59 protein-coding genes (2 of these 59 cut by a window edge) are annotated in these 54821 nt (G+C 65.0%); 28 read left to right on the top strand and 31 right to left on the bottom strand.

Annotation, left to right across the window (positions count from 1 at the left end; all coding sequences use genetic code 11):
• A protein-coding gene (locus WI560_RS14995; protein WP_375308601.1) for an AI-2E family transporter crosses the window boundary here: on the bottom strand, positions 1–873 show its 5' portion. It extends 213 nt beyond the left edge of the window; 873 of the gene's 1086 nt are visible here — the first part of the coding sequence; the start codon lies at positions 871–873; its stop codon lies off the left edge, out of view.
• A gap of 275 nt (positions 874–1148) precedes the next feature.
• Between WI560_RS14995 and WI560_RS14990 the strand changes: the two genes are divergently transcribed.
• Positions 1149–1376 carry a hypothetical protein gene (locus tag WI560_RS14990; protein ID WP_257194831.1) on the top strand — a complete coding sequence of 76 codons (228 nt, stop codon included), beginning with the start codon at positions 1149–1151 and terminating at the stop codon, positions 1374–1376.
• Positions 1377–1523: 147 nt separating this feature from the next.
• The gene (locus WI560_RS14985; RefSeq protein ID WP_375308600.1) at positions 1524–1826 is read left to right on the top strand and encodes a hypothetical protein; all 303 of its coding nucleotides are present in this window, start codon (positions 1524–1526) and stop codon (positions 1824–1826) included.
• A gap of 60 nt (positions 1827–1886) precedes the next feature.
• On the opposite strand, the gene WI560_RS14980 is transcribed toward WI560_RS14985, so the two are convergent.
• Positions 1887–2105 (bottom strand): hypothetical protein, encoded by a 219-nt coding sequence (locus tag WI560_RS14980; RefSeq protein ID WP_257179864.1) that lies wholly within the window; start codon positions 2103–2105, stop codon positions 1887–1889.
• A gap of 124 nt (positions 2106–2229) precedes the next feature.
• A complete protein-coding gene (locus WI560_RS14975; protein WP_375308599.1) occupies positions 2230–2502 on the bottom strand; it encodes a hypothetical protein in 273 nt (90 codons plus the stop codon).
• A 145-nt stretch (positions 2503–2647) separates the two neighbouring features.
• Between WI560_RS14975 and WI560_RS14970 the strand changes: the two genes are divergently transcribed.
• From WI560_RS14970 to WI560_RS14960, 3 genes are all read left to right on the top strand, one after another.
• Complete coding sequence (locus tag WI560_RS14970) at positions 2648–3235, top strand: formyltransferase family protein (RefSeq protein ID WP_375160415.1); 588 nt, start codon at positions 2648–2650, stop codon at positions 3233–3235.
• A 196-nt stretch (positions 3236–3431) separates the two neighbouring features.
• Positions 3432–3782, top strand: coding sequence for a hypothetical protein (locus WI560_RS14965; RefSeq protein ID WP_100174819.1), 351 nt, complete (start codon positions 3432–3434; stop codon positions 3780–3782).
• Positions 3727–4272 carry a hypothetical protein gene (locus WI560_RS14960; RefSeq protein ID WP_375308598.1) on the top strand — a complete coding sequence of 182 codons (546 nt, stop codon included), beginning with the start codon at positions 3727–3729 and terminating at the stop codon, positions 4270–4272. Before WI560_RS14965 ends, WI560_RS14960 begins: the two co-directional genes overlap by 56 nt.
• A gap of 53 nt (positions 4273–4325) precedes the next feature.
• Here WI560_RS14960 and WI560_RS14955 read toward each other — a convergent pair whose 3' ends face one another.
• A complete protein-coding gene (locus tag WI560_RS14955; protein WP_375160417.1) occupies positions 4326–4724 on the bottom strand; it encodes a RidA family protein in 399 nt (132 codons plus the stop codon).
• Positions 4725–4973: 249 nt separating this feature from the next.
• Between WI560_RS14955 and WI560_RS14950 the strand changes: the two genes are divergently transcribed.
• Positions 4974–5849 carry a DMT family transporter gene (locus WI560_RS14950; protein WP_257194836.1) on the top strand — a complete coding sequence of 292 codons (876 nt, stop codon included), beginning with the start codon at positions 4974–4976 and terminating at the stop codon, positions 5847–5849.
• A gap of 201 nt (positions 5850–6050) precedes the next feature.
• A complete protein-coding gene (locus tag WI560_RS14945) occupies positions 6051–7481 on the top strand; it encodes a caspase family protein (RefSeq protein ID WP_375308597.1) in 1431 nt (476 codons plus the stop codon).
• 196 nt (positions 7482–7677) lie between these two features.
• On the opposite strand, the gene WI560_RS14940 is transcribed toward WI560_RS14945, so the two are convergent.
• Together WI560_RS14940 and cysK are read right to left on the bottom strand one after the other, a co-directional pair.
• Positions 7678–7920 carry a BrnA antitoxin family protein gene (locus WI560_RS14940; protein WP_375308596.1) on the bottom strand — a complete coding sequence of 81 codons (243 nt, stop codon included), beginning with the start codon at positions 7918–7920 and terminating at the stop codon, positions 7678–7680.
• A gap of 3 nt (positions 7921–7923) precedes the next feature.
• Positions 7924–8901 (bottom strand): cysteine synthase A, encoded by a 978-nt coding sequence (gene cysK / locus WI560_RS14935; protein ID WP_375308595.1) that lies wholly within the window; start codon positions 8899–8901, stop codon positions 7924–7926.
• Positions 8902–9123: 222 nt separating this feature from the next.
• Here cysK and WI560_RS14930 point away from each other — a divergent pair, with 222 nt between their 5' ends.
• Entirely contained in the window at positions 9124–9342 is a 219-nt protein-coding gene (locus WI560_RS14930) for a hypothetical protein (RefSeq protein WP_028136289.1), read from the top strand.
• A 1-nt stretch (position 9343) separates the two neighbouring features.
• Here WI560_RS14930 and tgt read toward each other — a convergent pair whose 3' ends face one another.
• A complete protein-coding gene (gene tgt, locus WI560_RS14925; RefSeq protein ID WP_375308594.1) occupies positions 9344–10489 on the bottom strand; it encodes a tRNA guanosine(34) transglycosylase Tgt in 1146 nt (381 codons plus the stop codon).
• A 298-nt stretch (positions 10490–10787) separates the two neighbouring features.
• On the opposite strand from tgt, the gene WI560_RS14920 reads away from it, so the two are divergent.
• The 4 genes from WI560_RS14920 to WI560_RS14905 all read left to right on the top strand — a co-directional run bounded on the left by WI560_RS14920 (position 10788) and on the right by WI560_RS14905 (position 14903).
• The gene (locus tag WI560_RS14920) at positions 10788–11888 is read left to right on the top strand and encodes a patatin-like phospholipase family protein (RefSeq protein ID WP_375308593.1); all 1101 of its coding nucleotides are present in this window, start codon (positions 10788–10790) and stop codon (positions 11886–11888) included.
• A 135-nt stretch (positions 11889–12023) separates the two neighbouring features.
• Positions 12024–12770 (top strand): TetR/AcrR family transcriptional regulator, encoded by a 747-nt coding sequence (locus tag WI560_RS14915; protein ID WP_375308844.1) that lies wholly within the window; start codon positions 12024–12026, stop codon positions 12768–12770.
• Between the two features lie 244 nt (positions 12771–13014).
• Positions 13015–13617: a PepSY domain-containing protein gene (locus WI560_RS14910; protein ID WP_375308592.1), complete on the top strand. Its 603-nt coding sequence runs from the start codon at positions 13015–13017 to the stop codon at positions 13615–13617.
• Between the two features lie 248 nt (positions 13618–13865).
• Positions 13866–14903, top strand: a complete 1038-nt coding sequence (locus tag WI560_RS14905; RefSeq protein ID WP_375308591.1) for an aspartate-semialdehyde dehydrogenase — start codon at positions 13866–13868, stop codon at positions 14901–14903.
• Between the two features lie 118 nt (positions 14904–15021).
• Here WI560_RS14905 and queA read toward each other — a convergent pair whose 3' ends face one another.
• The 5 genes from queA to coaD all read right to left on the bottom strand — a co-directional run bounded on the left by queA (position 15022) and on the right by coaD (position 18229).
• A complete protein-coding gene (gene queA / locus WI560_RS14900) occupies positions 15022–16095 on the bottom strand; it encodes a tRNA preQ1(34) S-adenosylmethionine ribosyltransferase-isomerase QueA (protein ID WP_375308590.1) in 1074 nt (357 codons plus the stop codon).
• 140 nt (positions 16096–16235) lie between these two features.
• A complete protein-coding gene (locus tag WI560_RS14895; RefSeq protein WP_126257534.1) occupies positions 16236–16700 on the bottom strand; it encodes a peptidylprolyl isomerase in 465 nt (154 codons plus the stop codon).
• A complete protein-coding gene (locus WI560_RS14890) occupies positions 16697–17122 on the bottom strand; it encodes a hypothetical protein (protein ID WP_375308589.1) in 426 nt (141 codons plus the stop codon). The genes WI560_RS14895 and WI560_RS14890 overlap by 4 nt, the downstream gene beginning before the upstream one ends.
• Positions 17123–17131: 9 nt before the next feature.
• Positions 17132–17695, bottom strand: coding sequence for a peptidylprolyl isomerase (locus tag WI560_RS14885; protein WP_375308588.1), 564 nt, complete (start codon positions 17693–17695; stop codon positions 17132–17134).
• Positions 17696–17731: 36 nt separating this feature from the next.
• Positions 17732–18229, bottom strand: a complete 498-nt coding sequence (coaD, locus tag WI560_RS14880; RefSeq protein WP_375308587.1) for a pantetheine-phosphate adenylyltransferase — start codon at positions 18227–18229, stop codon at positions 17732–17734.
• 257 nt (positions 18230–18486) lie between these two features.
• On the opposite strand from coaD, the gene WI560_RS14875 reads away from it, so the two are divergent.
• Complete coding sequence (locus WI560_RS14875; RefSeq protein WP_028136278.1) at positions 18487–18744, top strand: hypothetical protein; 258 nt, start codon at positions 18487–18489, stop codon at positions 18742–18744.
• A 71-nt stretch (positions 18745–18815) separates the two neighbouring features.
• On the opposite strand, the gene gyrA is transcribed toward WI560_RS14875, so the two are convergent.
• Complete coding sequence (gene gyrA, locus WI560_RS14870) at positions 18816–21548, bottom strand: DNA gyrase subunit A (protein ID WP_375308586.1); 2733 nt, start codon at positions 21546–21548, stop codon at positions 18816–18818.
• 357 nt (positions 21549–21905) lie between these two features.
• Positions 21906–22403, bottom strand: a complete 498-nt coding sequence (locus tag WI560_RS14865; RefSeq protein WP_375160429.1) for a single-stranded DNA-binding protein — start codon at positions 22401–22403, stop codon at positions 21906–21908.
• A 444-nt stretch (positions 22404–22847) separates the two neighbouring features.
• Here WI560_RS14865 and WI560_RS14860 point away from each other — a divergent pair, with 444 nt between their 5' ends.
• The 5 genes from WI560_RS14860 (at position 22848) to WI560_RS14840 (ending at position 29939) form a co-directional block, all read left to right on the top strand.
• Complete coding sequence (locus tag WI560_RS14860) at positions 22848–23627, top strand: outer membrane protein (RefSeq protein WP_375308585.1); 780 nt, start codon at positions 22848–22850, stop codon at positions 23625–23627.
• 239 nt (positions 23628–23866) lie between these two features.
• Positions 23867–24556, top strand: a complete 690-nt coding sequence (locus WI560_RS14855; protein ID WP_375308584.1) for an outer membrane protein — start codon at positions 23867–23869, stop codon at positions 24554–24556.
• 316 nt (positions 24557–24872) lie between these two features.
• Entirely contained in the window at positions 24873–27848 is a 2976-nt protein-coding gene (uvrA, locus tag WI560_RS14850; RefSeq protein WP_375308583.1) for an excinuclease ABC subunit UvrA, read from the top strand.
• Between the two features lie 141 nt (positions 27849–27989).
• Positions 27990–29213, top strand: coding sequence for a hypothetical protein (locus WI560_RS14845; protein WP_375308582.1), 1224 nt, complete (start codon positions 27990–27992; stop codon positions 29211–29213).
• Positions 29214–29297: 84 nt separating this feature from the next.
• On the top strand, positions 29298–29939 hold the full coding sequence (locus WI560_RS14840; protein ID WP_375308581.1) for an HAD-IA family hydrolase: 642 nt from the start codon (positions 29298–29300) through the stop codon (positions 29937–29939).
• Between the two features lie 111 nt (positions 29940–30050).
• Here WI560_RS14840 and WI560_RS14835 read toward each other — a convergent pair whose 3' ends face one another.
• The 7 genes from WI560_RS14835 to WI560_RS14805 form a co-directional block, all read right to left on the bottom strand.
• Positions 30051–31016 carry a cytochrome D1 domain-containing protein gene (locus tag WI560_RS14835; RefSeq protein ID WP_375308843.1) on the bottom strand — a complete coding sequence of 322 codons (966 nt, stop codon included), beginning with the start codon at positions 31014–31016 and terminating at the stop codon, positions 30051–30053.
• Between the two features lie 17 nt (positions 31017–31033).
• Positions 31034–31612 carry an SRPBCC family protein gene (locus WI560_RS14830; RefSeq protein WP_375308580.1) on the bottom strand — a complete coding sequence of 193 codons (579 nt, stop codon included), beginning with the start codon at positions 31610–31612 and terminating at the stop codon, positions 31034–31036.
• A 925-nt stretch (positions 31613–32537) separates the two neighbouring features.
• Positions 32538–32825: a HigA family addiction module antitoxin gene (locus WI560_RS14825; protein WP_375308579.1), complete on the bottom strand. Its 288-nt coding sequence runs from the start codon at positions 32823–32825 to the stop codon at positions 32538–32540.
• Between the two features lie 117 nt (positions 32826–32942).
• A complete protein-coding gene (locus WI560_RS14820; protein WP_375308578.1) occupies positions 32943–33710 on the bottom strand; it encodes an AAA family ATPase in 768 nt (255 codons plus the stop codon).
• Positions 33711–33818: 108 nt separating this feature from the next.
• The gene (locus WI560_RS14815) at positions 33819–34679 is read right to left on the bottom strand and encodes a PCC domain-containing protein (protein ID WP_375308577.1); all 861 of its coding nucleotides are present in this window, start codon (positions 34677–34679) and stop codon (positions 33819–33821) included.
• 9 nt (positions 34680–34688) lie between these two features.
• Entirely contained in the window at positions 34689–36296 is a 1608-nt protein-coding gene (locus WI560_RS14810; protein WP_375308576.1) for an acyl-CoA synthetase, read from the bottom strand.
• Positions 36297–36401: 105 nt separating this feature from the next.
• Positions 36402–36896, bottom strand: coding sequence for a hypothetical protein (locus WI560_RS14805; protein ID WP_375308575.1), 495 nt, complete (start codon positions 36894–36896; stop codon positions 36402–36404).
• A 94-nt stretch (positions 36897–36990) separates the two neighbouring features.
• Here WI560_RS14805 and WI560_RS14800 point away from each other — a divergent pair, with 94 nt between their 5' ends.
• Positions 36991–37350 (top strand): hypothetical protein, encoded by a 360-nt coding sequence (locus WI560_RS14800; protein WP_375308574.1) that lies wholly within the window; start codon positions 36991–36993, stop codon positions 37348–37350.
• A gap of 51 nt (positions 37351–37401) precedes the next feature.
• Here the strand turns inward: WI560_RS14800 and WI560_RS14795 are convergent, their stop codons facing one another.
• Together WI560_RS14795 and WI560_RS14790 are read right to left on the bottom strand one after the other, a co-directional pair.
• Positions 37402–37797 (bottom strand): SPW repeat protein, encoded by a 396-nt coding sequence (locus WI560_RS14795; protein WP_375308573.1) that lies wholly within the window; start codon positions 37795–37797, stop codon positions 37402–37404.
• A gap of 196 nt (positions 37798–37993) precedes the next feature.
• The gene (locus tag WI560_RS14790; RefSeq protein ID WP_375308572.1) at positions 37994–38923 is read right to left on the bottom strand and encodes a tetratricopeptide repeat protein; all 930 of its coding nucleotides are present in this window, start codon (positions 38921–38923) and stop codon (positions 37994–37996) included.
• Positions 38924–39026: 103 nt separating this feature from the next.
• Between WI560_RS14790 and WI560_RS14785 the strand changes: the two genes are divergently transcribed.
• The gene (locus WI560_RS14785) at positions 39027–39302 is read left to right on the top strand and encodes a GNAT family N-acetyltransferase (RefSeq protein ID WP_375308571.1); all 276 of its coding nucleotides are present in this window, start codon (positions 39027–39029) and stop codon (positions 39300–39302) included.
• Positions 39303–39354: 52 nt separating this feature from the next.
• Here the strand turns inward: WI560_RS14785 and WI560_RS14780 are convergent, their stop codons facing one another.
• Entirely contained in the window at positions 39355–39747 is a 393-nt protein-coding gene (locus tag WI560_RS14780; RefSeq protein ID WP_257179897.1) for a DUF3597 domain-containing protein, read from the bottom strand.
• 333 nt (positions 39748–40080) lie between these two features.
• Between WI560_RS14780 and WI560_RS14775 the strand changes: the two genes are divergently transcribed.
• The 7 genes from WI560_RS14775 (at position 40081) to WI560_RS14745 (ending at position 47124) form a co-directional block, all read left to right on the top strand.
• Positions 40081–40989: a DUF2189 domain-containing protein gene (locus WI560_RS14775; protein ID WP_375308570.1), complete on the top strand. Its 909-nt coding sequence runs from the start codon at positions 40081–40083 to the stop codon at positions 40987–40989.
• Positions 40990–41134: 145 nt separating this feature from the next.
• Positions 41135–41959: a lytic murein transglycosylase gene (locus tag WI560_RS14770; RefSeq protein ID WP_375308569.1), complete on the top strand. Its 825-nt coding sequence runs from the start codon at positions 41135–41137 to the stop codon at positions 41957–41959.
• Positions 41960–42408: 449 nt separating this feature from the next.
• A complete protein-coding gene (locus WI560_RS14765; RefSeq protein WP_007590701.1) occupies positions 42409–42561 on the top strand; it encodes a DUF1127 domain-containing protein in 153 nt (50 codons plus the stop codon).
• A 125-nt stretch (positions 42562–42686) separates the two neighbouring features.
• Positions 42687–44114, top strand: a complete 1428-nt coding sequence (gene trmFO / locus WI560_RS14760; RefSeq protein WP_375308568.1) for a methylenetetrahydrofolate--tRNA-(uracil(54)-C(5))-methyltransferase (FADH(2)-oxidizing) TrmFO — start codon at positions 42687–42689, stop codon at positions 44112–44114.
• Between the two features lie 7 nt (positions 44115–44121).
• The gene (locus WI560_RS14755; protein WP_375308567.1) at positions 44122–45216 is read left to right on the top strand and encodes a serine/threonine protein kinase; all 1095 of its coding nucleotides are present in this window, start codon (positions 44122–44124) and stop codon (positions 45214–45216) included.
• Between the two features lie 96 nt (positions 45217–45312).
• Entirely contained in the window at positions 45313–45867 is a 555-nt protein-coding gene (locus tag WI560_RS14750) for a CAP domain-containing protein (protein ID WP_375308566.1), read from the top strand.
• A gap of 78 nt (positions 45868–45945) precedes the next feature.
• On the top strand, positions 45946–47124 hold the full coding sequence (locus WI560_RS14745; RefSeq protein WP_375308565.1) for an aminotransferase class V-fold PLP-dependent enzyme: 1179 nt from the start codon (positions 45946–45948) through the stop codon (positions 47122–47124).
• A 14-nt stretch (positions 47125–47138) separates the two neighbouring features.
• On the opposite strand, the gene WI560_RS14740 is transcribed toward WI560_RS14745, so the two are convergent.
• The 6 genes from WI560_RS14740 to yajC are packed head-to-tail and all read right to left on the bottom strand — an operon-like array spanning position 47139 to position 52805.
• Positions 47139–48383, bottom strand: a complete 1245-nt coding sequence (locus WI560_RS14740) for a threonine ammonia-lyase (protein WP_375308564.1) — start codon at positions 48381–48383, stop codon at positions 47139–47141.
• Positions 48384–48428: 45 nt separating this feature from the next.
• Positions 48429–49292, bottom strand: a complete 864-nt coding sequence (locus WI560_RS14735) for a phytoene/squalene synthase family protein (protein ID WP_375308563.1) — start codon at positions 49290–49292, stop codon at positions 48429–48431.
• A complete protein-coding gene (locus tag WI560_RS14730) occupies positions 49289–49672 on the bottom strand; it encodes an Mth938-like domain-containing protein (protein ID WP_375308562.1) in 384 nt (127 codons plus the stop codon). The genes WI560_RS14735 and WI560_RS14730 overlap by 4 nt, the downstream gene beginning before the upstream one ends.
• 60 nt (positions 49673–49732) lie before the next feature.
• Positions 49733–50752: a protein translocase subunit SecF gene (secF, locus tag WI560_RS14725; protein WP_375308561.1), complete on the bottom strand. Its 1020-nt coding sequence runs from the start codon at positions 50750–50752 to the stop codon at positions 49733–49735.
• A gap of 11 nt (positions 50753–50763) precedes the next feature.
• A complete protein-coding gene (gene secD / locus WI560_RS14720; protein WP_375308560.1) occupies positions 50764–52368 on the bottom strand; it encodes a protein translocase subunit SecD in 1605 nt (534 codons plus the stop codon).
• A gap of 47 nt (positions 52369–52415) precedes the next feature.
• The gene (gene yajC, locus WI560_RS14715) at positions 52416–52805 is read right to left on the bottom strand and encodes a preprotein translocase subunit YajC (RefSeq protein WP_028136247.1); all 390 of its coding nucleotides are present in this window, start codon (positions 52803–52805) and stop codon (positions 52416–52418) included.
• A 182-nt stretch (positions 52806–52987) separates the two neighbouring features.
• Here yajC and WI560_RS14710 point away from each other — a divergent pair, with 182 nt between their 5' ends.
• A complete protein-coding gene (locus WI560_RS14710) occupies positions 52988–53992 on the top strand; it encodes an ATP-binding protein (protein WP_375308559.1) in 1005 nt (334 codons plus the stop codon).
• A gap of 170 nt (positions 53993–54162) precedes the next feature.
• Here the strand turns inward: WI560_RS14710 and WI560_RS14705 are convergent, their stop codons facing one another.
• Positions 54163–54821, bottom strand: the 3' portion of a protein-coding gene (locus WI560_RS14705) for a peptidoglycan DD-metalloendopeptidase family protein (protein WP_375308558.1). The gene runs 727 nt beyond the window's last position; the window shows 659 of its 1386 coding nt (coding positions 728–1386); its start codon lies off the right edge, out of view; its stop codon occupies positions 54163–54165.

The raw sequence follows: 54821 nt of genomic DNA, 5'->3' as shown, positions 1-54821 counted from the left end.
GACGAGAAACACGGTGAGCAGCAGCGCCGTGGTGACGTCCTTGGCGGTCCAGATCCAGATGATCACCGGCAGCAGCACGAGGAACGCGCCGATCTGGACGATCGAGAGCAGCAGCACGATGAAGGCCAGAAGGCCGGCGCTCGGCACGGCAGCGAGCTTGAAGCCGATGCCGGCGAGCAGCGCCTGCACGATCGCCACACCGATCACGCCCTGCGCCACGGCGCGGATGGTCGCGCCCGCCAGCGAGAGGAAATGCTCGGTCTGCTCCGGCACGATGCGAAACAGGAAGCCGCGGCCGGCTGCGACCAACCTCGGCCCATGCGGAAACAGGAAGCCGGCCACGAACACCGAGACCAGGAACTGGAGCGTGCCGACGCCGGCATCGCCGGCAAGCGACAGCAGCGGGCCCGCCAGCGGCTGGAGATACGGCGCCACCTCGCGCACCAGCGCGCGGACGTTGGTGTAGGCCTGGTCCCAGAGCTCGTAGAGCCAGGGGCCGACGAGCGGCCACGATTTGATCTGCTCGGGCGCGGCCTGAAGCGCCAGGTCGCCGGTGCCGAGTTGGTGGGCCAGCTCGCGCACGCCGTCCACCGCGCTGATGCCGAGCCAGGTCGCCGGGCCGATGACGATGCCGAGCGTGATCATGGTCAGGATCGCGGCTGCGGTCTTGGGCCGGCCGCCGAGGGCCTTGGCGACCCAGCTGAAGGCCGGATAGAACGCGACCGCGAGCACGCCGCTCCAGGCCAGGATCGGCACGAACGGACGGATGATCAGGAAGGTCCAGATGATCAGCAGGGCGAGCAGGCCGAGCCGGATCACCAGCTGGATGACATCCTCTCCCGTCAGGAGCTGACGGAGACTTTTCACGGGCACTGCTTTCCTTGCGGCATGAGCGCAAAACTTCCGGTGCTTGCGAGGCCCAGCCGTTATTGCCAGCAACGCACCCGGCGTCAAGGCGACGGGAACCGGCCCGCCCCGCGATTGGCACCACGTCAGGGCCGTTGCGCCCTGGCCCGCGGCCCGCGACCGCCTCCGACGTCGCCCGCCCTTGGCTAACGCCCGTTAACCGGATTCCCGCGCGCCGGTTTACGCCGCTGCAAACGCCCGCGGCTAGCGTGGATCGGGGTCACCAAGAAGCATTCCGTGCAATGGCCAACAGCATCTGGACGATCGAAGAATTTACCTGTGCGGGTTGCGGCATGAACTACACCGCGACCAGGGAGGAGCACAGCGAAGCCCACGCCGGCCATTTCAAATGCAGCATCTGCAGCAGCGTGGTGCACGCCTGGTCCGGCAAGCATCATTTCTTCGGCTGGCAAGCCGTCAAGACGCGGCCACCCGTGTTCGGAAAGCGCTGGGCGGACGTGGAATGGTAGGCCGCCCAACACGCGGGCAGCTCTGACGACGCCGCAGGGTCGCCCGAGACGGACCGGCGGATCGGCCGAATTGCAGCAGCGCTATTTGGACTCCGTTCATCGATCGCCGCTAGATCAGAACGGACCCTTGGCGCCGAACCAGCAATCATGGCCGACCTCAACGCCGTCCTGACCAGGCTCAACGACCGCCTGCTCCGCCTCGAAGGCGAGCTGTTCGTGCTGCGCTCCCTGGCGCGCGCGACGCTGACGGCGGGCGATGACCACGCGGTGCGCATGCGCAAGCTGGTCGAAGCCGCAAAGGTCGCGCTCGACGACGAGGCCAGGCGCCCGCTCGACAAGCCGACACGCAAATATGTCGACGCGGCAACCGCCCTGGTGGAGGAATTGCTGGTCGAGCCGACCCCGGCGCGGCCGCTGTTCACAGTGATCGACGGCGGCCGGCGCGATTGAACGACAGGCGCATTGATCCGACGGCGCCGCGGCGTCCGTAGCCTTGCCGCGCAGATCCCGCTAGATCGGCGTGGAATTCTCTGCCTTGAGCCGGCTGAGGCCCGCCTCGATGATCGCGATCTCCTCGTCGATCTGGCCGATCGGCAGGCTGAAATCATAACCGGACCTGCTCTTCAGCTCGACCGCGAGCCGCTGCCTGTGCATCATCAGCTCGTCGAGGCCACGGCGGTTCTTCAGCCGCACATAGCTGTCGACAATCTGCTCAATTGCGCGCGGCATGAGGTTTGTCCCGGCGAAAAGGCCCGCGCGGCGCACCCACGCCGGCGGGACATTTTCGGTGTCGCGGTACGCAATACAAATCCGCGACGGATTCGTCGATACGCCGGGGGTGGTTGAGATCGCGTTACCATTCGGTGATTTCGTGATACGCGGCATTGAAAAGGCCGCTGGCGATTGCGCCAGCGGCCCAGGCCGGGTTTAAAAACGGATGCGGGTTGAAATGTCGCCAGCCCCGGTCGACGCGTTCTATCAGCCTGCCCAGCGTTGCTCTGTTAAAAACGAAACACAGGAACCGACTTGTCGGACGCTTGCCGTCCTGCCGTGGCCGCACGGCAACGCTCATGGGTTCGCGCAATGGGTTCGCGGAAGTAATTGCGCGGCAGTCTGCGGCCGCCATGGAGGCACCGGAACGGCTGGCTGCGCGTTCATGGCCCCGTCCCGGCGTATTGTTGATAACCCACGCGAACGCTGCGCGGGTGGTGACAGGGCGTCCGGACGTGTTATCGGGTGATGACGCAGTTGCGAGACCGGATCGGAGACCCATGCGCATAACCCTCGTCGGCTCCCGCCATTTCGGCGTGACCACCCTGAACATGCTCCGGGAGCACGGCGTTTCGATCGTGCGGGTCGTAGTGGCCGACGCCGAGGATCGCCTCGCCGCAGCCGCCAAGGCGGCCGGAATCGAGGTCGTGGTGCAGGCCAACCCGAAGCTGGTCGTAGGCTCCGAGATCGCCCCCGATACCGATCTGATCATCACGGCGCACAGCCACGCCCGGATCGGCAAGGACGCGCTCGCCGCGGCCAAGCTCGGCGGGATCGGCTATCACCCCTCGCTGCTGCCGCGTCATCGCGGCAAGGCCGCCGTGGAATGGACCATCAAGGAAGGCGATCCGATCGCCGGCGGCACGATCTATCACCTCGCCGACCGCATGGACGCCGGCGCCATCGCCGCCCAGGACTGGTGCTTCGTCAAGAAGGGCGAGACGGCGCGAGAGCTCTGGGAACGCGCGCTGGCGCCCCTCGGCCTCAAGCTCTTGGCCGACGTGATCGACTACGCCAAGGTCCACAAGGCGCTGCCCGCCAAGACTCAGGACGAGCAGTTCGCGACCTCCGCGCCAAGCCTCTCGTGAAGCCTATCCAAGGGCTCGCTCCCGACGTTTACCCTTAACGTGAGGCCGCGTTGATTCCGCTTGGAAAATCGGAGCCGAAAACGCAAATAAACCATTGTTCCAACAGGAACAATTTGCGATTTGGCATCGCAACAAATTTCCGTCACATTTGGTCCAGATAAGCGACAGCATATCAGACACATTGAAGGACGGATTTATGCGTTTTGCTCGCATTGCGGTGTTCTGTGCCGCCTCAGTTTTCACCGGCACCCTCGCCGCTTCCGCCTTTGCCCAGACGCCTTATGACGGCAACTGGCAGGTCACGATCGTGACCAAGAGCGGCTCGTGCGAACCCACCGCGAGTTCCATGCTGACGGTTGCCGACGGCAAGATCACTGCGCCCGGCGCTAACGTTTCCGGCACCATCGGCAGCGGGGGTCTTGTGAAAGTTTCGATCAATGGTGCATATGCCAACGGTCAACTCAACGGCAACGCCGGATCGGGGAAGTGGAATGGAGCATCTGCAGGCATACCGTGCAGCGGGCGATGGGAAGCATCGCGCCAATAAACCAATCGAGGCTCGCGCCCGGAGCCGGCGGCTGCTGATCGCGGCCGCCGTTTTGTTTACGGCAGGGATCGCCGGCACTGAAAGCAAGGCCCAGTCGAGCCCGTTCGCCCCACTCGCGGGCAGCTGGAGTGGCGCGGGGACGGTGGCCCTGGACGACGGCTCGACCGAACGGATCCGCTGCCGGGCCAAGTACGCCCCGATCGGCCCCACCATGGAGCTGACCCTGACCTGCGCCAGCGACGCCTACAAGTTCAACTTCACGGCCAGCCTCAAAGCTGAGGGCAGATCCGTCACCGGGAGCTGGTCCGAGATCAGCCGCAACATCTCTGGATCGCTCCAGGGGCATGGTTCCGGCGGCCATTACGAGCTGCTTGCCTCTGCCGCGGGCTTCAATGCCAACATCTCGCTGAAGACGAGCGGCAATAAGCAGAGCGTCGCGATCCGCGCGGACAGCCAGTTCCGCGGAGCGAACATCTCGCTGTCGAAGTAAGCAAGCGCGGTCGATCCGACAATCGATCCGGCGGTCCCGCCGGATCGATTTTTTTATGCGGCCGGGACGAACGCCGTGACCTCGATCTCGACCTTGGCCCGCTCGTCCACGAGACCGCCGATATAGAGCAGCGTCGAAGGCGGGAAATTGCGTCCGAGCGTTTCCTTCCAGGCCGCACCAATGCCCGCACCGGCCGCTTCATATTCGCTGCGGCTGGTCAGGTACCAGGTCAGGCGGACGATGTGCTCCGGACCCGCGCCGGCCTCGCCCAGCAGCTTGATGATCCGCTTCAGCGCCATTTCGACCTGCGCCGCCAGGTCGGGCGCATAATTGCCGGCCTCGTCGCCGCCGGTCTGGCCGGCCAGGACCACCCAGCGCCCCGGCCCCTCGACCGCGACGCCATGGGAAAAGCCACGCGGTTTCTTCCATTCGGCCGGCTGCAGGATCTGCATGAGCGAAGCTCTCCCGATTGTTGTTGTTCGATGCTGCCGGAAGCGCGATGCGATGAGGATGACTCGCTATCGCGCCTCAGTTTGCCGTTTAAGCATGATCTTTTCGGAAAACCGCTGCGCACTTTTCCGGATCATGCTCTAGCACGACCCGCTGCATCGCTGCATCCGCAGATTTGGCCGTTGCAAACGGCGGCGATGTCGCCGATACCGGCCGTCCCTTCACATTCCATCCTCCCGCAATCACCGCCGATGAGCGCGACACCGTCCAAAACGATGGCTGCACTGTGGATGGCCGGTTGGCTGTCGCTGATGCTGGTGATGGCGGTTGCCGGGCGCGAGACCACGCGCGAGTTGAACGTCTTCCAGATCATGGAAGTGCGCTCGGTGATTGGGTTTGCGCTCCTCCTGCCCATCATCTACCGCGCCGGTGGCTTCAAGGCGGTCGCGACCAAGCGCCTGCCCCAGCACCTCGCTCGCAACGTGGTGCACTATTTTGCCCAGCTCGGCTGGTTCTACGCATTGACGCTGATCGGAATCGGGCAGGTCGTCGCGATCGAATTCACCATGCCGATCTGGACCGCGGTGCTGGCCGCGACGTTCCTGTCCGAGCGCATGACGCTCTGGAAGATCGCGGCCGTCGTGCTCGGCATCGTCGGCGTCGTCATGATCGTGCGGCCCGCCACCAGCGAGATCAATCCCGGCCAGTTGATCGCGCTCGGGGCTGCGATCGGCTTCAGCATTTCTATGATCCTGGCGAAGTCGCTGACCCGGACCGAAAGCGCGTTGTCGATCCTGTTCTGGATGATCGTGGTGCAGGCCGTCGTCGGCTTGCTGCCGACGCTCGCTGTGTGGGTCTGGCCCTCGCCTCGCCTATGGGGCTGGCTGTTCGTCATTGGGGTCTGCGGCACCTTCTCTCATTATTGCCTGGCCAGTGCGCTCCGGTACGCGGATGCAACGATCGTGGTGCCCATGGACTTCCTGCGGGTTCCGTTGACTGCGGCAGCCGGCTGGCTGCTCTATTCCGAGCGGCTCGACGGCTGGACCGTGCTCGGCGCGGCGCTGATCCTGTGCGGCAATCTCCTGAATTTGAAGCCGGTACCGCCGGTTCCCGCCCGCAGGCAGTGAACCTTGCGCCGCCTTGCGCGACAAAACAAAGTGGCCGTGTGATTTAGATCACGTTGGAGCGGCGCTCCACCGTGCACATTCGGCCACACAGCAGCGGGTTGATGCGGACGTCCTGCCGTTTTGGTGGCGCGAGGTCGGGCACTTCGTGTAGGTTCGTTGCCAATTTGTTGCTGCCTGCAATTCGATTCTGGGGATTTCAGAATGCGCTATCTCACCCTCCTCGCCTCGCTGATGTGCATGGCGCTGTCGGTCAGTGCCGCGAAGGCTGACCGCCGCGTCGCCTTTGTCGTGGGCAACGGCTCCTACAAGAATGTCGCGCAATTGCCGAACCCGCCGATCGACGCCAAGGCGATGGCATCGACGCTGCGCAATGTCGGCTTCGAGGTGATCGAAGGCTCCAATCTCAGCCGCGACCAGATGACGGAGAAGCTGCTCGACTTCGGGCGCAAGGCGCAGGGCTCCGACATCGCGCTGTTCTATTATGCCGGCCACGGCATCGCCGTGAGCGGCACCAACTACCTGCTGCCCGTCGACGCCGACATCAAGTCGGAGATGGACGTCAAGCTGGGCGCGGCCATCAACATCGACCTGACGCTCGAGCAGACCATGGGCGATGCCAAGGTCAAGCTCGTCTTCCTCGATGCCTGCCGCGACAATCCGTTCGCCGCCAAGATCAAGTCGAACGCCGCGACCCGCAGCGTCAACGTGCAGAGCGGCCTTGCCGAGATGAAATCCGGTGAAGGTACGCTGATCGCGTTCGCGACCGGTCCCGGCCAGACCGCGCTAGACGGTCAGGAGGGCAACAACAGCCCGTTCACCCGTGCGCTGATCGACAACATCACCAGGCCCGGCGTCGAGATCCAGCAGGCGATGACGTCGGTGCGCGCCCAGGTCAATGAAGAGACCCGCAAGGGCCAGCTGCCCTGGGGCCACACCAACCTGACCGGCTCGGTCTATCTCAACCAGGCCCCCACCACCCAGGTCGCCAACGCGGCCCCGACCGCTTCGGGCATGGTGCCGGCTGCGACCGCCGGCTCGGACGGCGTCGAGCTCGAATACTGGCGCTCGGTGAAGGAATCGAACAAGCCGGAAGAGCTCAACGCCTATCTCACCGCCTATCCGAACGGTCAGTTCAAGGCGCTGGCGCTGGCACGTCTCGCCGCCATCAAGAGCGGCCCCTCGACCGCGACCCGCGCCCTCAACGCCGGCATCGATCCCGCAACCTTCACCGACGAGTCCACCCAAGTCACCGAGGACCAGATCGGCCTCGACAAGACCAAGCGCCGTGACGTGCAGCGTCGCCTGACGGCGCTCGGCTTCGATACCAAGCAGAGCGGCACGTTCGACGAGGAGACGCGATCGGTGCTCAAGCGCTGGCAGACGGCGCGCGGCTATCCCTCGTCAGGCTATCTCAACAAGCTTCAGCACAAGGCTCTGCTCTCGGAGATCGTGGCTGCCCCGGCGACCGCGAGCGACACCAGCCAGAAGCCGGCCCGGCGCGCCGCCAGCGCACCGGCTCAGGGCAGCGCGCCGGCGCCGGCCCCTCAACGCAGCAGCCCCGGCGATGCCGCCGGTGCGGCCTTCGTCGGCGGTGTCGTCGGCGGCATGATGGGCGGCATGTTCCGCCGCTGAGGCGATACGATGATCTCAGAATGCAAAAGCCCGGCTCACGCCGGGCTTTTCGTTTGTAGTCCTCATGGTGAGGAGGCGCGAAGAGCCGTCTCGAACCATGAAGGCCCGGCTCTCGCAGCGGGGCCTCCCATCCTTCGAGACGCTTGCTGCGCAAGCTCCTCAGGATGAGGAGCCCCAGTGTGCGTGACGAGACTGCCTACTTCCCCGCCGCCTTGCGCAGCGCCTCGTTGATGCGATCCTGCCAGCCGGGGCCACCCTCCTGGAAGAACTCCAGCACATCCTGATCGATGCGCAGCGTGATCTGCTCCTTGATGCCGGGAACAGTCGTCTGTCTGGGCGGCGCCGCGGCGACCTTGGCCGTCACCTTCTTGAACGCGGCCTCTGCTTCCGTCCTGGCATCGCCCAGCGTGCGCGGCCGCCTCGGTGGTTGCTCCGCCATGTCCTAGATTCCTTCAAACAAGGCCGTCGAAAGATACCGCTCGGAGAAGGACGGCACGATCGCCAGGATCGTCTTTCCGGCGGCGTCCGGCCGCTTGCCGATCTGCAGTGCGGCCGCAATCGCAGCTCCCGACGAGATGCCGCCGGGAATGCCCTCATGCCGCGCCAGTGCGCGCGAGGTCTCGATCGCGGTCGTCGAGTTGATCTTCACGATTTCGTCGATCACGGCGCGGTCGAGGATGTCGGGGACGAAGCCGGCACCGATGCCCTGGATCTTGTGCGGCGTATGCTGTCCGCCCGACAGCACCGGGCTCTCCTCCGGCTCGACCGCGACCACGCGAAGCGAGGCCTTGCGTGGCTTGAGCACCTGGCCGACGCCGGTGATGGTGCCGCCGGTGCCGACGCCGGCGACGAAGAAGTCGATGTTGCCGCCGGTGTCGTTCCAGATCTCCTCGGCGGTGGTGCGGCGGTGCACCTCGGGATTGGCGAGGTTCTTGAACTGCTGCGGCATCACCGCGTTCGGAGTCGTCTTCACCAGCTCCTCGGCGGCGGCGATCGCACCCTTCATGCCTTGCGCCGCCGGCGTCAGCACCAGTTCGGCGCCGAGAAAAGCCAGCATCTTGCGCCGCTCGATCGACATCGATTCCGGCATCACCAGCTTGAGCCGGTAGCCGCGCGACGCCGCCACGAAGGCGAGCGCGATGCCTGTGTTGCCGGAGGTCGGCTCGATCAGCACGGTGTCGGGCTTGACGATGCCGGCCTTCTCCATCGCGATGATCATGGCCGCGCCGATGCGGTCCTTCACGCTTGCGGCAGGATTGAAATATTCAAGTTTTGCCAAAATGGTCGCATTCACGCCGTGCATGCCGGGCAGCCGGCGCAAGCGCACGATCGGCGTATTGCCGAAGGCCTCGACGATCGAGTCGTAGATCCGGCCGCGGCCGGCTTGGTGCGCTGCACCCGTGTTGGACGGTGCGTCCATGTTGAACTCCCTGTGGCGACAATTTGCACATCTATCGCGGCATTGCGCAGTTACAGACAGCTTGCGGCGGCACGCAAGCGACAATGCGGCACATGTTAAATACGCTGCATCGCAAAATCACGTGAGCGGCGAAGATCAGAAAACCAACGCATTTGTGTTGCGACCTCGTCAACCGCTTCTGCTTATGTTAGACTTATGTCTTAAAGCAGGGAGGTCACCACGATGTCAGCAATTGCTGAAGTGTTGTCGACCGTCGCGCCGAACCGCGATCCGCGTTGCAGCGAGTTGCCGACCTGTCCCGTCTGCGCCGACTCCATGGTCGCCGCCGAAGCCTCCGCCTACGTCTCGGACCAAATGATCAGCTATCTCTGGACCTGCGACAATTGCGGCTATGGCTTCGTGACCAAACATGCCGTGAAGCAACGCTTCGTGTGCAACTGAGCTAGCGCGGGGCGATGTCGCCCCTCGCCCAGTCCTCGCGCGTACGCCGATAGAATTGCTCAAACGTTCCGCCTGCGATCGCGTCCCTGATGCCCTGCATCAGGAACTGGTAATAGGCAATGTTGATTTCGGACAGCAGCATCGCCCCCAGCGTCTCGCCCGCCTTGACGAGATGGTGCAGATAGGCGCGCGCGCAATTGCGCGTCGAGGGCCATGAGCTCTCCTCGTCCAGCGGACGCGGATCGTCGGCATGGCGCGCATTGCGCAAATTCACCTGGCCGAAGCGCGTGAAGGCGACGCCGTGGCGTCCGTTGCGCGTCGGCATCACGCAGTCGAACATGTCGATGCCGCGCTTCACGGCTTCGAGGATGTCATCGGGCGTGCCGACGCCCATCAGATAGCGCGGGCGCTCTTTCGGCAGCACCGGCGCGGTCTCGTCGATCATCGCCAGCATCACCTCCTGCGGCTCGCCGACGGCAAGGCCGCCGATCGCATAGCCATGGAAGCCGATCTCGACCAGGCCTTGGGCACTCGCGTGACGAAGTTGGGGGACGTCGCCGCCCTGCACGATGCCGAACAGCATGTAGCCGTCGGGCGCGTCCTCGAAGGCGCGCTTGCTGCGCTCGGCCCAGCGCAGCGACAATTGCATAGCGCGCTCGATGTCGGCGTGTTCGGCCGGCAGCCGCACGCACTCGTCCATCTGCATGGCGATGTCGGAGCCGAGCAGGCGCTGCACCTCGATCGAGCGCTCCGGCGACAGCTCGACCTTGGCACCGTCGATATGGGAGCGGAAGGTGACGGCGTTCTCGGTGACCTTGCGCAGGTCCGACAGCGACATCACCTGGAAGCCGCCGGAATCCGTCAGCATCGGCCCGTTCCAGCCGGTGAAACGCTGCAAGCCGCCGAGCGCCGCGATCCGCTCGGCGGTCGGGCGCAGCATCAGGTGATAGGTGTTGCCGAGCACGATGTCGGCACCGGCATCGCGCACCTCGCGCCAATGCATGCCCTTCATGGCACCGGCGGTGCCGACCGGCATGAAGGCCGGCGTCCGCACCACGCCATGGGGCGTGGTCAGGCGCCCGGTGCGCGCGGCGCCATCGGTGGCGAGCAATTCAAAGTGATTGGGAAGATCGTTGTCGGGGTTCATGGCGGTGCTTATTGCGTGTCGGAGCACGTCGATCAACCCGCCCAGCCCGTGCAGCGGCCGGCCCGTGCCTCAGCCTGGGACACACGGGACGCGATTATTCCCGCCGGCAGCCTTGTTAAACAAAACGATACAGTATAGTTTTACTAGGGGCTGGACGAGGTGCCGCGGTGAGATTTGCCGGCGGCGCCAGACGTGTGATCGCCAGCCACCGACAATGCCTCTTCCTTCCTGTTCGACCGACCTCTCCGGCCGCCCGCACCACCGGATCAGGCCTACAACCGGCCGCCTGACCGCGGTCATGGTCCTGACGTGCAGCCTGGCGCTCGCCGCCTGCACCTCCCTGCCCCGCACGCCCTACACGGCCGCCGAAGCCAGCACATCGCGGGTGCTCGATATCGATGGCCTCAGACGCTACGCCGACGACCCCGTCACGAAATTCAGCTTCGACAAGGACACCAGCACGGCGACGAAGTCCTATCTGGCGCTTTCCGGCGGCGGCGCCGATGGCGCCTACGGCGTCGGCGTGCTCAACGGCTGGACCGCGGCCAGAACCCGCCCCACCTTCTCCGTCGTCTCGGGCGTCAGCACCGGCGGCCTGATCGCGCCGTTCGCGTTTCTCGGCCCGCACTACGACGACACGCTGAAGGAGGTCTACACCAGCGGCATCGCGGAGAGCCTGCTGAACGATCCCAGTATCATGCGCGTGCTGTTCGGATCCGGCTTGTTCGGCAACACGCGGCTGCGCGAGCTGGTCGCACGCTATGTCGGGCCGGAGATTCTGGCCCAGGTCGCGCGCGAGAACGCCAAGGGGCGAAAGCTGCTGATCGCGACGACCGACCTCGACACCCAGCGCACCGCGATCTGGGACATGGGCAAGATCGCCGCCGTCGGCACGCCCGAGGCGCTCAAGCTGTTCCGCGACGTGATGGCGGCCTCCGCCAGCATTCCCCTGGTGTTTCCGCCGATCATGATCGACGCCGAGGGCCAGGGCCGCAAGTTTCAGGAGATGCATGTCGACGGCGGCGTGACCGCGCCGGTGCTGACGCTGCCGGAAGCCCTGCTGTTCCAGGGCAGTCGGCTGCCGGGCAGTGCGAAGATGGACATCTACATCCTCGTCAACAAGAAGATCGAACGCAATTTCGAGCTGGTCTCCAACGGCACCATCGACGTCGCCTCGCGCAGCCTGTCGGCGATCACCCAGTCGCAGACGCGCTCGATCATCTTCTCGACCTATGATTTCGCGCGGCGCAACCGTCTCGGTTTTCATCTCTCCTACATCGCGCGCGACTACCCCGCCCCGCCGTCCGAAGGGTTCGACACCGCCTATATGCGGGCGCTGTATCAGTACGGATACGAGAAGGCTGCATCCGGCCAGGCCTGGACCTCGACGCTGCCGTGAATCCGCGTGACGGAACGAGGCCGTGCTGAAACGGTTGACGATACGGCCAATTCGGCCAGATTGGCGATGACGTCCCGGCTGCTGCGCGATATAGAGCGAATGACGAACGTCAGAAACGCGCAGGAATCATTGGGCATGGGATTGACTGCGACCAGGACGAGACCGGCAGCGCCGCAGCGCGAGGTGCCGAAATCCCGCGGTGGCCGGCCGACCAAGACCGCCGCCATCGAGCGCGACCAGCGGTTGATCGAGGTCGCCACCCGCCTGTTCCTGGATCGCGGTTTCGACGCGACCTCGCTCGACGCGGTCGCGGAAGCGGCCCGGGTCAGCAAGCCCACCGTCTATGCCCGCTACGGCGACAAGCGCGGCCTGTTTGCCGCCGTGCTGAGGCGCGAGATCGCACGCTGGCTTGCGCCGCTGTCGGCCGCGGCAGAGACCCAATTGAGCAGTGCCGCCGACATCTCGGTCGAGCAGCGGCTGGTCGAGATCGGGCGCGAGATGCTCTCATTCACCTGCGGTCCCGACGCCGTCGCCTTCAGCCGCATGATGACGTCACAGGCCATCAACTTCCCCGACGTCGCCAAGCTCGGCAAGGAGGAAGGCTGGCTCAAGGCCGTCGCCACCACTGCGCGCTTCTTCGACCACCTGGTCGCGCAAGGCGCGCTTGACGTCGAGGACACGACCATTGCGGCCGAGGTGTTTCTCGACGTGGTGGTCGGTCACACGCACCGCATGGCAACCTTCGGAACGACCCTCGAGCCGAAATCGGCCGAGAAGCGCATGCGCAGTGCGATCAAGCTGTTCCTTGCCGGTGCGCTGGGTCCTGCCGATCGGGTCCGGGACGCCGCCAAGGGCCCGACGCGGCGCCGCTCCTCCCGCTGACGATTCCGTGAGATCGCGCTCTTCCCCCATCGGGGACGCCGCAACGGCGTTGACCGAAACAAAACGACACGGTATTGTTTAGTTAAGTTGGTACGGGTCGCCTTTCACAGCCCCAAGGAGGTCCGGACCGCTTCGATCGTCACGGCAGGTACAGCCCGCCGCGGCGCTCCGCGGCCGGCCTTTGCCCGAGGCCGGCCGCGAATTCTTGTTCATCCGGCACACTCGCAGGTCGAAGGTTTCGAACATGACGACAGCCAGACGACGGACGTTGCAACTGCTCGCGGTCGCCTTGCCCGCGCTGCTCCTTGCCGTACCGTTGCAGGCGACCGTGGCCGCGGGCACGCCGACCGCGCTTCACAGCGATACAGATGGCGATGCCGAGGCTGACCGCCAGGCCGTCAGCCGCGAGATCGAGCGCTTCCGCAGCTCGTCGATCTCGATCAGCCAGGCCATGGCGATCGCGGAAGCCCGTCACGCCGGCGCCACCACCGCAGATGTGAGTTTTGACGGCGGCTCCGGCGTCGCGGTGTATCGGGTGAAGACCCTGCACAACGACCGGATCTGGCGCCACACCATCAACGCTGCGACGGGCGAATTGGTGGGCGGGGAAGCTGCCCTGCCCCTCGCCGAGCTCGACCACGACGATCGCAACAACCTTGCGGCACTCGGTGCGATCAGGCACCGCCTCGCGGATGCCGTGCGCGTTGCCGAGCGCGCGGCCTCGGGCAAGGCGATCAGCGGTGGCCTCGTGCGCGAACGCGGCCGGCTCAATTTCGCGATCGTCGTGATCAGCGGCGACGATCTCAAGGAAGTCATCCTGGAGCCCCCGGGCGCCAGGACGAAGTAGCGGCTGCCAAATCGCGGCAGGGTCGCCGCCCTGGCATCGACCGGGGCAAAAGGCCATTGACGGCGGCCAGACTCTCCCGCATAAGTCGCCGCCATGTTCACGACCACCAAACGCACGACCAAAACCACCACGGCCTCAGGGGCCCGGGGAGGCGTGCGCGCGTAGTCGTCGACTAAACGCATCAAGCTCTACCGAAGCCCCGCCCTCGTTGGTCCGGGGCTTTTTTGTTGTCTCATTCGCAAATCTCAATGGAGGACAAAGTGAGTAACGATCCCGTCGTCGCGATTGTCGGCGTCACCGGCGCGGTGGGCGCCGAATTCATCGCCACCATGGACAAGCGCGGCTTTCGCGTCGGCAAGCTCAAGGCGCTCGCCAGCGCCCGCTCGGCCGGCAGGACGGTGTCGTTCCGCGGCCAGAACGTCGTCATCGAGGAGCTGACCGAGCGGTCCTTCGAGGGTGTCGACATCGCCCTGTTCTCCGCCGGCGGCAGCATCTCCAAGAAGTATGCGCCGATCGCGGTCAAGGCGGGCGCGGTCGTGGTCGACAACTCCTCCGCTTTCCGCATGGACCCGAACGTGCCGCTGGTGATCCCCGAGATCAACGCGAACCGCATCCGCGACCACAAGGGCATCATTGCCAATCCGAACTGCGCCGCGATCACCGCGCTGGTGCCATTGTGGCCGATCCACCAGAAGAACCGCATCAAGCGCGTCATCATCTCGACCTACCAGGCCGCCTCGGGCGCCGGTGCCGCCGCGATGGAGGAGCTGGTCGAATCCACCCGCGCCAATCTCAACGGGCAGGTCTATACGCCGAAGGTGATGCCGCACCCCTACGCCTTCAACCTCTTCAATCACAACACCGCCGTCGACCCCGACACCGGCTACAACGACGAAGAGACCAAGGTCATCAAGGAGACCCGCAAGATTTTCGAGGACGACACCATCGCCGTCGGCGTCACCTGCGTGCGCGTGCCGGTGCTGCGCGCCCATTGCGAGGCCATCACCTTCGAATGCGAGAGGCCGATCAGCGAAGACCAGGTCCGCGCCATCATGGCGCAGGCGCCGGGCGTGAAGGTGGTCGACGACCGCGCGAAGAACTACTTCCCGATGCCGATCGACGCCTCGGGCCAGGATGACGTCCTGGTCGGCCGAATCCGCAAGGATCTCAGCGATCCCTCAGGGCATTCGATCTCGATGTTCGTGGCGGCCGATCAGTTGCTCAAGGGCGCAGCGCTGAACGCGGTGCAGATCGCCGAGCTTCTGCCGCAGCGTGTGATGGCGTAGTCGTTATCGTAGCAACAGGTATCGTAGGGTGGGCAAAGGCACGCAAGCGCCGTGCCCACCCATCTTCTCCGCATCAAGGAAAGACGTGGGCACGCTCCGCTTTGCCCACCCTACGGCACTAGTCGCTCGCCCGAAACAGCAAACACGCATCGCCGTACGAGTAGAACCGGTAGCAGTTCGCGATCGCGTGCGCGTAGGCGGCCTTCATCGTCTCCAGCCCGGAGAATGCCGACACCAGCATGAACAGGGTCGACTTCGGCAGGTGGAAATTGGTCATCAGCACGTCGACAGCGCGGAAGCGATAGCCGGGCGTGATGAAGATCGAGGTCTCGGCCGCGAAGGGCTGGATCGTGCCGTCCTCGCGGGCTGCGCTCTCGAGCAGGCGCAATGACGTGGTGCCGACAGCGATGATGCGGCCGCCATTTTTTCGAGCACTGTTGAGGCGGTCCGCGGTCTCGGCCGAGATCGTGCCCCACTCGGCGTGCATCTTGTGGGCTTCGGTGTCGTCGACCTTCACCGGCAGGAACGTCCCTGCCCCGACATGCAGCGTCACCTGGTTGATGCCGACCCCGCGCGCGCGCAGCGCCTGCTCCAGCGCCGGGGTGAAATGCAGCCCGGCGGTCGGCGCTGCGACCGCGCCCTCGTTCACCGCGAACATGGTCTGGTAGTCGGCGAGGTCCTGATCGTCGGGCGTGCGCTTGGAGGCGATGTAGGGCGGCAGCGGCGGGCTGCCGAGATCGGCGATGGCCTGGTCCAGCGCCGGGCCATGGAACGAGAACGACAACGTGACCTCGCCCTCAGTGCCCTTGGCTTCGACCTCGGCGTCGAGATGGCCGAGCAGGCAGACCTTGCCTTCATTGCCGAAGCGGATGCGGTCGCCGGCGACGAGCTTCTTGGCGGGCTTCACCAGCGCCTGCCAGCGCGAGCCGTCGAGCCGCTTGATCAGCGTCGCCTCGATTCTGGGCTCGGTCTCGCGGCCGATGCGGCGGCCCTTCAGCTGCGCCGCGATCACCTTGGTGTCGTTGACGACGATCTGGTCACCCGCCTTCAGCCATGACGGCAGGTCGGCGACAGTCTGGTCGCGCAGCGCGCCGTTCTCGACGATCAGCATCTTGGCGGAGTCGCGCGGGCTCGCCGGGCGCAAGGCGATGCACTCGGGCGGCAGGTCGAAGTCGAACAGATCGGTGCGCATGTCTGATTCAGCGCCGTACCTCACTCCTCATCCTGAGGAGCGCGGAACGCGCGTCTCGAAGGATGAAGGCCCCGCTGCAGCAGCTCGGCCTTCATGGTTCGAGACGGCGCTGCGCGCCTCCTCACCATGAGGGGATGGACTTATTCCTTGTCCGCGGCCATCCGCGCCTTGACGATCTTGTCGGGGTTCTGCACGGGCTCGCCGCGCTTGATCTTGTCGACGTTCTCCATGCCCTCGGTGACCTTGCCCCACACCGTGTACTGGTTGTCGAGGAAGCGGGCATCGTCGAAGCAGATGAAGAACTGGCTGTCGCCGGAATCGGGATTGGCGGCGCGCGCCATCGAGGCGGTGCCGCGCACATGCGGCTCCTTGTTGAACTCGGCCTTCAGCTTCTTGCCGGAGCCGCCGGTGCCGGTGCCCTGCGGGCAGCCGGTCTGCGCCATGAAGCCCTCGATCACGCGATGGAACACGATGCCGTCGTAGAAGCCTTCACGGACCAGCTCCTTGATGCGCGCCACGTGTCCGGGCGCGAGATCGGGGCGCATCTCGATGGTGACGGGGCCCTGGGTGGTCTCGAGGATCAGGGTGTTTTCGGTGACGCTCATGCTCGTCTCTCTTGCGTTGGGGGTGAAGTCTTGTCAGGTGACGTCTTGCGGTTGCGGAACTGGATCGCGAATGGACGTCCCGCGGCGGCACCGGCCATTGCTTCGGTAAATGGCATCGGCGTGCAGCGTTGCAACGCCTCCATCACCGCGATCCGGTACTGCAGCCGGTCATTGTCGGAGGCCTCAGCGGATTCATAGGTGATCCTCGGATGGCCCAGAATGTCGCCGGACCGGTTAAAGCTCACGACGACGGTGATGTCGAGTGGCCGGGCCTTGGTAACGGGCGGCGGTCTCCAGCAGGTGCGCAAGTGCCGGAACAAGTCCTGGATGGTGTCGACCTGTCTCACCTCGGCAGCCGTGCCCAAGGTGCCGAGCAGCAGCATCGCGGCAACCAGCAGGAGCTTGTCGCCACAACGCACCATCGCCGCCTCCTATTTGATGTCGGAGGCGACCTGCACCTTCACCATCTTGTCGGGATCGGTCACGGCGCCGCCGGCGGAGCCGGGAGGAGCCTTCTTCAGCTTGTCGACGACGTCCATGCCCTGCACCACCTCGCCGATCACGGTGTACTGGCCATCGAGGCTGCCGCCGTCGGCGAACATGATGAAGAACTGCGAGTTGGCGCTGTCGACGCTGTCGCCGCGCCGGGCCATGCCGACGATGCCGCGGGCAAAATGCACCTTGGAGAATTCCTGCTTCAGGTTCGGATATTTCGACCCGCCGGTGCCGTTGAAGTTCTGGCCGTCGCCGGTCTGCGCCATGAAGCCATCCATGACGCGATGGAACGGCACGTTGTTGTAGTAGCCTTCGCGCGCGAGCTGCTTGATGCGCTCGGCGTGCTGGGGCGCGATGTCGGTGCGCAGCTTGATGACGATGCGGCCCTTGGTGCTGTCGATGACGATGGCGTTGGCCTTGTCGAGGTTGGCCGGCAATTGCTGCGCCAGCGCCGGCACCGCGAACAGAAGCGCGGCAAGGACTGCGAGAATTCGGATCATGACAACTCCGGATCAGAGGGAAGAGGAAGCGCGCCGTTATCCGGCGAATTTGGCCTTAAGCTGGGTCGCGACAACCGGCGGGACAAAGGCCGAGACGTCGCCGCCCATGCCGGCGATCTGGCGCACCAAAGTGGCGGTGATCGGGCGGACCATCGGCGAGGCCGGCAGGAACACCGTGTGCACCTCCGGCGCCATCGCCTCGTTCATGCCGGCGAGCTGCATCTCGTAGTCGAGGTCGCTGCCGTCCCGCAGGCCCCGAATCATGATGGTCGCGCCGTGCTTGCGCGCCGACGTCACCGACAGGTCGTCAAACGTCACGGCTTCGAGCACGCAGCCGGCCTTGGCCGCGACCGGCCCGCAGACGTCATGGAGCATCTTCAGCCGCTCCTCGGTCGAGAACAGCGGCTTCTTGCCGGGATGGACCCCGATCGCGACCACGAGCTTGTCGCACAGCGACACGCTGTGCCGGACCACGTCCAGATGGCCGTTGGTGATGGGGTCGAAGGAACCGGGATAGAAGGCGATACGCGGCATGCCCCCCTCCTACCGCGCCCGGCTCGGCCCGGCAAGCGGGCCGGTTCCCCGGCCGTTTCCGGCAATATCCCGCCGGCCGGCTCGGCGATGGCCGGTTTGTTTCGTCCTGAGCGCGGTCACGAAACAAAAGGACGCGGGCACGAAACCATTTCCCACGCCGGGCGAAGACGTCCGGAAACTGGCCATGGTTACTAATCCGGCCAACGAATGACGGGCCGCACACTGGGCGTAGGCGGCCGCATCACAGGGGACTGTCAATGATCAAGGCTCTTTCAGCGATCGCGCTCTCTGCATTTGTTGCCGCAGCTCTCACGCTCCTGCCCGGCTTTGCCCCGGCGGTCGAAGCCAGCGTGCCTCAGCCGCTGGCCAAGAGCGACCGGCTCGATATCCGCGCCATCGGCAAGGACTGCTCACAGCAGGCCTGGCCGAATTTCGAGGCCTCCTGCCTGCGCAAGGCCGGCACCAAGGCGACGATCCGCGAGGCGCGCCTCGTGACCGCCAACCGCACACCGTAGGCGGGACTGTCAAGTCCGCGAACGATGAGCGGCGAACCGCGAATAGAGCAGCAGGTCTAAATCGCTGCTCCCTACTCCCCGTTCGTCCCGTTCCCGCTCTCCGCCTCTTCCGTGATGTGCTCGACCGACACCACGTGCTCGTCCTCGGCGGTGTCGAACACGATCACGCCTTGCGTCGAGCGGCCGGCGATGCGGATGCCTTCGACCGGGCAGCGGATCAGCTGGCCCTTGTCGGTGACCAGCATGATCTGATCGGCGTCCTCGACCGGGAACGAGGCAACCAGGTTGCCGTTCCGGTTGTTGACGCTCATGGCGACGATGCCTTTGCCGCCGCGCCCGGTGGTGCGGTATTCGTAGGACGAGGTCCGCTTGCCGTAGCCGTTGACCGACACCGTGAGCACGACCTGCTCCTGCGCCGACATCTCGGCGTAACGTTCCTGGGCAAGCTGGAAGCTGCCGGACGTCTCCTCGGCCTCGGCGTCTACTGCCGCCTCTTCAGCCCCGGCTTCGCCGGCGACCGCACGGCGCATCTTCAGATACGCCGAGCGCTCGTCCGAGGTGGCGTCGACGTGGCGCAGGATCGCCAGCGAGATCACCTTGTCGGAACCGGCGAGCGCGATGCCGCGCACGCCCATCGAGGTGCGCCCGGTGAACACGCGCACGTCGGTGACGGGGAAGCGGATGCACTGGCCGCCGGCGGCGGTCAGCAGCACGTCGTCGCGCTCGGTGCAGATCTGCACGTCGACGATCGCCTCGTCGTCGTCGAGCTTCATCGCGATGATGCCGGAGCGGCGGACGTCGACGAAATCCGACAGCTTGTTGCGCCGGACGTTGCCGCCCGTCGTGGCGAACATCACGTCGAGGTTGCCCCAGGTCGATTCATCCTCCGGCAGCGGCATGATGGTGGTGATGCGCTCACCCTGCTCCAGCGGCAGGATGTTGATCAGCGCCTTGCCGCGCCCGTTCGGCGCGGCCACCGGCAGACGCCAGACCTTCTCCTTGTAGACCTGGCCGCGCGAGGAGAAGAACAGCACCGGCGTGTGCGTGGAAGCCACGAACAGCCGGCTGACGAAATCCTCGTCGCGGGTCTGCATGCCGGAGCGGCCCTTGCCGCCGCGGCGCTGGGCGCGGTAGGCCGACAGCGGCACGCGCTTGACGTAGCCGGCATGCGAGACGGTGACGACCATGTCCTCGCGCTGGATCAGGTCCTCGTCCTCGACCTCGCCCTCCTGCTCGATGATGACGGTGCGGCGCGGTGTGGCGAACTCGGCCTTCACTTCGGCGAGCTCGGTCTTGATGATGCCGAGCACGCGTTCGCGCGAGCGCAGGATGTCGAGATAATCGGCGATCTCGCCGGCGAGCTTGTCGAGCTCGTCGCGGATTTCGTCGCGGCCGAGGGCGGTCAGGCGCTGAAGCCGCAGGTCGAGAATGGCCCTCGCCTGTTCCATCGACAGCCGGATCGTGCCGTCCGCGCTGATGCGATGGCGCGGATCGTCGATCAGCGTCAGCATGTCCTCGACGTCCCGGGCCGGCCAGTCGCGCGACATCAGGGTGTCGCGGGCGGTGGTCGGGTCGGCCGAGCTTCGGATCACGCGGATCATCTCGTCGATATTGGCGACGGCGATCGCGAGACCAACGAGGATATGCGCGCGATCGCGCGCCTTGGCCAGCAGGTACTTGGTGCGCCGCGTGACGACCCGCTCGCGGAAGTCGACGAAAATCGTCAGCAGGTCCTTCAGATGCATGATCCGCGGACGGCCGCTGTCGAGCGCCACCATGTTGACGCCGAAGCTGGTCTGCAGCGGCGTGAACCTGTAGAGCTGGTTCAGCACCACATCCGGCACGGCGTCACGCTTCAGCTCGATGACGACGCGGTAGCCTTCGCGGTCCGATTCATCGCGCAGGTCGCCGATGCCCTCGATCTTCTTTTCCTTGACCAGCTCGGCGATGCGCTCGACCATCGTCGCCTTGTTCACCTGGTAGGGAATCTCGGTGATGATGATCGCCTCGCGCTCCTTGCGGATGGTCTCGATCGCGACCTTGCCGCGCATCACGATCGAGCCGCGGCCGAGGTGATAGGCGGAGCGGATGCCCTGCCGTCCGAGAATGACGCCGCCAGTCGGGAAATCCGGTCCCGGCACGATGTTGATGAGCTCGTCGATGGTGAGCGCGGGATTGTCGATCAGCGCGACGCAGGCGTCGATGACCTCGCCGAGATTGTGCGGCGGGATGTTGGTGGCCATGCCGACCGCGATGCCGCCCGCGCCGTTGACGAGAAGGTTCGGGAACTTGGCCGGCAAGACCGACGGTTCGGTCTCGTTGTTGTCGTAGTTCGGCTGGAAGTCGACGGTGTCCTTGTCGATGTCGGTCAACAGGGCCAGCGCCGCCTTCGTCAGGCGCGCTTCGGTGTAACGATAGGCGGCCGCGGGATCGCCGTCGACCGAGCCGAAATTGCCCTGGCCGTCGATCAGCGGCACGCGCATCGAGAAGTCCTGCGCCATGCGGACCATGGCGTCGTAGATCGACTGGTCGCCGTGCGGGTGGTACTTACCGATGACGTCGCCGACCACGCGGGCGGATTTGACGTACTTCTTGTCGGGTGTGTGCCCCTGCTCGTTCATCGAGTACAGGATGCGGCGGTGCACCGGCTTCAGACCGTCGCGGGCATCAGGCAGCGCCCGCGCCACGATCACGCTCATGGCGTAGTCGAGGTAGGACTTCTTCATCTCCTCGAAGATGGAGACGGGGCGAATGTCCGAGGGTTGCGCCGGCTGGTCGCCGGGCTTGTTGTCGTCGTCAGCCAAGGGGGAATCCGGTGAGTTTTTGTCTGGGAATCATATAGCGCATCGTGCCCCTGATAACCACCCTTGGCGGCGGCACGGAAGCGCTTTTTCCGCTTATTTTTCCAATGACTTACGGCGTTGCACGGCACGCCTGGAAGCAACCTGGAACGGGTCGTCCAAAATCGCCCCTGCTAACATGAAATCCCCGCGCGGCGAGCGCCCATCAGTTCGCTTTTGCCGAGCGCGGGCCGAGTTCAGCCCGAACATGAAGCGGGCCCGGATTTCCCGAGCCCTTTCTGTCAATTGGCAGGGTTTGCTGACACGAGATGGAAGGCGCCGCTGAGCCCGGCGAAACGCTCCCTCTCGTCCGATCCGTTCTCAGAACGGGATATCGTCGTCCATGTCGCTGTTGCGGCTGCCGCCACCTGCGGCAACCGGACGGCGCGGCGCGCTGCTGACGGGGCCGGAAGAGCCGAAATCGCCGCCCGGCTCGTCACCGAAGCTGCCGCCTCCGCCGCCGCCACCGCGGCCGTCGAGCATCGTCAGGGTGGAGTTGAAGCCCTGCAGCACAACTTCGGTGGAGTATTTCTCGACGCCGCTCTGATCGGTCCATTTGCGGGTCTGGAGCGCCCCCTCGATGTAAACCTTCGCGCCCTTCTTCAGATATTGCTCGGCGACCTTGCAGAGGCCTTCGTTGAAGATCACGACGCGATGCCACTCGGTCTTTTCCTTGCGCTCGCCGGTGTTCTTGTCGCGCCAGGTTTCCGACGTCGCGATGCTCAAATTCGCAATAGGCCGCCCGTCCTGGGTGCGGCGGATTTCAGGATCCTTGCCGAGATTTCCAACCAGAATGACCTTGTTGACGCTTCCCGCCATCGCCGCTCTCCACTCCGAATGCCACTGATTTCAAAGGCCGAGCGCGCTGCCCGCGTTCCTCTGCGCCCTGTTGAGGCGACCCTATACGCTCGCGGGCACCGCTCAGCCCATCACCCCCTGGGTTATCCCCACATATAGCATCGACCTTCGCAATGTTCCAGATTTGTTCTTCCTGACGGCGCGCCGATACTAGGCGTGGCATCCAGCGCGCCGACGCCTGGGAATGTTCCATTTACGGGAACCCAGCGAGGTTCCCGGAATGAGGAAAAGCACTTAACATTGAGCAAGTTGGAGGTCTTTCGGGCACCGGCAAGTGTGGCATTTGAGAGACGGACGCGGCGCCGTCTTGGGTCTACGATCGCCCTGTAATTGAATCATAAGGGCGTCGCGCCTGATCCGCCGCTTCGGGGACTGCGAAAAGCGGCGAACACTGGGGAGACTGCAATGAACAAGATTCTGATTGGTGCAATCGGTGCAGTAACATTGAGCCTCTCGGCTCCCGCAAGCGCGGCGGATCTCGCCGCGCGCCCCTACACCAAGGCTCCGGCGCCGATGGTCGCCGCCATCTACGACTGGAGCGGCTTCTACGTCGGCATCAACGGCGGCGGCGGCAGCAGCCGCAAGTGCTGGGATTTCGTCACCCCGGGGACCGGCGTCCTGGTTGGCGAGGGCTGTCACAGCGCGACTGGCGGCACGGTCGGCGGTCAGGTCGGTTATCGCTGGCAGTCGACCAATTGGGTGTTCGGCCTCGAAGGCCAGGGCAACTGGGCCGACTTCTCCGGCGACAGCATCAGCACGGTGCTCGTGGGCACGGGCCTGCGCAATCGCTCGAAGATCGACGCCTTCGGTCTGATCACCGGCCAGGTCGGCTACGCCTGGAATAACGTGCTGCTCTACGTGAAAGGCGGCGGCGCCGTCGTCAGCGACCGCTACCGCAGCTACGATCTCGTCACGGGTCTTGAGTTTGACCGGGCCAACGAGACCCGTTGGGGCGCCGTTGTGGGCGCAGGAATCGAGTTTGGATTTGCGCCGAACTGGACGGTGGGCTTCGAGTACGACCACATCTTCCTCGGCAACCGCACGATGACTTTTACCGGTTCGGGCAACCTGCTGGCGGCCCCGCTTGGCGCCGTTACACGCTCCGATCGTATCAGCCAGGACGTCGATATCGGCCTGATCCGGGTGAACTACCGCTGGGGCGGGCCGCTGATCGCCAAATACTGATATCTCTCTGATATCGATCGATGATTGAAGGCCGGCCTTGCGCCGGCCTTTGTCATTCGGGAGCTCGGATACGCAGGCGTAATGAGTCAGTAACCATCACCTTTTCAACCACTGTGGCTTTACGGAGACACAACTTGCGGCTTCAGTGGTGTAAGCACTGCCTCAGTTGGGCCGTTGAGTCCGCTGCCCTTCCGTCAAGGAAGGCAACAATAGAAACTGGGACTGGGATTAAGTTGAAAATGAAGAAAGTTCTGTTGGCTTCGGCCTGTTTGTTCGCTCTGGCGGCCCCCGCTTCGGCTGCTGATCTCGCGGCTCGCCCCTACACCAAGGCGCCGGTCGCTCCGCTGGCTTCGGTCTACAACTGGACCGGCTTCTATCTCGGTATCGTCGGTGGCGGCGCCTGGGAAGCCTCTTCGGGCGACCCCAAGATGCAGGGCGGCTTCGTCGGCGGCACCGCCGGCTACAACTGGCAGACCGGCAACGTCGTGTTCGGCCTTGAGACCGATGCCGCCTGGGCCGACGTCAGCGCCTCGGCCGCTGGCACGGTTGCTGTCGCCGGCGTGGGCATCCCCGCCTCGCTGACCTCGAGGATCGACGCCATGGGCACCGTGCGCGGTCGTATCGGCTGGGCCATCAACAACGTGCTGCTCTACGGCACCGGTGGTTACGCCTGGATCGACAACAAGCTCACCGCCACCCTGGGCGCGCTCTCGGCCTCCGATAGCAAGTTCCACTCGGGCTGGACCGTCGGCGCGGGCGTCGAGGCGTTCTTCGCACCGCAATGGTCGGTCAAGGGCGAGTATCTCTATCGCAGCCTCGGCGGCGAGACCTACTTCTCGGGCGCCATTCCCACCGGCACGCTCAACCTCCACACCGTGCAGGTCGGCGTGAACTATCACTTCGGTGGCCCGGTCGTCGCCAAGTACTAAGCTTCAAGTACTGAGCTTCAAGTACTAAGCTCAGCTGCAACGCTACTCGCGTTACGAAAGGCCGGCCTCGCGCCGGCCTTTTTGTTTTGGAGATATGTTGTTTTGGCGGATGCGCGCCGGTTTAGTGCAGCGCCTGCTGCCAGATGCCGCCAGCGCGCCAACATTCAGTTGACGATTCGCAACTCCCTCTGGAAATCCGTCTCCGTTCTTCCTACGTTCGCTGACAACCCCATCGGCGCCGATCCCGGTTCCGGACGAAGCGCGCCTTTTTATCGGCGCGGTCGCGCACCCATGGGATTCCCTAGGGGCAACTCGGATGGATGAAGTGATCAAGGCGAAGCGCCAACAACAGAACGCGGGCTCGAGCCTGCGCGCAATTACGATCCGCGGCGCGCGCGAGCACAACCTCAAGAACATCGACGTCGAGATTCCCCGCGACAAGCTGGTGGTGTTCACCGGCCTCTCCGGCTCCGGCAAATCCTCGCTCGCCTTCGACACCATCTACGCCGAGGGCCAGCGCCGCTACGTCGAATCGCTGTCGGCCTATGCCCGCCAGTTCCTGGAGATGATGCAGAAGCCCGACGTCGACCAGATCGACGGCCTGTCGCCGGCGATCTCGATCGAGCAGAAGACGACGTCGAAGAACCCGCGCTCGACCGTCGGCACCGTCACCGAGATCTACGATTATATGCGCCTGCTCTGGGCGCGCGTCGGCGTGCCCTACTCGCCGGCCACGGGCCTGCCGATCGAGAGCCAGACCGTCTCGCAGATGGTCGACCGCGTGCTGGCGCTGCCCGAGGGCACGCGGCTCTATCTGCTTGCACCCGTCGTGCGCGGCCGCAAGGGCGAGTACCGCAAGGAGCTCGCCGAATGGCTCAAGAAGGGCTTTCAGCGCGTCAAGATCGACGGCACCTTCTATGAGCTCAGCGAGGCGCCGACGCTCGACAAGAAATTCCCGCACGACATCGACGTGGTCGTCGACCGCATCGTGGTGCGCGCCGACATCGGCCAGCGCCTCGCCGAAAGCTTCGAGACCGCGCTGAAGCTCGCCGAAGGCCTCGCCGTCGTCGAGTTCGCCGACGCGCCCGCGGCCGCTCCCGCCGAAGAGAAGAAGAAGACCGCCAAGATCCACGACAAGAGCGGGCCCGAGCGCATGCTGTTCTCGGAAAAGTTCGCCTGCCCGGTCTCCGGCTTCACCATTCCCGAGGTCGAGCCGCGCCTGTTCTCGTTCAACAACCCCTACGGCGCCTGCCCCGCCTGCGGCGGCCTCGGCGTCGAGCAGCATGTCGACGAGGACCTCGTCATCCCCGACAAGGAGCTCGCCATCGGCAAGGGCGCGATCGCGCCCTGGGCCAAATCGTCCTCGCCCTATTACGTGCAGACGCTGACCGCGCTCGGCAAGCACTACAAGTTCACCCTGACCACCAAGTGGAAGGACCTGCCGAAGAAGACGCAAAACGCGATCCTGCATGGCTCCGGCGAGGACGAGATCAAGTTCTCCTACGAGGACGGGGTGCGCTCCTACGACACCAAGAAGCCGTTCGAGGGCGTCATCACCAACATCAACCGCCGCTACCGCGAGACCGAAAGCGAGTGGGCCCGCGAGGAGCTGGCGAAATATTTCCACGACGTGCCCTGCGAAGCGTGCCGCGGGTTTCGCCTCAAGCCCGAGGCGCTTTGCGTCAAGGTCGGCGGCAAGCACATCGGCGAGATCTCGGAGCTGTCGGTCAGGAAGGCCGGCGAATGGTTCGAGACCGTGCCCGGCGCGCTCAACGCGCAGCAGAACGAGATCGCCGGCCGCATCCTGAAGGAGATCCGCGAGCGCCTCACCTTCCTGCTCGACGTCGGCCTGAATTACCTTACGCTGTCCCGCTCCTCCGGCACGCTGTCCGGCGGCGAGAGCCAGCGCATTCGCCTGGCCTCGCAGATCGGCTCGGGGCTCACAGGCGTGCTCTACGTGCTGGACGAGCCCTCGATCGGCCTGCACCAGCGCGACAACGCCCGCCTGCTCGACACCTTGAAGCGGCTGCGCGACTTAGGCAATACCGTGGTCGTGGTCGAGCATGACGAGGACGCCATCCGGCTTGCCGACTACGTGCTCGACATCGGCCCGGGCGCCGGCATGCATGGCGGCCACATCGTCGCCGAAGGCACGCCCGCCGAGATCATGCGCAACCCGAAATCTCTGACCGGCAAGTATCTGACCGGCGAGCTCGAGGTCGAGGTACCGGAGCGGCGTCCGCCGAACCATCGCCGCACCATCAAGGTGGTCAACGCGCGCGGCAATAACCTCAAGAACGTCACCGCGGAGATTCCGCTCGGCCTGTTCACCTGCGTCACCGGCGTGTCCGGCGGCGGCAAGTCGACGCTGCTGATCGACACGCTGTACCGCGCTATCGCCCGCAAGCTGAATAACGCCAGCGAAGGCGCCGCCCCGCACGACCGCATCGAGGGCCTCGAGCACATCGACAAGATCATCGACATCGACCAGTCGCCGATCGGGCGCACCCCTCGCTCCAATCCGGCGACCTATACCGGCGCCTTCACGCCGATCCGCGAATGGTTCGCCGGCCTGCCCGAGTCCAAGGCGCGCGGCTACGAGCCGGGCCGCTTTTCCTTCAACGTCAAGGGCGGCCGCTGCGAGGCCTGCCAGGGCGACGGCGTCATCAAGATCGAGATGCACTTCCTGCCCGACGTCTACGTCACCTGCGACGTCTGCAAAGGAAAACGCTACAACCGCGAGACGCTCGAAGTCCTGTTCAAGGGCAAGTCCATCGCCGACGTGCTCGACATGACCGTCGAGGAAGCCGCCGAATTCTTCAAGGCGGTGCCGCGCGTCCGCGAGACGTTCCAGACGCTGCACCGCGTCGGCCTCGACTACATCCATGTCGGCCAGCAGGCCACTACGCTTTCGGGCGGTGAAGCCCAGCGCGTCAAGCTGGCCAAGGAGCTGTCGAAGCGCGCCACCGGCCGCACGCTCTATATCCTGGACGAGCCGACCACCGGCCTGCACTTTCACGACGTCAAGAAGCTCTTGGAGGTGCTGCACGAGCTGGTCGCGCAGGGCAACACCGTCGTGGTCATCGAGCACAATCTCGAAGTCATCAAGACCGCCGACTGGGTCATCGACCTGGGGCCGGAAGGCGGCGACGGCGGCGGCGAGATCGTCGCCTGGGGCCCGCCGGAGGATATCGCGAAGGCGCCGCGGAGCTATACGGGGAAGTTTTTGGAGCCGGTGCTGAAGAAGGCGAGGAAGCCGAAGCGACGGAGCACGAGCGAGGCGGCGGAGTGAGCTATTCCGCGTCGCAATATTCTTCGTCGGGCGATGAAGTATCCTTCGGACGTATATCAGCCGTTGGACATATTCGATTGATATGTTTAGTTTGGATTGTGCTCGGCGACCCCTTCATTTGAACGTTGAAATCGTTTCCTGATGCCGCTTTTAGCTTTTTGGGAGTCTAATCCGGACGAGGTCAGCCAGACATCGATCGAGCAGATCGTGGCAATGGCTGGTGACGGCAATTTGAGAGACGGCAGTCTCTGCTCCAGCGAACTTAGGCAGTATTTAACTCAAGCTGATACGTCAAAGCTAGCCAGCTACGTCGAGCACTGCCTTTCGAATAGCTTCGCAAAAGGTGGGCAGGTTTTTCAGGATCTCGTCAATGAGCTTGGCCGTCGATTAGACTTTAAAGTTACGAACGGTCGATATCAAGGCACCGTAAACGCGATCGGGTTTGATGGAATTTGGCTTTCGCCCGAGGGGCATACCATTGTCGCCGAGGTGAAGACGACTGACGCCTATCGGATCCCGCTAGATACTATCGCCTCCTATCGGCGAAAGTTACTCGACAACTCAGAAATAACGGAGCCGTCATCAATCTTGGTCCTCGTTGGAAGGCAAGATACAGGCGAGCTCGAAGCACAGATAAGAGGGTCCCGTCACGCATGGGACATTAGGGTCATTAGTGCGGACTCTCTGCTGAAACTAATTCAGCTGAAAGAGAACTCTGACGATTCCGAGACTGGGCGAAAGATACGCAGCCTTTTAACTCCGATGGAATTTACCCGCTTGGATAGTCTTGTGGATGCTATGTTCACAACAGCCACAGATGTCGAAGCGACCATAATCCAAAGCGCGGTCGAAAAGACCGATACAACGGATGTCGCTGCAAGCAAGGAACCTTCCGCAACTCCGAGCGGATGGGAGTTTACCGATGGCGCTGTACTGGACGCGAAGAGAGGCAAGGCAATCGACGCTCTTGCAAGGCGACTTGGGGTTAAATTCATAAAGAAGAGCAGAGCTCTGTACTGGGACTCTGCACACGAAACTCGCGTCGCATGCTCTGTATCTAAACGATATACCAGAGGAAGTTATCCATACTGGTACGCCTATCACCCGCAGTGGAATGAATTTCTCGGCGAAGGCACTAGGTCGTTCTTTTTGCTCGGATGCATGGACCAAGAGACTGCCTACGCTATTCCGCTAGACGTGCTGCGCGAACATCTCGCCGCCCTGAACACAACAACTACTGAACGAAGTACATATTGGCATATACATCTTTCTGAAACATCAAGCAGTTCGATTGCTTTGCAGCTGCCAAAGACGTCGCGCCAACTATCGCTCGAAGATTTTCGAATACCTCTAGAGTCTAGCTAGTAACCACACAGGGTTGTCCTTCAACACTCAGTTCGTCACGTTTTCATATTTTGGCTTAGCGTTGTAGTCACGTACTACTGCTCCATGCCCTATTCTCTCGCCATCTTCGATCTCGACGGCACCCTCGCCGACAGCTTTCCGTGGTTCCTCCGCACCATCAACGACGTCGCCGATCGCTTCAATTTTCGCCGCCTGAAGGATGAGGACATCGAAGAGCTCAGGCATGCCTCGACGCGCGAGATCCTCAGCCAACTCGAAGTGCCCTTGTGGAAGCTGCCGGCGATCGCGCGGCATGCGCGGCGGTTGAAGGCGGAGGCGGCGAGCGAGATCTCGCTGTTCGCGGGAGTCGAGGCGATGCTGCGGACGCTGGCTGACAATGGCGTGCAACTCGCGCTGGTGACGTCCGACAGCGAGGCCAATGCGCGCGAGAAGCTTGGGGATGCCGCGGCGCTGTTTTCGCATTTCGACTGCGCGGCGGCGCTGTTCGGCAAGCCCGCAAAATTCCGCCGGGTCGTCACACACGCCGGCGTGGAGCTGGACCAGGCGATCGCGATCGGCGACGAGGTCCGCGACATCGAGGCGGCGCGCGCCGTCGGCATTGCCTGCGGTGCGGTGTGCTGGGGTTACGCGGCGCCGGCAGCGCTGCGGGCGCTGGGGCCGGACCATGTGTTCGAGCGGATGGACGAGATTGTGCCGATACTAGCTCGGACGCGTAGGGTGGGTTAGCCGAGCGGATGTGCGAAGCGCATCTGTTCGGCGTAACCCACCATGCTTCAGCGATGCGGGACGAATTGGTGGGTTACGCTGCGCTAACCCACCCTACGAGACCTGCCTCCCCTACTCCGTCCTCCGCAGGAACGCCCCGAACGCCCTTGGGCCGTCGCCGGTCTTGACCTCGCCGACGACCTTCAGATCAGTCGCGTCAATGATAACAAGCGTGTTGCTCTCCCAGCATGCCACGATGACGCGCTTGCCGTCGGCGGTGGCGGCGATGCCTTCGGGATAGTCGCCGACATTGATGCGCTTGATCGGCTTGAGGCTCGCGACATCGAACACGCTGACGGTGCCGCCATATTGGTCGGTGACGAAGCCGCGGCCTTGCGTCAGCGCCACCGCATAGGGGCGCAAGCCGACCGGCACGCGGCCGATCTCGCGCCCCTCCGCAATGTCGATCACGGAGACGTCGTCGGAGCCGACATTGGCGGTGTAGGCGCGCTTGCCGTCGGCATCGATGGTGACGCCGAACGGGCGAGTGCCGGCCTTGATCGTCGCCTTGCGCTGGCGCGTCATGGTGTCCACGACCGATACGCTGTCGTCGTCGCGGTCCACCGAGAGCAGCAGCCTGCCGTCCGGCGTCAGCGCCAGCCCCGACGGCGAGGCGCCGACCGCAATGCTCGCCGTGACGCTGCGCGAGGCCGTATCGATCACCCGCACCGCCGCCGCGTACCAGTCGGCGACGTAGACCGTCTTGCCATCGGGCGCCACGGCAATGCCGAGCGGCCCGCCGCCGACCTCGACGCGACCCGCCACCTGCCGCGCGGCGGCGTCTACCACTGTCACCGCCTTGGCATCGGGGCTGGTGACATAGGCAAACCGCCCGTCCGCGCTGACGGCCACACCGGCCGGCTTGCCGCCGATCGGAATGGTTGCCACCGCGCGAAGGTTGCCGAGGTCCACGACCGTCAGATCGTCGCTGAGCTGGTTGGTGACAAACGCTTCCTCGGCAGACGCGCTGCCGAGGTCGGCGCCAGGAGCACCACAGCAAAGGCCGGCGGCAAGCGCCGCCAGGAGCAGCGCCCGCAAGGCCAGTGCCCGCACGATCAGCTACCGCTCTCGATCTTCTTCTTCAGCGCCTCGAGACCGGTCTTGTAGAGCCCGCTCACGGCTTTGATCGCAGCCTCGTCGTTCAATTCCGGCGGCGGATCGTTGTTGGGAAAGCCGCGGTAGAACGCGCCGGCCCATTCCAGCTTGGCCTTGCCGTCGGGGGCCGGCGACACCGTCAAGGTCGAGGAATAATTGGTCACCGGCAGCACCTTCACGTCCACCTTGGTGATCCGGTACGAATAGCTCATCATGTCGGGCTCGTATTTGTAGAGCTCCTCATCGACGGTCGCTCCGCCCGTCAGCGTCAGCTGCCGCGTCGCGCCGACCTCGTTGCCCTTCTCGCCCGTGGTCTTGGTTACCGGCGGCAGCCAGCTCATGTCCTGAAAGTTACGGATCGCGGCCCACACCTTGTCCTGCGGTGCGTTGATCTCGATGGATTCGCGCACCTTCTGCCGGGTCGGGCCATGGGCCCAGGCTGGTGAAAAAGCCGGCGCAAGAGCCACCGTCAATGCCGCCGCTCCCGCGGCGGTCAGAACCGCCGCCACGGCTGTGCGCCGTCCAATCGTCACCCTCATCTCGTTTCCTCATACGTCCAGTTGATCATGCGCGACTTGCGATGCGCGCTCCCGGTCATCCTAGCGCATTTTGGGGCCGAGGGGAGACCGGTTCGTGGCGCCGTTGCGGCGGCGCTCCACCCCACAACCAGTTGCGTTGCCCGTCGGGCAAAACACCCAACGGGAAGGTCAATGCCTTCGTCGCAAATAATTCGCTTTACTAGAATTCGGAATTATCGCATGTTTCGGTCACCTCAACCCGGGCCGAGGGGCGTATCGCGATCGTCACGAACGCGGGATGGGAGGTGGTGGACGCGGGCCGCGTCGCGCGCAGTCGGTTTGCAGGGCGGGTCACACCGTGAGCAGGCAACGCGCGCATACGACAGGCGCAGCCCGCGTACGGCAAAATCGTGTGGTCCTGGCGCCCGGGGTTCTGGCGTCAAGCTTTGCGGCGATGCGGCGGCCAACCGGTGCGCACATCGATCAGCCGCAAGGCGACGGGGGCAATAGTGCAACGCTCCCCGAGGAGAGCGCGACATAAGCCGTCAACCCACTGCGCAGGGAAGGCCGGATGTTTTGGCTACACCTGTATGCCGCTGTGCAGCTTCCTTAAGCACACGCTTTCGCACAGTGGACCGTGGGTGCCAGCCGGCACCCGGCCTTCCCTGCGCCCTCGGCATTTTTGAGGGCGGCAACGGCCTCAAGACTCGGGCGGAATACGCCGCGAGAACGGGAAATTGCGCGCATCATCTGGATTGGATTGCGATATGGATTCAACGCTCGTGCCCCGGACGCAGCGCCCCCGGCGATGCGAAGCATCGTCCGGTGCGATGCGCTGCAGAGCCGGGGCCCATGCAGCAGCGCGTTGCTCGGCCGCTGGGTCCCGGCTTTGCGCCGCAACGCTCTCGCGTTGCAGCTTGTCCGGGACACCAACGTGGCGAGCCGATCAAGCCGAGTCGGCGAGCCTAACCCGCCGAGCGATCTCCGCGCCCTTCTCCCGCTCGACAACGCCAATGTCGTACTGCCCCTGCAGGTCCAACCAAAATTGAGGACTATTGCCGAAATACCGACCAAGTCGCACCGCGGTGTCAGCCGAGATACTTCGGCGTCCATTCAGAATATCGGTGATCCGCCCCGAAGGAACGCCGATGTCGAGTGAAAGCCTGTTGGCGCTCAGCCCTCGCGCAACCAATTCGCGCTTGAGCAAGCGGCCGGGATGAACGAGCGGAGCCATGGATGTCAGCCCTCGTGATAGTCGACGATTTCTACCTCGTAGGCATCGCCCTTGGTGAATTCGAAGCAAATGCGCCAACGCTCATTGACCGTCAGTGAAGAACAATGGATAGCGCATTCACTCCGCCAGCGTCGCCTCGACGAACCCCCGAGGGTCCGTGCAAAACTCCCGCATCAAGCGATAATGATCGGTCTCCTCCACCGTCACCGGCTCCAGGCCGTATTTCCCGAGCCGCAGCAGCCGCGCATTCGGGTAAGCCATCAGCATCGGCGAGTGGGTCGCCATGATGATCTGGCAGATGCGGGAGTCCTCCATGCGCCGCAGCAGCTTCAAGAACTCGATCTGCCGCGCAGGCGACAGCGCCGATTCCGGCTCGTCGAAGATGAAGATGCCCTGGCGCTGACAGCGCTCCTCGAAGAAGCGCAGGAAGCCTTCGCCGTGGGAGTGCGACAGGAAATCGGGACCGGCCTGGCCGGCATCATGCGCGGCCTTGTCGAGATACCGCGCCACCGAGAAAAAACTCTCGGCGCGAAAGAACCAGCCATTGGTGATCTTCGGCAGCCAGCTCGCGCGCAGCGCCTTGGCGAGCTGGCCGCCCATCTTCTCCCGCGCTTCGGAGTGGTCGACCGGCATGTAACCCTTGCCGCCTCCGGCATCGTCGTAGCCGGCGAGCGATGCGATGCCCTCGAGGATCGTCGACTTCCCGGTGCCGTTCTCTCCGACAATGATCGTGATGGCGGCGTCGAAATTGAGCTCGAAATCATCAGGGAAGATGGGCAGGCAAAACGGATAGGCCTCGCGATCCCCCACCTGCAACGGGTCGAGCCAGACCCGCTTCAGATACGGCGCCGGCAGGTTGATGGTGCGATGACCTCTCCGGCTCATAATCGCGTCTCCGTCCCTTCCACCACAGACATTCCGCGAAGGAACATAAAGAGAACGATCACATTCCGCAACCAGAAGGATACGCCCGGCGTCAGCCTCGAGCGCAGCCTAGTCCAGCGCCTCGACCACCAGCTCCATGGTCATCAGCACCGGATTGTCGCCGCGGACTAGGCGCCCCTCCGCCAAGCCGCCGGTATAGTCGACCAGCGCAACGTCGAGCGCGGCTTCGGGTGCGCCGGAGGGCCCGGGTGCGATCTCCCCGGCCGTCACCGCCAGCTCGGTCGCAAACGGCTCGGTCATCCCGCCATGGGTGAAGCGCGCGCCGATGGTCGAGCCGACGCCGCCGTGGATCCGCGCGCGTACGATACCGTGCGTGCGGCAGAACGCTTCGAGACAGGCGGCAAAATCTTGATTGGGGCGCAGCCTCAGCGCGAAGGCGCGGCTGCTCGTGCGCGCGCCCGTGCGGTCGGCGGGCACCGGCCCGAACAGCTTGAAGTTGGTCTCGGGATCGGGTTCGGCAGTGAACATCGCGCCGTCAACGCCAAAGGCGTCGACCTCGAACGGTTCGGCGACGACGGTTTCGTCCGGCAGCATGTGGCCGCCGCCGGCCTTGCCGTCCGCCTCCGTCCACAGCCCATGGCAGTGAAAGAACGGCGCCCCGTCGCGCGTGCCGAGCGTCAGGCTGCCGAGCCGCGTGCGGGTGACGCCGCCGGGGCGGTACGTATCGCTGTAGAACGCGGCGTTCTCGCCGGTCTTCGACAGCGCCGGCATGACATAGGCGAACGGCCCGAGCGCGCCGTGCCGGAAGTTGAGCACGCCGCTCGCAAAACCTTCGGCCGCAAAGCCGCGCCGCGCGGCTTCCAGCAGCGGCACACCCGCCTGAAGCGCGAACGAGAACGCGCGCCCCCTCGCCTCCACCCATTGGATGCGCTCTGCGACGGGCGCGCCCGGCTGCTTGATGCTCCGCATCGACTGCGCTCAGCCTGTCTTCGTCTTGTCGAGATCGAGCAGGCCTCGTGCCTCGAGCTCGTCGCGCACCATGCGCTTCGGCACCTTGCCATAGCCGGATTTCGGCAGCGCATCCCAGAAGAAGAAGCGCTTCGGCATCTTGTAGCGCGGCACCTTCGGGCCGAGGAACGCCGCCATCTCGGCCTCGCTCACCGCCTTCTCGCCCTCGCGCGCCACGCAGACGGCAACGCCGACCTCGCCCCAGGTCGCATCGGGCACGCCGAGCACGGCGACCTCGCCGACCGCCGGATGTGTCAGAATCTTCTCCTCGATCTCGCGCGGATAGATGTTGGAGCCGCCCGAAATGTACATGTCGGAGGCGCGGCCCGTGATGTAGACGAAGCCCTCCTCGTCCATGTGGCCGAGATCGCCGGTGCGAAACCAGCCATTGCGGAACGCCTTCGCATTGGCTTCGGGATTGTCGTAATAGCCGGCGAGCACGGCAGGCCCGATCACGCAGATCTCGCCGCTCTGGTTGGGCGCGAGCTCGCGGCCCTCGTCGTCCTGGATCGAGACCTGCATGGCCGTGCGCTCGAAGCCGCAGGTGCCGATCCTGGCATGCGGACTGTCCTCGGCGTCGTGCAACGCCGCCGGCAGCACGGTGATGTTGCCGGTGACCTCGCCGAGGCCGAAATATTGCACGATGACCTTGCCGAGCTTCTTCAGCGCGGTCTTCTGGTCCTCGCGATACATCGGCGCACCCGCATAGATCACGTGACGCAGCGAGGAGTGATCGTATTTGTCGACGGCGGGATGCTCGACCATCATCTTCAGGATCGTCGGCACGGTGAAGAGATTGGCGACCCGATGCGTCTCGATCAGGCGGAACGCCTCGTTGATGTCGAACTTCTCGGTCGGCAGCAAGACGGTGCAGACGCCGCGCGCGGTCTGCACCAGCTGATGCACGCCGGCGCCATGCGACAGCGGCGCCACCACCAGCGATGCGTCGTTCTCGGTCACGCCGGGCGTGAGATCGGCGAGATGGTTGGTGACGACGAAACCCATCTGGCCATGGGTCAGCACCGCCGCCTTGGAGCGCCCGGTGGTGCCCGATGTGAAGAAGAACCAGCAGGGATCGTCGTGCTCGACGGCAACGTTCTCGACCGCCTCGCCGGCTCGCGAGGCGATGGCCTCCGCAACCGAGGTCTCGCCAAACGCGGCCTTGCCGTCGATGCTCCAGGTGAACTCCAGCGCGCCGCCCTTCACGGCCGCCGCGTGCTCGGGAAAACCGACATGGCACAGAAACGCCTTCGCCCCGGAAGCCTCTGCGAGATAGGTGACCTCGTCCGGCATCAGGCGGAAATTGGTGGGCACCCAGACCGCGCCGAGCCGGAATGCGGCGAACATCGACAAGAACATCTCGTCGCCATTCTTGGAATGGACCAGGATGCGGTCGCCCTTGGCGGTGCCGCGCGCAGCGAGCGCGGCCGCCAGCGCCGAGACCTGCGCATCGATCTGCCGCCAGGTCCAGGATCTGTCTCCCCAGACGAAGCCGGGACGCGCACCGTGCCGCCGCGCATTCTGGGTCAGCATGTAAGCGAGATTCATGACGCGGCGGGACATGCGCAGGGGCTGCATCGGGCTTCCTCTTCGAGGGCGGACGGCGCTCTCGCCGCCCGCTCATTGCGGCCCATTTATCGCCATCGCCCGCGGCCCTGCAAGGCTGCCGGCCGCACACCTGCCCTACGGCTGCTTGAACGCGAACGGCGTCGCCGTGATCGTCTGCGTTTTGACGCAGGCCTGCGGGCCAAAGCCGCCGCAAAAGCTGCCATGCAGATCGAAGCGGACGCGCGCAGACCCTCGCTTCGTCCGCGGCGTCATGATCCTGTAGCTGAGGACACGGCCGTCGAATACCTTGCGCACGCTGCCGTCCGGCAGCGTCACCAGGATGTTCATGTCGCAGCCGCCGGTTCCGCAATAGGTGGTCTCGCGGTCGCCGCATTTGGTGTCGCTGAAATCGACGATGTAGTCGTCGCGGCCGTCGCCGGTGAGGTCGGTCCGGCGCACCGTATCGGGCGCGAATCTGACCGCGCCGCCGTCCTGGCTGGTGCATTCCTCATTGGCGTAGCGCAACGCCTGCTGCACGCCGGGCGGATAGTCGGACGGATTGAACGGCTTTGCATCCTCGGCACGCGCGGCGGAGGCGATCAGGGCGAGCAGAAGCATCAGATGGCGCATGCGCGTTGGTCGCCGGCATGGCCGCAACCGTTCAGGGAATTTTAAACATGATCGGCGCACCCTCGCTCAGTTCTCGCGTACAGAGTGCCGTATCATGGTCAAAGCGCCCGCCGTCCTCCTGTTGTCGCTGGCGCTCGCCGGATGTGCCGTGGGTCCTCAAGCCCACCTGTCTTCCGACCCCGCCTTCAAGCCTGCCCGATATGCCTGGGATGGCGCCGGCGAGGATCCCAATCGGCCGCATGCAGCCTCGCAACCGACACGCGCCGCGGCCCGATCCGCGCGCGAGAGGTCGCAAGCCGGGCTTCAGCCGCCTTCGAAGGAATGGTGGCAGCAGCAGGACGGCAGCGAGGCCGAGCAGGACGCCAGGGTCAACCGCTCCCTGGTCATCTGCCAGGGATGCCTGCGCCCGCAGCAGCAGCCCGAAGATTCCAGGCTCGCCAAAGCCGCCGATTGAACGGATACAGGCCCGCCGCCTGCGGCCGGCGGGCCTGCCGAAATTGGCGCGCTATTGTCCGTGCTTGAGCATGTCCTGGTCGGTCAGGTCCCAGTCCTGCCAAAGCTGCAGCATGCCGAGCAGCACGAGCACGGCGCCGAGGCCGGTGTGATAGACACGGAGAAAGCCTTCACCGGAATAACCCAGGACGTAGGGCGAGGCGATGAGCCACAATCCGATCAGGATCGTCGTCACCTCCTGCCAGCGCTGCAAGGCGACATATTCGAGCTGGCTGATGCCAAAGACGACCAGACCGATTGCGACCGTATTCAGGATCGCCGTCTGCTGTCCGGCAATCCCTGGATCCTGGATCGGAAACCACGGCGACGCCACGATCACCGCGCCGAGCAGCATCCCGCACCAGTCTTCCCAAGTTCGATGAGTCTTTAAGAAGCCGAAGTCCGACATCGTACCCTCCTATGACAGAGGCACACGTCGGCGGCCGGCGATCACGACTTCCGAATGTCCGCGACCCTGCCGGCCGCATTCGGACGCATGTCCTGCAAAGGACGTGGGAACCGGCGGCGGCCGCGCAAGACCGGGATCGAGGAATATTTCGAGGCCGCGGAATGCCCGCTGGTCATGAAGTCGTACCGCACTGCGGCTACAGCGCCCCGAGCTTCCTCAGCGATTCCTGCGCGGACGACAGGCCGGGCTTCAACTCCAGCGCCTTCCTGAAATCGGCGATCGCGCCCCGCTTGTCGCCGAGCCGCAAGCGAGCCTGCCCGCGGTTATTCCACGAGAACACGTCCGAGGGATCGTATTGCAGCGCCTTGTCGTAGTCCGAAAGGCCGCCCTTGTTGTCGCCCTGGTAGAGCCGGATCATGCCGCGATTGCGCCAGCCGCGCGCGTCGGTCGGCGCAAGGCGGATGGCCTCGCCATAATCGGCGGCGGCGCGGTCGAGCTGCTCGCTGTCACGGTAGACGTTGCCGCGGTCGATATAGGCGAGCAGATCGGGCGCCAGCTGGATCCGCATCGTGTAGTCGGCAATGGCATGCGCCATGTCGCGCTTGCGGTAATACACCAGGGCCCGGTTGCCGTAGGCCATGGCATAGTTGGGGTCGCGCTTGATCGCAGCGTCGAAGTCGGCGAAGGCGCCGTCGAGGTCGCCCTTGTTGAAGCGCGACTCGCCGCGATTGCTGTAGGCCAGCGCCAGCGACGGATCGAGCTTGATGGCCTGGTCGTAATCGGCAATGGCGCGATCGTAGTCGCGCTTGAACGAATAGACGCGGCCGCGATTGTTGTAGGCGCAGGCATAATCCGGAGCGAGCCTGACCGCTTCGTCGAGGTCGGACAGCGCGGCATCGAGCTCGCGCTTCTCGGTCAGACCATGGCCGCGGTTGCAAAAGGCGCCGGCGAGCCTCTTGCCGCTCTCGCTCCTCGTCTCGATGACGCTGGAACAGGCCTCGACCCGCTGGTCGGGCGAGCTGGTCAGCCCGACGCACGCGTCCCAGGCAGGACCGCCTTCGGCCGCCGCCGGCGGCGTTGCGATCAGCGCCGCAAGCAACGCCATGAGACTGAGCGCGACACGCATTTTGCGGATATCTCCCCTGCGGCAACCTAGCTTGGTCGCACCTTGGCAAGCACCGGTTCAGGCGCCTAGATCAGGCAGAGACAGCACGTCGGAAGGATCTTGCATGGCCGCATCGGTATGGGACAACAAGGACAGGAGCCGCTTCGAGCTCGATGTCGGCAACGACGTCGCCTTCGCCAATTACCGGCTGACCCCGACGGCGGTCATCATCACCCATACCGAGACGCCGCGCGCGCTGCGCGGCCGCGGCATCGGTTCCGAGCTGGTCAAGGGCGCGCTGGAGCTGATCCGCCGCGACGGCCGGAAGGTGATCGCCGGCTGCGGCTTCGTCGTCGATTATCTCGACCGGCATCCGGAGGACGCGGATCTGGTCGCCTGAAAGCAGAAGGGCCCGCGCGATGGCGGGCCCTTCCGTCGCAACCGGCGCTCGGTCAGTGCTTGATCTCCGGCGGCAGCTTGCCGCCATTGGCGGCGAGCTTGGACATCACCTGCTTGTGCAGCCAGACGTTCATGCTGGCGGAGTCGTTCATGTCACCGCTATAGCCCAGCTCCTTGGCGAGGTCCTTGCGCGCCGCGAGGCTGGAATCGATGTCGAGCGCCTTCATCAGGTCGACGATCGAGGTGCGCCATTCGAGCTTCTCGCCCTTGTGCGCGGCGGCCGCCTTGTCGACGATCGCCGCCACGTCGACCGCGGCCATCGGTGTGGCAGCCGGCGCCGACGCTCCCGGCGCGGCTCCGGAGGGCGAAGCTGCGCCGCCGGCGGGCGCGGCGGAGGCCGGCTGGCTTCCGAAGATCGCGCTCATGATTTTCCCGAAAATGCTCATATCTGCTCCCCGAAAAGGATCCGTTGGAAGGGCTTGCGTGGCACTTATAGACCAAGTCACTGCGTGGCGCCCGCGAAGTTCTGCGAACCGATACGCAGCATCAGCTTATCTGCGGCGAAATGACGACCGAATGACGTCGCCAAAGTTGCGCTGCGGCATCGAATCTCACCCAAGCGTGAGGGACAGGACTCGGAAATAGGCGTACGCTTTGCGCTCAGCTCGCGATGCCGTCCGCAATTCGCGTCTGGTCGGACTCGCGAAACTCAAGAATGGCGGCCGCACGCGCCGTTTGCCGGCGCCGAATTCGGCCGCTTGGCAAGGGAGCTAGCGACCATGGCCACACTCTACCCGGGCAATGTCCCCACGATGGACCGGACCGCAGATGCGGCCGGACCCGTGATCCGAACCATTGAACTCTCCGATCTGCACGATGCGCTCCGGCGCGGCTGGGAGGATTTCAAGGCCGTTCCGAGCCATGCCATCATCCTCTGCGTGATCTACCCGGTGCTGGGCCTCGTGCTCGCCCGCGTGGTGATGGGCTATTCGGTGCTGCCATTGTTGTTTCCGCTTGCCGCCGGCTTCGCGCTGATCGGCCCTTTCGCGGCGCTCGGTCTCTATGAGCTTTCCAGCCGGCGCGAACGCTATGAGGAAGCAACCGCCTGGGACGCGATGGAGGTGCTGCGCTCGCCCTCGTTCGGCGCGATGCTCGGCCTCGGCGTGCTGCTGCTCGCTTTGTTCGTGACCTGGGTTGCAACCGCGCAAGCGATCTATGTCGCGGCGTTCGGCTATGAGGGCGTCACCGGCATCTCGGACTTCATGACGCGCGTGCTGACGACGCAGCAAGGCTGGTGGCTGATCGTGGTCGGCTGCGGCACCGGCTTCCTGTTCGCGCTCGCCGCACTGTGCCTCAGCGTCGTGTCATTCCCCTTGATGCTCGATCGTCATGCCGGTGCGTTCGAGGCGATGAGCACCTCGCTGCGCGTCGTCGCGAGGAACCCGGTGCCGATGGCGGCCTGGGGCCTGATCGTCGCGGTGCTGCTCGCGCTCGGCACCATTCCGGCGTTCCTCGGCCTTGCCGTGGTGGTCCCCCTGCTCGGTCATGCCACCTGGCACCTCTACCGCAAGCTGATTGTCTCGGAGCCCGGTGCACATCCGGTGCCGCCCCCGCCGCATCGTCCGCGCAAGCCGGCTGCCGACTTCCCGGCCAACCTCTTCCCCTGGCGCAACAGGCCGGACGCCTGACGATATCGTGACATGCGATCCTGCCGAGCTTGAGCTTGAATTCGGCTCGGGCAGGATCGCGCTTTGTCCCACGCCTTGCTTTGGCCGCGGTTCCGACCGAGATTGCGCCGCCGGTCAGATCGCTTCACGGAATTCATTACCTCGAATGACCTCGACGATTTCTCGTCTCGCTCTCGCAGCCTTCGCCCTCTCCGCGTCAATTCTGTCCGCCCAGCCAGCGTTCGCCGCGGTTGCCTGCGGCTCGGGCAATTTCGATGCCTGGCTTGCGGAGTTCAAAACCGAAGCTGTGGCCAAGGGCATCTCGCAACAGGCCATCGCCTCCGGTCTCGCCGGCGTGACGTCGGATCAGAACGTGCTCAACCGCGACCGCTCTCAAAAGGTCTTCGCCCAGAGCTTCGAGGAATTCTCCGGCCGCATGGTGCCGCCGCGATTGGAGCGCGGCTCCAACAGGATGAAGCAATACGGCTCGGTGCTGTCGCGCATCGAGCAGGCCTATGGCGTTCCCGGCGAAGTCCTGGTCGCGATCTGGGGCCTGGAGACCGACTTCGGCGTCAACACAGGCAAGTTCGCCACGATCCGCTCGCTCGCAACGCTGGCCCATGACTGCCGCCGGTCCGAGCAGTTTCGCGCCGAGCTGATGGACGCGCTGCGCATCGTCCAGCGCGGCGATCTGGCGCCAGCCGAGATGAAGGGCGCCTGGGCCGGTGAGCTCGGCCAGACCCAGTTCATGCCGTCGTCCTGGATGAAATACGCGGTCGATTTCGACGGCAACGGCAAGCGCGATCTGCTGCACAATGCGCCCGACGTGCTCGCTTCCACTGCCAATTATCTTGCCGGCTATGGCTGGCAGAAGGGCAAGGACTGGCAGCCGGGCAGTCCGAATTTCGAGGTGCTCAAGCAGTGGAACAAGAGCGAGGTCTATTCCAAGACCATCGCCTATTTCGCCACCCAGCTCGCTCGCGCGCCCTGACCTGTATCGGGCCGGGCGCGAATCATACGGCCTCTCCCCACGCTTTACTTGCTAAGGCCTGCCGCGCTGACCGGCGCGAGCACTCGAATCAGTCTCATAAACTGAATATAGATTCATTATACCTATGCGAATCACGCAGGAAAGACTTGGGTCAGGAAGCTACGCGATCGGCTTGCCTAGCCCTCGCGCGCAACTTATTTCCACAATGATCTAGATCAAGGGCACGCGTTTAACTCCGTGATTTCACGGAGTTTTCTTCCTGATTGTCGATGCCTGCGCGCAAGCTTTGTGCAGGAGCGCCGTCCGGTTAATCGTCCGTTACCTCCGCTATGCATCCACCGCCTAGCTGCATCGCAACATCGGAACTTTCGCACTGCACCACTCTCCTCTATATTCATTTCAACGATGAGGCCCGGGCAAGGGCTGAATCGAACTACAGGAGACTACCAATGCTGCTCTCGCTCATCCGCATGATCCAGGCCTTCCGGGACTATCAGCGCAATGTTGCCGAGCTGTCCCAGCTCAGCGATCGCGAATTGGCCGATATCGGCCTCGATCGCTCGGACATCCCGCGCGTTGCCGCCGGTCAGTATCAGGGCTGAAATCGTTCAGCCCTCAACCGGACGAACCGATAGCGCCCGCCTCGTGCGGGCGTTGTCGTGTCTGGAGGCAGAAAACTCGATCTCGGCGATTCCACTGGCCACCGAAAAGCGCTACCTGTCCGCCCATGACAGGACCCCTATCCAACCCCGTGCACGTGATCGGCGCCGGCCTCGCCGGCTCTGAAGCCGCCTGGCAGGTGGCGAAAGCCGGCGTGCCCGTGGTGCTGCACGAGATGCGGCCGACCCGCATGACCGAGGCGCACCGCACCGACGGGCTCGCCGAGCTCGTCTGCTCCAATTCGTTCCGCTCGGACGATGCCGCCAACAACGCCGTCGGCCTCTTGCACGCGGAGATGCGCCGGCTCGGCTCGCTGATCATGCGCGCGGCCGACGCCAACCAGGTGCCCGCCGGCGGCGCGCTGGCGGTCGACCGCGACGGCTTCTCGGCCGCGGTCACCAAGGCTCTCAACGACCATCCCCTGATCGAGATTGCTCGCGGCGAGATTTCCGGCCTGCCGCCGGCCGATTGGAGCAATGTCATCGTTGCCACCGGTCCGCTCACCTCCGCTCCGTTGGCCGAGGCCATCCGCGCGCTGACCGACGAGAACGCGCTCGCCTTCTTCGACGCGATCGCGCCGATCGTACACCGCGAGTCCATCGACATGTCGGTGGCCTGGTTCCAGTCGCGCTACGACAAGGTCGGTCCCGGCGGCAACGGCGCCGACTACATCAACTGCCCGATGACCAAGGAGCAGTATGACGGCTTCGTCGCCGCACTGATCGCGGGCGAGAAGACCGAGTTCAAGGAGTGGGAGACCAACACGCCCTATTTCGACGGCTGCCTGCCGATCGAGGTGATGGCGGAGCGCGGCCCCGAGACGCTGCGGCATGGCCCGATGAAGCCGGTCGGTCTCACCAACCCGCACGATCCCGCCACCAAGGCCTATGCGATCGTGCAGCTGCGCCAGGACAACAAGCTCGGCACGCTCTACAATATCGTGGGCTTCCAGACGAAGCTGAAATACGGCGAGCAGCAGCGCATCTTCCGCACCATTCCGGGGCTGGAGAACGCCGAATTCGCCCGCCTCGGCGGCCTGCATCGCAACACCTTCCTGAACTCGCCCAAACTGCTCGACGGTCAATTGCGCCTGCGTGCGCAGCCGCGGTTGCGCTTTGCCGGCCAGATGACGGGCTGCGAGGGCTATGTGGAATCGGCCAGCGTCGGCCTGATCGCCGGTCTCTATGCGGCTGCGGACGCGCGCGGCGAGGCGCTTGTCAGCCCGCCCGGCACGACCGCGCTCGGCTCGCTGCTCGGCCACATCACCGGCGGCCATATCGAAACCATCGAGCCGGGCACACGCTCGTTCCAGCCGATGAACATCAATTTCGGTCTGTTCCCGCCGCTCGCGACCGTGCCGACCAGGAAGCCCGACGGCACGCGGCTGCGCGGCAACGAGAAGACGGTGGCCAAGAAGCAGGCGCTGAGTGCGCGGGCGCTCGCCGATCTCGATCGCTGGATCGCCGATCATCTGCGCATGGCCGCCGCCGCGTGAGTTATCGATGAGCCTCCCCAAAGACGACGCCGCAGCGCTTTCGGCGCGCTGGATCGAGGGCGTGCTCCTCAAGCGCGACGTGTTCTCGACCGTCGAGCGCGGCCGGTTCCGCGGCGAGAGCGGCGAGGTCGACGCCGTGCTGCGCCGGCTCGACGAAGTGCCGTGGTGGTCGTTCCTGCTGGCGCGGCATCTGTTCGCCCGCGAGAAGCATGCTCTGGCGCGCGCCAAGGGCCTCGATGTCGGCCCCGAGCTGCTTTGGGCCGGACAGCGCGCCCTGGTGCGTGGCTTCGTCGACGGCGCCGCATTGCACCTGGCAAAGCCCCATGGCGACCTCGCCTATTTCCGTTCGGCCAAGGCGGCGCTGCGCCGGCTGCGCCGTGCCGGGATCTGCCACAACGATCTCGCCAAGGAGCAGAACTGGCTGGTCGGCCGCGACGGACGCGCCTATGTGACCGACTTCCAGCTCGCGGCCTGCTTTGAGCGCCGCGGCCGGCTCTACCGCATCCTCGCCTATGAAGACCTCCGGCATCTGCTCAAGCACAAGCGCACCTATGCTCCGGAAGCGCTGACACCGCGCGAGCGCAAGATCCTCGCCAAGAAGTCGTTCGCGGCGAGCCTGTGGCTCGCCACCGGCAAGAAGGTCTACCGCGCCATCACGCGCGGCCTGTTCAACTTCACCGACCGCGAAGGCGGCGGCCGCCGGCTGGTCAATGATGCGCCGGTGCTGACCGCGTTGATCCGCAAAAATCCGGCCGTGCGCGATACCGCCATCGTCGCCTTTGCCGACCGCCGCTCCGGCGTCGGGCTCTATGCCTTCGTCGAAGCCGATCAGACCGCACTCGAAGGCCAGTTGCGCAACGAGCTGACCGCCGCAAAGGGGCCGAAGCCGCCGGAACACATCCAGGTCGTGCACGCGCTGCCGCGCGACACCAGCGGCAAGCCGCGCACCGAGATCCTGCAGCTGGTTGCCATGAACCAGCTCGACCTGATCGAGCCGATGATGAAGAACGACCAGGACCGCGCCTTCCTCAAGGACATCCTGGAACAGCGGAAAAACCTGCGCGACCGCTTCAACTTCGAGGCGGACCTGCCAACGAGCTGACCGGGCTCCTCGCGCCTTGAAGCGTCCACATTGGCGATAGAGAAGCGGGTCGGATCATTCGGGCGTGGCGGGATCATGGGCATTGGGGGAACGGTGATGCGTGGTGTCGTTGGCGGCCTGATCGCGGGCTTCCTGCTGCTCATGGCCGCGCCCGCAATGGCGGACTCGCCCGCCGAGCTGATCTCCAGCTTCCGCCTCAAGCACGGCGAAGTCCGTGTCGTCCGCGATGCCATTCTCGACCGCATCGCCATGGACCAGGCCCGCGCGATGGCCGCCAAGGACAATCTCAGCCACGACGCCCTCGGGCCGTTCAACCGCCGCGTCGCGCCGGCCGGCGCGGGCCGCGCCGCCGAGAACATCGCCTACGGCTACGACGATTTCGAGAAGACGCTGGGACAGTGGATCGACTCGTCCGGGCATCGCAAGAATCTGTTGCTGCACAACGCCTCCCGCGTCGGCATCGCCAGCGCCAAGAACGCCAGCGGCAAGCGCACCTACTGGGCCATGGTGATCGCGGGCGACTACGAGCCGAAGGGCAAGGGCAAGAAGAAGGACAAGGAGCCCGTCGTCGCCGTGAAGCGCGAGGCTGCGCCCGCGAGCAAGCCAAAGTCCAGCAGCTGTCACATCAAGCTGCTCAGCCTCTGCATCTGAGGCGAGCCGGGCTCTCTTGCTCAGGCTCGGCAACACGCCTAATTCAGGCACGAGATCGCAAGACGCGGAGACCGGCACTTGATCGACCTCGACCGAATACGCGCCGACACGCCGGCCGCCTCGCGGCTCGCATATCTCCACAACGCAGGCGCGGCCCTGATGCCGGCGCCGGTGGTCGCGGCCATGAAGGACCACATCGATCTCGAAAGCGAGATCGGAGGTTATGCCGCCGCCGACCGCGAAGCCGACCGGCTCGACGCGGTCTACGGCTCGGTGGCGCGCCTGCTGAATGCCGCACCCGACGAGATCGCCCTGGTGGAGAACGCGACGGTGGCCTGGCAGATGGCGTTCTATTCGCTTCCGTTTCGGAAAGGGGATCTCATCCTGACCGCCGAAGCGGAATACGCCGCCAATTATGTTGCCTTCCTCCAGGTCGCCAAGCGCACCGGCGCGGTCATCGACGTGGTGCCGAGCGATGCCAGCGGCGAGCTAGACGTCGACGCGCTCGAACGGATGATCGACGAGCGGGTGAAGCTGATCGCGATCACCTGGGTTCCGACCAATGGCGGACTGGTCAATCCGGCAGCCGCGGTCGGCAGGATCGCCCGGGCGCACGGCATTGCCTATCTGCTCGACGCCTGTCAGGGGGTCGGCCAGATGGACGTCGATGTCGATGCCATCGGTTGTGACATGCTGTCCGCCACGGGACGCAAATTCCTGCGCGGTCCGCGCGGCACCGGCTTTCTCTATGTCCGCCGCACCATGCTGCAGCGGCTGGAGCCGCCGATGATCGATCACTTTGCCGCCCCCTGGGTTTCCCGGGACGCCTATCAATTGCGGGACGATGCCCGCCGCTTCGAGACTTGGGAGAACAATTACGCAGCCCGGCTTGGCTTGGGCGCGGCTGTCGACTACGCCCTCGAGATCGGCATCGCCCCGATCGCACAACGCTGCCGCCTGCTTGCCGGTCGCCTTCGCAGCGGCCTTGCGGATATTCCCGGCGTCACCATTCGCGACCTCGGCCGCGCGCCGGGTGCCATCGTCAGCTTCACCATGGACGGGCATGAGGCGGACGCCATCGTCGCCAGCGCCGCGGCGGCCGGCATCACGATCGGCGCCTCGGACCCGTCGAGCACGCGCATCGATGCCGAGCTTCGCGCGTTGCCGCATGTGGTGCGGGCGTCACCGCATTATTACAACACGGAAGCCGAGATCGACCGCCTGATCGCGCATCTGGCGGGTTTGGCGCCGCGATAGGAGAAGCGTGCCGCTCAGGTGCAGCGCGCGCTCAATCCGGATGCGCTGAGTCTCGCCATCACCTCGCCGAGATGCGCGGCATCACGGGTCTCGATGACCAGCTGCAGCAGCGTCGCCTTGGCCGGCAGCTCGGAGAAGGTGCGCTGGTGCGAGACCTCGATGATGTTGGCGCCGGCTTCGGCGAGCAGCGCGGCCACCGCGGCCAATTGGCCGGGTCTGTCAGGGATGTCGAGCGAGAGCTGGGTCAGCCGCCCTTCGCGCGCGAGCTCGCGCGTGAGCACGGATGCGATCAGCCGCGTGTCGATATTGCCGCCGCTCAGAACGAGACCGACCTTTTGGCCGGCAAAGCGGGGCGGATCGGACATCAGCGCGGCAAGGCCGGCGGCGCCGGCGCCCTCGACGACCGTCTTCTCGATCGAGATCAGGGTCGCTACCGCGCGCTCGAGCTCGGCTTCGTTCACCAGCGCAATGTCGTCGACGAGGCGGCGGACGATTTCGGTGGTGATCTTGCCCGGCGATTTCACCGCGATGCCTTCGGCGAGCGTATCGCCGCGCGCCGGCAGATTGCCGCCGTGAATGGCGTTGTACATCGAAGGATAGAGCCAGGCCTCGACGCCCAGAATTCGCAATGACGGCTTGATCGATCTCGCGGCGATGGCGATGCCGCTGATCAGGCCGCCGCCCCCGATCGGCACGACCAGCGTATCGAGCTCGGGGACCGCTCGCATCATCTCCAGCCCGACGGTGCCTTGGCCCGCGATCACCAGCGGATCGTCGTAGGGGTGGACGAAGATCATGCCGCGGGCTTCGCCGTGCTGACGCGCGAACGCGGCCGCCTCCTCCAGCGTCGCGCCGGTGACGACAACTTCCGCGCCGTGGTGCCTGGTGTTCTCGACCTTCACCATCGGCGTGCCGACCGGCATGACGATGGTGGCGGGAATGCCGAGCCGCCTGGCGTGATAGGCGACGCCCTGGGCGTGGTTGCCGGCGGACATGGCGATGACGCCGCGCGCACGCTCCTCCGGCGTCAGCGCGGTGAGACGGTTGAGCGCGCCGCGCTCCTTGAACGACGAGGTGAACTGGAGGTTCTCGAACTTGAGCCAGATCTCGCAGCCGCAGATGCTGCTCAGCGTGCGGCTGTAGCTGCAGGGCGTCTCGACGACGGCGCCGCGAATGATGTCGGCGGCGGCATGAACGTCACCAGGTGCGACCGGAAAGCCGCCGAGATCGGACGATGGGGTTTGGGACAACTCAGCCATGGGACAGCATAGAGCATCGGGCGGTTCGAGGCGATAAGCCAGCCGCTATTTGGTAAATTCCCGGGAACGTGAAGCCCGCCACAGCGTCCAGAGCGTGCGCAGCCGCGACGTCGGCTGCAGCGCGAACGGATTGCGGCCGGGCTGCGACAGGCGCTCGAGATCGGCCCTGACCTGGCTCAGCGGCAGAAACGCCGGACGCACCGCCGCCGGCACGTCCGCCAGCAGCGACAAGGCCGTGGTCAAGTGCCGCCGCGCCTCGCCGGCGAGCTGCTCCAGCACGGCCCGCAGGTTCGGCGTCTCCTTGCCGGCAAACACGTCTTCCATCCGGCAGCCATGGCTCTCCAGCACCTGCTGCGGCAGGAACAGCTGCCGGTGCGAGGCATCGCGCGGCAGGTTCACGATGACCTGCGCGATGCCCTGTGCCAGCCCGGCATGCCGGGCGAGATGTTCGACCGCCTCGGACGTCGGCGCCAGAATCCGCGCCGCCAGATCAAACAACACCGAGCAGGTCGCGGCGAGATAGCCCTCCAGCGCCGCCATGGTCGGCATCGGGTCGTTGTAAAGGTCGAACTGGTGCTCCTCGACGAGCAGCGACAGCGGCTCGACCGGCAGGTTAAAATCACGGATCGCACGCAGCAATTCGGCAGCAACCGGATTGCCCTCGGCGCTGCCGTGGACGAGGCCCGAGAACAGGTCGGTCCACCATTGAAAGCGAATCTCGCCGGGCAAGGGCTGGCTGACCTGGTCGCGGACGCGGACGATCTCGACGTTGAAGGCGTAGAGCGCAAGCAGCGCGCGGCGCTCGCGGGCGGGCACGAACAGCGTCGCGGCATAGCGCGGAAAGTCGTGGCGGCGCACGAGATCGGCGCAGAAGGCGACGGAATCGGGCGGCGGCGCGCCGCTGCTCATGGCACCGCGATCAACGCAGCCGCGACCCGCCGCCGCTCGCCGATCATGATGTTGTAGGTGCGCACGGCAGGTCCGGTCTGCATCGTGTCCAGCACCACCCTCACCGCCTTCAAGGCCTGGCGCAGCTCCGGCGGCGGCAGCCAGAGCCCGGTTCCGGTGCCGATCAGGAGCGTGTCGATGCCGTTGGCGGCCGCGAACACCCGGTCGAGCGAATAGCGATCGATCTTCTGGGGATCCGTCACGTCCCAGGCCCAGATCGCCTCGGGCAGGCACAGCAGCGAGCCCCGGTGCGACATGCCGGCGAAGGCGAAGCCGCCCTTGCCATAGGCCTCGATCGGCGCCGAGCGCGGGAAATGGGGTGCGTTGGGATCGCCGGCCATGAGTCTGGTCCGAATGAGCTTACTGCCCCCGCCAACTCGTGCGGAGGCGTGCGGTTCGGATCATGCCTTGCTTTTCTTCGCCGGTGTGGCCGTATCCGGCGCATCCTCGCGGTGCTCGCCGACGCCGAGATAGATCAGGATCGGGGCAGCAATGAAGATCGAGGTGTAGGTGCCGACCAGCACCACGCCGAACATCATCACCGCGGTGAAGCTGTGGATCGCGTGACCGCCGAACAAGAACAGCGCCAGCAGCGCCAGCGTCACCGTGAAGTGGGTGATGATCGAGCGCGACAGCGTCGAGTTGATGGATTCGTTGAGCAGCTGCGGCATCGGCATCTTCTTGTAGCGGCGCAGCATTTCACGGATGCGGTCGTAGATGACCACGGTGTCGTTGAGCGAATAGCCCAGAATGGTCAGCAGAGCCGCGATGCTGGTCAGGTCGAAATCGACCTGGCTGATCGACATGAAGCCGATGGTCAGCACGATGTCGTGCACGTTGGCGATCATGGCGCCCAGTGCGAACTGCCATTCGAACCGGAACCAGAGATAGATCAGGATCGAGACGATCGCGAGCATCAGGCCGACCATGCCGTAGGCCAGCAGCTCGCCGGCGACGCGCGGCCCGAGCACCTCGACACGACGATATTCGATGGAATCGCCGAGAGCGTTGCGCACCTTCTGCACGGCATCCTGCTGCGCCTTGTCGCCGCCGGGCTGTTCGGCAACGCGGATCAAGACATTCTCGGGGCCGCCAAACTGCTGCAGCTGGATCTCGCCGAGGCGCAAGCCATCCAGCGTCGTGCGCATCGCCGCGATGTCGGCGGCGCCGGACTTGGCCCGCACCTCCAGCAGCGTGCCGCCCTTGAAGTCGATGCCGAGGTTCAGCCCGTGGGTGAAGAACAGCGTGATGGCGACGATCGAGAGCACCGCCGAAATCGGGAAGCTGATGCGGCGGAAGCGCGTGAAATCGAAATGCGTGTCGTCGGGGACGATGCGCAGCGACGGCAGCACGCCGAGCGCGGCGACCACGGTGAGGACGGCAATCAGAATGCCAAGCCCGATGAGAACGTAGTATGTCACGGTCTTAGCTCCTAGATCGGCACGCTCTGCGGCCGCTTCCACCGCACCCACCAGGCGACGATCAGCCGGGTCAGGGTGAAGGCGGTGAACACCGTGGTGATGATGCCGATGCCGAGCGTCACGGCAAAGCCGCGCACCGGGCCGGTGCCGATGTAGAACAGCACCGCGGCGGCAATGAAGGTGGTGATGTTGGAATCGAGGATGGTCGCGAGCGCCCGCTTGAAGCCGGCATCGATCGCCGATATCGCGTTGCGGCCGCCACGCAGCTCCTCACGGATGCGCTCGTAGATCAGCACGTTGGAATCGACCGCGATGCCGACGGTGAGCACGATGCCGGCGATGCCGGGCAGCGTCAGCGTGGCGTTGAGCAGCGACAGCAGGCCGAAGATCATGGCGACGTTGATGGCCACCGCGATGTTGGCGAACACCCCAAACAGCCGGTAGGTCAGCAGCATGAAGATGACGACGAGGATCGAGCCGACGTAAGCCGCGAGCTCGCCCTTCTCGATCGAATCCTGGCCGAGGCCCGGACCGACAGTGCGCTCCTCGACCACCGTGAGCGGCGCCGGCAGCGCGCCGGCGCGCATCAGGATCGCGAGATCGTTGGCGGACTGGACCGTGAAGCTGCCCGAGATCTGGCCCTGACCGCCGGTGATCGGCTCGTTGATCCGGGGCGCGGAGATCACCTTGTTGTCGAGCACGATCGCGAAAGGCAGCCCGACATTCTCTTGCGTGGCCTGCCCGAACTTGCGCGCGCCCGAAGTATTGAACTTGAAGCTGACGACCGGCTCGCTGGTACGCTGGTCGAAGGTCGCCTGGGCATCGATCAAATCGCCGCCGGCGACCAGGACCTGCTTCTTGACCACATAGGGCGTCGGCGGCGGCGACGCGCTCATCAGCAGCTCGGAATCCGGCGGCAACCTGCCCTGCTGCGCCTGGTCCGGCGACACGGTCGTGTCGACCATGCGGAATTCCATCTTGGCGGTCTCGCCGAGCAGCTTCTTCAGGCGGGTCGGATCCTGCAGGCCGGGGACCTGCACCAGGATGCGGTCATTGCCCTGGCGCTGAATCACGGGCTCGACGGTGCCGAGCTCGTTGACGCGGCGTTCGACGATCTGGATCGACTGCTCGATGGTCTTGCGCAGGCGATCGAGCATGGCGGCCTGCGGGACGCTGAGGCGGATCACCCCGCCGCCGGCATCGGTCACCTCGAGGTCGCGCTGACCACTCGATCCCATCAGGCCGCCCAGCGGCTGAGACAATTCGCGCAGCTTGGCCAGCGCCGCCTGAACGTCGGATTCCTTGGTGATGCGAACTTCGGCCGCGTCGTTGCGCACGGTGACGCCGCCGGTGAAGCCGATCTTGGCATCGCGCAGCGTCCGGCGGACGTCGTCGCGGACCTGATCCAGCCGTTCCTTCTTCACGTAGTTGGAGTCGACCTCGAGCAGCAGGTAGGAGCCGCCCTGGAGGTCGAGGCCGAGCACGAGCCGGCGCTGCGCCCACGCCGGCCAGGTCTTGACCTGGGCCTCGGGGAAGAAGTTCGGGACCGCGCAGAGGCACACGATCAGCGCCGTCAGGATGATCCCGAGCGCCCTCCACCGCGTGAAATACAACATCGACTGGACCTGTCAGATCAGGAGACTTGAGATGCTCGCGAACGCGTTCACTTCGACGCGGCGTCGTCCTTGGCACTATCCTTGGCGGCGTCCTTCGCGCTGTCCTTGGATTCCTTCGCCGGCTCGCCCTTGGCGCGCACGCCGGAGATCATCTGGCGCATCTGCCGCACCCGCACGCCGTCGGAAATCTCGAACTCGATCTGGTCGTCATCGACGACCTTGGTAACCTTGCCGACGAGCCCGCCCGAAGTCACGACGGTGTCGCCGCGGCGGATGTTCTTCACGAGGTCGGCGTGCTCGCGGACCTTCTTCTGCTGCGGACGCAGAATCAGGAAGTACATGATCACGAAGATCAGGGCGAACGGCAGCAGCGACATCAACATGCTGTTGGTGTCACCAGCGCCCGCGGCCTGGGCATACGCAGGGGTAATCAGCATTCGGACGATCCTCGTGAGAAACGGGGGAAAACCGGTCAGGCCTTCAAAGGCAACCGGTTCGGTCAAATTCGCGCGGACTATAGCGGCCATTGCCCCAATTGCAACGCTGCCAGACCGCCCTTTTAGCCACCTTGCGGCGGCCCCTCAGGCCCGATAAGGCTGCGTTCTCAGGAACTTCGGACATGCCCAAAAACCCCAGCAAAAGCCCGGCCGGCAAAGGCCCCCGCACCCCTGCCGGAAAGCCGGCCCGCGTCGCGGCAAATCGCCCCAAGGGCAGTCCCAAGAGGACCGTCAAAGCCCCTCGCGCGGCAGCCCCCAGCCTGTCCCAGGAGCGCATCGTCCGCGCGCTGGAGACCATTGCGGCGCACCTCTCCGCCCAGGCCAAGCCGGCCGTCTCCCCCGAGTCGTTCGAACGGGCGGATGCCTATGTCTGGCACCCCGACGGCCGCCTCGCGCCCGTGCCGCGGGTCAGCCGCGTCGAGCTATTCCTGCTCAAGGGCATCGACCGGATGCGCGACATCCTGATGGAGAACACCGAGCGGTTCGCGGGCGGCCTGCCCGCCAACAACGCCCTGCTCTGGGGCGCGCGCGGCATGGGCAAATCGTCGCTCGTGAAGGCCGCGCATGCCAGCATCAACGCGGACCGCAAGCTGGCTGAGCGGCTGAAGCTGATCGAGATCCACCGCGAGGACATCGAAACGCTGCCGATGCTGATGGAGAAGCTTCGCGACGCCAGCTTCCGCTTCATCGTGTTCATCGACGACCTCTCCTTCGACGGCAATGACGCGTCCTACAAATCACTCAAGGCCGTGCTCGAAGGCGGCATCGAGGGCCGGCCCGAGAACGTCATCCTCTACGCCACCTCCAACCGCCGTCATCTGCTGGCGCGCGACATGATCGAGAATGAGCGCTCGACCGCGATCAATCCCGGCGAAGCGGTCGAGGAGAAGGTGTCGCTGTCCGATCGCTTCGGCCTCTGGCTCGGCTTCCACCGTTGCAGCCAGGACGAATACCTCGCCATGGTGCGCGGCTATTGCAGCCATTTCGGCGTCAAGGTCGACGACGAGGCGCTGGAGCGCGAGGCGCTGGAATGGTCGACCACCCGCGGCTCACGCTCGGGCCGCGTCGCCTGGCAATTCGTGCAAGAGCTGGCGGGCCGGCTCGGCGTGAAGCTGACGGCGAAGTAGCGGAAGCCGTCGCCGTGCCTGGCTCTGTCATTCCCCGCGCAGGCGGGGAATCCAGTACGCCGCGGCTTATCGGCTCAACAATGACTGTCTCTGGAATACTGGATCGCCCGGTCCAAGCCGGGCGATGACAGTGCGCTTGTTGTGATTGCGTGCCCTACTCTGCGTAGGCCTCACGCCCCGTTCAGGAATTGAAGCGGGTCAACCGGGCTCGATCCCTTGCGGATCTCAAAGTGGAGCTGCGGCGACGCCACCTCCCCGGATTGACCCGACTTGGCAATGACCTGACCGCGCTTGATGGTGTCGCCGCGCTTCACCAACAGCTCACTCGCATGGGCATATGCGGTGACGTAGCCGTTGGAGTGCCGAACCAGGACCAGATTGCCGTAACCCTTCAGCTCGTTGCCGGAATAGGCGACGACGCCGTCTTCCGCCGCCTTGACCGGCGTCCCCTCGGGCACCGCGACATTGATGCCGTCGTTGGACTTGCCGTTGGTCTTGGCGCCGTAGCTGGTGACCACCTTGCCGCGCACCGGCCAGCGGAAGGTCGGCAGCGCGCTGGTGGTCTCCGCAGCCTTCGCCGGGGTCTCGGCGGGCTTCTCTTCGACATTGGTGGTGGCCTGGGCGAGGCGCGCGCTCTGCACCGGCGCGCCGGCCGCGGCCATCTTGGTGGCGGGCGCGGGAGCGGCTGCAACGGGCTGCAGCGTCCCCGCAACCGGAGCCGCCGTGACAGGAGCTGCGGCAACTGGCGCCGCCATGGCGGCGGTCTTTGCGCCGGGCACGGTCAGCTTGGTGCCGAGCTTGAGCTTGGCCGACGGATCGAGACCGTTGG

Origin of the sequence: Bradyrhizobium sp. A11 (assembly GCF_042077125.1) — a bacterium.
Taxonomy (GTDB): Bacteria; Pseudomonadota; Alphaproteobacteria; order Rhizobiales; family Xanthobacteraceae; genus Bradyrhizobium; species Bradyrhizobium japonicum_B.
This window is presented reverse-complemented; position numbering and strand designations above follow the sequence as displayed.

Coding starts and splice junctions, on each gene's coding strand:
- WI560_RS14990 (WP_257194831.1), top strand. CDS start 1,149: ATGGCCAACAGCATCTGGACGATCGAAGAATTTACCTGTGCGGGTTGC.
- WI560_RS14985 (WP_375308600.1), top strand. CDS start 1,524: ATGGCCGACCTCAACGCCGTCCTGACCAGGCTCAACGACCGCCTGCTC.
- WI560_RS14980 (WP_257179864.1), bottom strand. CDS start 2,105: ATGCCGCGCGCAATTGAGCAGATTGTCGACAGCTATGTGCGGCTGAAG.
- WI560_RS14975 (WP_375308599.1), bottom strand. CDS start 2,502: ATGGCGGCCGCAGACTGCCGCGCAATTACTTCCGCGAACCCATTGCGC.
- WI560_RS14970 (WP_375160415.1), top strand. CDS start 2,648: ATGCGCATAACCCTCGTCGGCTCCCGCCATTTCGGCGTGACCACCCTG.
- WI560_RS14965 (WP_100174819.1), top strand. CDS start 3,432: ATGCGTTTTGCTCGCATTGCGGTGTTCTGTGCCGCCTCAGTTTTCACC.
- WI560_RS14960 (WP_375308598.1), top strand. CDS start 3,727: ATGGAGCATCTGCAGGCATACCGTGCAGCGGGCGATGGGAAGCATCGC.
- WI560_RS14955 (WP_375160417.1), bottom strand. CDS start 4,724: ATGCAGATCCTGCAGCCGGCCGAATGGAAGAAACCGCGTGGCTTTTCC.
- WI560_RS14950 (WP_257194836.1), top strand. CDS start 4,974: ATGAGCGCGACACCGTCCAAAACGATGGCTGCACTGTGGATGGCCGGT.
- WI560_RS14945 (WP_375308597.1), top strand. CDS start 6,051: ATGCGCTATCTCACCCTCCTCGCCTCGCTGATGTGCATGGCGCTGTCG.
- WI560_RS14940 (WP_375308596.1), bottom strand. CDS start 7,920: ATGGCGGAGCAACCACCGAGGCGGCCGCGCACGCTGGGCGATGCCAGG.
- cysK (WP_375308595.1), bottom strand. CDS start 8,901: ATGGACGCACCGTCCAACACGGGTGCAGCGCACCAAGCCGGCCGCGGC.
- WI560_RS14930 (WP_028136289.1), top strand. CDS start 9,124: ATGTCAGCAATTGCTGAAGTGTTGTCGACCGTCGCGCCGAACCGCGAT.
- tgt (WP_375308594.1), bottom strand. CDS start 10,489: ATGAACCCCGACAACGATCTTCCCAATCACTTTGAATTGCTCGCCACC.
- WI560_RS14920 (WP_375308593.1), top strand. CDS start 10,788: ATGGTCCTGACGTGCAGCCTGGCGCTCGCCGCCTGCACCTCCCTGCCC.
- WI560_RS14915 (WP_375308844.1), top strand. CDS start 12,024: ATGGGATTGACTGCGACCAGGACGAGACCGGCAGCGCCGCAGCGCGAG.
- WI560_RS14910 (WP_375308592.1), top strand. CDS start 13,015: ATGACGACAGCCAGACGACGGACGTTGCAACTGCTCGCGGTCGCCTTG.
- WI560_RS14905 (WP_375308591.1), top strand. CDS start 13,866: ATGGAGGACAAAGTGAGTAACGATCCCGTCGTCGCGATTGTCGGCGTC.
- queA (WP_375308590.1), bottom strand. CDS start 16,095: ATGCGCACCGATCTGTTCGACTTCGACCTGCCGCCCGAGTGCATCGCC.
- WI560_RS14895 (WP_126257534.1), bottom strand. CDS start 16,700: ATGAGCGTCACCGAAAACACCCTGATCCTCGAGACCACCCAGGGCCCC.
- WI560_RS14890 (WP_375308589.1), bottom strand. CDS start 17,122: ATGGTGCGTTGTGGCGACAAGCTCCTGCTGGTTGCCGCGATGCTGCTG.
- WI560_RS14885 (WP_375308588.1), bottom strand. CDS start 17,695: ATGATCCGAATTCTCGCAGTCCTTGCCGCGCTTCTGTTCGCGGTGCCG.
- coaD (WP_375308587.1), bottom strand. CDS start 18,229: ATGCCGCGTATCGCCTTCTATCCCGGTTCCTTCGACCCCATCACCAAC.
- WI560_RS14875 (WP_028136278.1), top strand. CDS start 18,487: ATGATCAAGGCTCTTTCAGCGATCGCGCTCTCTGCATTTGTTGCCGCA.
- WI560_RS14865 (WP_375160429.1), bottom strand. CDS start 22,403: ATGGCGGGAAGCGTCAACAAGGTCATTCTGGTTGGAAATCTCGGCAAG.
- WI560_RS14860 (WP_375308585.1), top strand. CDS start 22,848: ATGAACAAGATTCTGATTGGTGCAATCGGTGCAGTAACATTGAGCCTC.
- WI560_RS14855 (WP_375308584.1), top strand. CDS start 23,867: ATGAAGAAAGTTCTGTTGGCTTCGGCCTGTTTGTTCGCTCTGGCGGCC.
- uvrA (WP_375308583.1), top strand. CDS start 24,873: ATGGATGAAGTGATCAAGGCGAAGCGCCAACAACAGAACGCGGGCTCG.
- WI560_RS14845 (WP_375308582.1), top strand. CDS start 27,990: ATGCCGCTTTTAGCTTTTTGGGAGTCTAATCCGGACGAGGTCAGCCAG.
- WI560_RS14840 (WP_375308581.1), top strand. CDS start 29,298: ATGCCCTATTCTCTCGCCATCTTCGATCTCGACGGCACCCTCGCCGAC.
- WI560_RS14830 (WP_375308580.1), bottom strand. CDS start 31,612: ATGAGGGTGACGATTGGACGGCGCACAGCCGTGGCGGCGGTTCTGACC.
- WI560_RS14825 (WP_375308579.1), bottom strand. CDS start 32,825: ATGGCTCCGCTCGTTCATCCCGGCCGCTTGCTCAAGCGCGAATTGGTT.
- WI560_RS14820 (WP_375308578.1), bottom strand. CDS start 33,710: ATGAGCCGGAGAGGTCATCGCACCATCAACCTGCCGGCGCCGTATCTG.
- WI560_RS14815 (WP_375308577.1), bottom strand. CDS start 34,679: ATGCGGAGCATCAAGCAGCCGGGCGCGCCCGTCGCAGAGCGCATCCAA.
- WI560_RS14810 (WP_375308576.1), bottom strand. CDS start 36,296: ATGCAGCCCCTGCGCATGTCCCGCCGCGTCATGAATCTCGCTTACATG.
- WI560_RS14805 (WP_375308575.1), bottom strand. CDS start 36,896: ATGCGCCATCTGATGCTTCTGCTCGCCCTGATCGCCTCCGCCGCGCGT.
- WI560_RS14800 (WP_375308574.1), top strand. CDS start 36,991: ATGGTCAAAGCGCCCGCCGTCCTCCTGTTGTCGCTGGCGCTCGCCGGA.
- WI560_RS14795 (WP_375308573.1), bottom strand. CDS start 37,797: ATGTCGGACTTCGGCTTCTTAAAGACTCATCGAACTTGGGAAGACTGG.
- WI560_RS14790 (WP_375308572.1), bottom strand. CDS start 38,923: ATGCGTGTCGCGCTCAGTCTCATGGCGTTGCTTGCGGCGCTGATCGCA.
- WI560_RS14785 (WP_375308571.1), top strand. CDS start 39,027: ATGGCCGCATCGGTATGGGACAACAAGGACAGGAGCCGCTTCGAGCTC.
- WI560_RS14780 (WP_257179897.1), bottom strand. CDS start 39,747: ATGAGCATTTTCGGGAAAATCATGAGCGCGATCTTCGGAAGCCAGCCG.
- WI560_RS14775 (WP_375308570.1), top strand. CDS start 40,081: ATGGCCACACTCTACCCGGGCAATGTCCCCACGATGGACCGGACCGCA.
- WI560_RS14770 (WP_375308569.1), top strand. CDS start 41,135: ATGACCTCGACGATTTCTCGTCTCGCTCTCGCAGCCTTCGCCCTCTCC.
- WI560_RS14765 (WP_007590701.1), top strand. CDS start 42,409: ATGCTGCTCTCGCTCATCCGCATGATCCAGGCCTTCCGGGACTATCAG.
- trmFO (WP_375308568.1), top strand. CDS start 42,687: ATGACAGGACCCCTATCCAACCCCGTGCACGTGATCGGCGCCGGCCTC.
- WI560_RS14755 (WP_375308567.1), top strand. CDS start 44,122: ATGAGCCTCCCCAAAGACGACGCCGCAGCGCTTTCGGCGCGCTGGATC.
- WI560_RS14750 (WP_375308566.1), top strand. CDS start 45,313: ATGCGTGGTGTCGTTGGCGGCCTGATCGCGGGCTTCCTGCTGCTCATG.
- WI560_RS14740 (WP_375308564.1), bottom strand. CDS start 48,383: ATGGCTGAGTTGTCCCAAACCCCATCGTCCGATCTCGGCGGCTTTCCG.
- WI560_RS14735 (WP_375308563.1), bottom strand. CDS start 49,292: ATGAGCAGCGGCGCGCCGCCGCCCGATTCCGTCGCCTTCTGCGCCGAT.
- WI560_RS14730 (WP_375308562.1), bottom strand. CDS start 49,672: ATGGCCGGCGATCCCAACGCACCCCATTTCCCGCGCTCGGCGCCGATC.
- secD (WP_375308560.1), bottom strand. CDS start 52,368: ATGTTGTATTTCACGCGGTGGAGGGCGCTCGGGATCATCCTGACGGCG.
- yajC (WP_028136247.1), bottom strand. CDS start 52,805: ATGCTGATTACCCCTGCGTATGCCCAGGCCGCGGGCGCTGGTGACACC.
- WI560_RS14710 (WP_375308559.1), top strand. CDS start 52,988: ATGCCCAAAAACCCCAGCAAAAGCCCGGCCGGCAAAGGCCCCCGCACC.